General features: G+C 68.6%; 60 protein-coding genes (1 of these 60 only partly in view). 42 read left to right on the forward strand and 18 right to left on the reverse strand.

The window, feature by feature from the left end; all coding sequences use genetic code 11:
- Positions 1-183 precede the first annotated feature (183 nt).
- The 4 genes from pucL to CFP71_RS06570 are packed head-to-tail and all read right to left on the reverse strand — an operon-like array spanning position 184 to position 2,409.
- On the reverse strand, positions 184-1,062 hold the full coding sequence (gene pucL, locus CFP71_RS06555; RefSeq protein WP_093932933.1) for a factor-independent urate hydroxylase: 879 nt from the start codon (positions 1,060-1,062) through the stop codon (positions 184-186).
- A gap of 6 nt (positions 1,063-1,068) precedes the next feature.
- On the reverse strand, positions 1,069-1,386 hold the full coding sequence (gene uraH / locus CFP71_RS06560) for a hydroxyisourate hydrolase (protein ID WP_093932934.1): 318 nt from the start codon (positions 1,384-1,386) through the stop codon (positions 1,069-1,071).
- Positions 1,383-1,874, reverse strand: a complete 492-nt coding sequence (gene uraD, locus CFP71_RS06565; protein WP_093932935.1) for a 2-oxo-4-hydroxy-4-carboxy-5-ureidoimidazoline decarboxylase — start codon at positions 1,872-1,874, stop codon at positions 1,383-1,385. The genes uraH and uraD overlap by 4 nt, the downstream gene beginning before the upstream one ends.
- 58 nt (positions 1,875-1,932) lie before the next feature.
- Positions 1,933-2,409, reverse strand: coding sequence for a helix-turn-helix domain-containing protein (locus CFP71_RS06570; protein ID WP_093932936.1), 477 nt, complete (start codon positions 2,407-2,409; stop codon positions 1,933-1,935).
- Positions 2,410-2,513: 104 nt separating this feature from the next.
- On the opposite strand from CFP71_RS06570, the gene allB reads away from it, so the two are divergent.
- Entirely contained in the window at positions 2,514-3,842 is a 1,329-nt protein-coding gene (allB, locus tag CFP71_RS06575; protein ID WP_093932937.1) for an allantoinase AllB, read from the forward strand.
- Between the two features lies 1 nt (position 3,843).
- Positions 3,844-4,860: an allantoicase gene (gene alc, locus CFP71_RS06580; protein ID WP_093932938.1), complete on the forward strand. Its 1,017-nt coding sequence runs from the start codon at positions 3,844-3,846 to the stop codon at positions 4,858-4,860.
- Here alc and CFP71_RS44035 read toward each other — a convergent pair.
- The 3 genes from CFP71_RS44035 to CFP71_RS06590 are packed head-to-tail and all read right to left on the reverse strand — an operon-like array spanning position 4,851 to position 6,561.
- Complete coding sequence (locus CFP71_RS44035; RefSeq protein WP_167406018.1) at positions 4,851-5,027, reverse strand: hypothetical protein; 177 nt, start codon at positions 5,025-5,027, stop codon at positions 4,851-4,853. The two genes, alc and CFP71_RS44035, sit on opposite strands and share 10 nt — an antisense overlap.
- 56 nt (positions 5,028-5,083) lie before the next feature.
- Positions 5,084-5,701, reverse strand: coding sequence for a (2Fe-2S)-binding protein (locus tag CFP71_RS06585; protein ID WP_093932939.1), 618 nt, complete (start codon positions 5,699-5,701; stop codon positions 5,084-5,086).
- On the reverse strand, positions 5,701-6,561 hold the full coding sequence (locus CFP71_RS06590) for a putative RNA methyltransferase (RefSeq protein ID WP_093932940.1): 861 nt from the start codon (positions 6,559-6,561) through the stop codon (positions 5,701-5,703). Before CFP71_RS06590 ends, CFP71_RS06585 begins: the two co-directional genes overlap by 1 nt.
- A 175-nt stretch (positions 6,562-6,736) precedes the next feature.
- On the opposite strand from CFP71_RS06590, the gene CFP71_RS06595 reads away from it, so the two are divergent.
- From CFP71_RS06595 to CFP71_RS06705, 23 genes are all read left to right on the forward strand, one after another.
- Positions 6,737-8,131 carry an ammonium transporter gene (locus CFP71_RS06595; RefSeq protein WP_167406019.1) on the forward strand — a complete coding sequence of 465 codons (1,395 nt, stop codon included), beginning with the start codon at positions 6,737-6,739 and terminating at the stop codon, positions 8,129-8,131.
- Positions 8,128-8,466 carry a P-II family nitrogen regulator gene (locus CFP71_RS06600; protein ID WP_020630602.1) on the forward strand — a complete coding sequence of 113 codons (339 nt, stop codon included), beginning with the start codon at positions 8,128-8,130 and terminating at the stop codon, positions 8,464-8,466. The genes CFP71_RS06595 and CFP71_RS06600 overlap by 4 nt, the downstream gene beginning before the upstream one ends.
- Before the next feature lie 9 nt (positions 8,467-8,475).
- Positions 8,476-10,785: a [protein-PII] uridylyltransferase gene (locus tag CFP71_RS06605; RefSeq protein ID WP_093932941.1), complete on the forward strand. Its 2,310-nt coding sequence runs from the start codon at positions 8,476-8,478 to the stop codon at positions 10,783-10,785.
- Between the two features lie 124 nt (positions 10,786-10,909).
- Positions 10,910-11,302, forward strand: coding sequence for a hypothetical protein (locus CFP71_RS06610; protein WP_093932989.1), 393 nt, complete (start codon positions 10,910-10,912; stop codon positions 11,300-11,302).
- Between the two features lie 50 nt (positions 11,303-11,352).
- Positions 11,353-12,222: a non-homologous end joining protein Ku gene (gene ku / locus CFP71_RS06615; RefSeq protein ID WP_093932942.1), complete on the forward strand. Its 870-nt coding sequence runs from the start codon at positions 11,353-11,355 to the stop codon at positions 12,220-12,222.
- A gap of 261 nt (positions 12,223-12,483) precedes the next feature.
- Complete coding sequence (locus tag CFP71_RS06620) at positions 12,484-14,073, forward strand: pentapeptide repeat-containing protein (protein ID WP_167406020.1); 1,590 nt, start codon at positions 12,484-12,486, stop codon at positions 14,071-14,073.
- Positions 14,074-14,151: 78 nt separating this feature from the next.
- Positions 14,152-15,693 (forward strand): signal recognition particle protein, encoded by a 1,542-nt coding sequence (gene ffh / locus CFP71_RS06625; protein WP_093932943.1) that lies wholly within the window; start codon positions 14,152-14,154, stop codon positions 15,691-15,693.
- Positions 15,694-15,696: 3 nt separating this feature from the next.
- The gene (locus tag CFP71_RS06630; RefSeq protein WP_093932944.1) at positions 15,697-16,770 is read left to right on the forward strand and encodes an amidohydrolase family protein; all 1,074 of its coding nucleotides are present in this window, start codon (positions 15,697-15,699) and stop codon (positions 16,768-16,770) included.
- Between the two features lie 45 nt (positions 16,771-16,815).
- On the forward strand, positions 16,816-17,565 hold the full coding sequence (locus tag CFP71_RS06635; RefSeq protein WP_093932945.1) for a CPBP family intramembrane glutamic endopeptidase: 750 nt from the start codon (positions 16,816-16,818) through the stop codon (positions 17,563-17,565).
- A 57-nt stretch (positions 17,566-17,622) separates the two neighbouring features.
- A complete protein-coding gene (locus tag CFP71_RS06640; protein WP_093932946.1) occupies positions 17,623-18,429 on the forward strand; it encodes a CPBP family intramembrane glutamic endopeptidase in 807 nt (268 codons plus the stop codon).
- Positions 18,430-18,586: 157 nt separating this feature from the next.
- The gene (gene rpsP, locus CFP71_RS06645) at positions 18,587-19,033 is read left to right on the forward strand and encodes a 30S ribosomal protein S16 (protein ID WP_005154724.1); all 447 of its coding nucleotides are present in this window, start codon (positions 18,587-18,589) and stop codon (positions 19,031-19,033) included.
- On the forward strand, positions 19,030-19,269 hold the full coding sequence (locus CFP71_RS06650; RefSeq protein WP_003103110.1) for an RNA-binding protein: 240 nt from the start codon (positions 19,030-19,032) through the stop codon (positions 19,267-19,269). The genes rpsP and CFP71_RS06650 overlap by 4 nt, the downstream gene beginning before the upstream one ends.
- A 15-nt stretch (positions 19,270-19,284) precedes the next feature.
- Positions 19,285-19,797 (forward strand): ribosome maturation factor RimM, encoded by a 513-nt coding sequence (gene rimM, locus CFP71_RS06655; RefSeq protein WP_093932947.1) that lies wholly within the window; start codon positions 19,285-19,287, stop codon positions 19,795-19,797.
- Positions 19,797-20,561, forward strand: coding sequence for a tRNA (guanosine(37)-N1)-methyltransferase TrmD (trmD, locus tag CFP71_RS06660; protein WP_093932948.1), 765 nt, complete (start codon positions 19,797-19,799; stop codon positions 20,559-20,561). The genes rimM and trmD overlap by 1 nt, the downstream gene beginning before the upstream one ends.
- A 181-nt stretch (positions 20,562-20,742) precedes the next feature.
- On the forward strand, positions 20,743-21,111 hold the full coding sequence (gene rplS / locus CFP71_RS06665; protein WP_005154717.1) for a 50S ribosomal protein L19: 369 nt from the start codon (positions 20,743-20,745) through the stop codon (positions 21,109-21,111).
- Positions 21,112-21,142: 31 nt separating this feature from the next.
- Complete coding sequence (gene lepB / locus CFP71_RS06670; RefSeq protein WP_093932949.1) at positions 21,143-22,072, forward strand: signal peptidase I; 930 nt, start codon at positions 21,143-21,145, stop codon at positions 22,070-22,072.
- Positions 22,073-22,130: 58 nt separating this feature from the next.
- Positions 22,131-22,910, forward strand: coding sequence for a ribonuclease HII (locus CFP71_RS06675; RefSeq protein WP_093932950.1), 780 nt, complete (start codon positions 22,131-22,133; stop codon positions 22,908-22,910).
- Entirely contained in the window at positions 22,907-23,230 is a 324-nt protein-coding gene (locus CFP71_RS06680; RefSeq protein WP_003096226.1) for a DUF2469 domain-containing protein, read from the forward strand. Before CFP71_RS06675 ends, CFP71_RS06680 begins: the two co-directional genes overlap by 4 nt.
- A gap of 242 nt (positions 23,231-23,472) precedes the next feature.
- The gene (locus CFP71_RS06685) at positions 23,473-23,859 is read left to right on the forward strand and encodes a YraN family protein (protein WP_093932951.1); all 387 of its coding nucleotides are present in this window, start codon (positions 23,473-23,475) and stop codon (positions 23,857-23,859) included.
- Positions 23,860-25,371 (forward strand): YifB family Mg chelatase-like AAA ATPase, encoded by a 1,512-nt coding sequence (locus CFP71_RS06690; RefSeq protein ID WP_093932952.1) that lies wholly within the window; start codon positions 23,860-23,862, stop codon positions 25,369-25,371. It abuts the gene before it with no gap.
- Complete coding sequence (gene dprA, locus CFP71_RS06695) at positions 25,368-26,507, forward strand: DNA-processing protein DprA (protein WP_093932953.1); 1,140 nt, start codon at positions 25,368-25,370, stop codon at positions 26,505-26,507. Before CFP71_RS06690 ends, dprA begins: the two co-directional genes overlap by 4 nt.
- A 105-nt stretch (positions 26,508-26,612) precedes the next feature.
- Positions 26,613-27,608, forward strand: a complete 996-nt coding sequence (locus CFP71_RS06700) for a tyrosine recombinase XerC (protein ID WP_093932992.1) — start codon at positions 26,613-26,615, stop codon at positions 27,606-27,608.
- A gap of 20 nt (positions 27,609-27,628) precedes the next feature.
- Entirely contained in the window at positions 27,629-28,564 is a 936-nt protein-coding gene (locus CFP71_RS06705; protein WP_167406021.1) for a FliA/WhiG family RNA polymerase sigma factor, read from the forward strand.
- 751 nt (positions 28,565-29,315) lie between these two features.
- Here the strand turns inward: CFP71_RS06705 and CFP71_RS06710 are convergent.
- Positions 29,316-29,921, reverse strand: a complete 606-nt coding sequence (locus CFP71_RS06710; RefSeq protein WP_093932954.1) for a murein hydrolase activator EnvC family protein — start codon at positions 29,919-29,921, stop codon at positions 29,316-29,318.
- A 382-nt stretch (positions 29,922-30,303) separates the two neighbouring features.
- On the opposite strand from CFP71_RS06710, the gene rpsB reads away from it, so the two are divergent.
- The 6 genes from rpsB (at position 30,304) to CFP71_RS06740 (ending at position 36,052) form a co-directional block, all read left to right on the forward strand.
- Positions 30,304-31,176, forward strand: a complete 873-nt coding sequence (gene rpsB / locus CFP71_RS06715; protein WP_093932955.1) for a 30S ribosomal protein S2 — start codon at positions 30,304-30,306, stop codon at positions 31,174-31,176.
- 90 nt (positions 31,177-31,266) lie between these two features.
- Positions 31,267-32,091 (forward strand): translation elongation factor Ts, encoded by an 825-nt coding sequence (gene tsf / locus CFP71_RS06720; RefSeq protein ID WP_093932956.1) that lies wholly within the window; start codon positions 31,267-31,269, stop codon positions 32,089-32,091.
- 94 nt (positions 32,092-32,185) lie between these two features.
- On the forward strand, positions 32,186-32,929 hold the full coding sequence (gene pyrH, locus CFP71_RS06725; RefSeq protein ID WP_016336220.1) for a UMP kinase: 744 nt from the start codon (positions 32,186-32,188) through the stop codon (positions 32,927-32,929).
- Between the two features lie 51 nt (positions 32,930-32,980).
- The gene (gene frr, locus CFP71_RS06730; protein ID WP_020630578.1) at positions 32,981-33,538 is read left to right on the forward strand and encodes a ribosome recycling factor; all 558 of its coding nucleotides are present in this window, start codon (positions 32,981-32,983) and stop codon (positions 33,536-33,538) included.
- Positions 33,538-34,458 carry a phosphatidate cytidylyltransferase gene (locus CFP71_RS06735; RefSeq protein ID WP_093932957.1) on the forward strand — a complete coding sequence of 307 codons (921 nt, stop codon included), beginning with the start codon at positions 33,538-33,540 and terminating at the stop codon, positions 34,456-34,458. The genes frr and CFP71_RS06735 overlap by 1 nt, the downstream gene beginning before the upstream one ends.
- Positions 34,459-34,519: 61 nt before the next feature.
- A complete protein-coding gene (locus tag CFP71_RS06740) occupies positions 34,520-36,052 on the forward strand; it encodes a carboxylesterase/lipase family protein (RefSeq protein ID WP_244199574.1) in 1,533 nt (510 codons plus the stop codon).
- Between the two features lie 38 nt (positions 36,053-36,090).
- Here the strand turns inward: CFP71_RS06740 and CFP71_RS06745 are convergent, their stop codons facing one another.
- Positions 36,091-36,936, reverse strand: a complete 846-nt coding sequence (locus CFP71_RS06745; RefSeq protein WP_093932958.1) for a VOC family protein — start codon at positions 36,934-36,936, stop codon at positions 36,091-36,093.
- Positions 36,937-37,054: 118 nt separating this feature from the next.
- On the opposite strand from CFP71_RS06745, the gene CFP71_RS06750 reads away from it, so the two are divergent.
- Positions 37,055-37,906, forward strand: coding sequence for a class I SAM-dependent methyltransferase (locus CFP71_RS06750; protein ID WP_093932959.1), 852 nt, complete (start codon positions 37,055-37,057; stop codon positions 37,904-37,906).
- Here the strand turns inward: CFP71_RS06750 and CFP71_RS06755 are convergent.
- A complete protein-coding gene (locus CFP71_RS06755; protein WP_093932994.1) occupies positions 37,840-38,463 on the reverse strand; it encodes a PadR family transcriptional regulator in 624 nt (207 codons plus the stop codon). The genes CFP71_RS06750 and CFP71_RS06755 overlap by 67 nt on opposite strands.
- A gap of 105 nt (positions 38,464-38,568) precedes the next feature.
- Positions 38,569-40,230 (reverse strand): YcaO-like family protein, encoded by a 1,662-nt coding sequence (locus CFP71_RS06760; protein ID WP_244199575.1) that lies wholly within the window; start codon positions 40,228-40,230, stop codon positions 38,569-38,571.
- A 256-nt stretch (positions 40,231-40,486) separates the two neighbouring features.
- Between CFP71_RS06760 and rlmN the strand changes: the two genes are divergently transcribed.
- Both rlmN and CFP71_RS06770 read left to right on the forward strand, forming a co-directional pair.
- Positions 40,487-41,593 (forward strand): dual-specificity RNA methyltransferase RlmN, encoded by a 1,107-nt coding sequence (gene rlmN, locus CFP71_RS06765; protein ID WP_093932961.1) that lies wholly within the window; start codon positions 40,487-40,489, stop codon positions 41,591-41,593.
- Between the two features lie 34 nt (positions 41,594-41,627).
- On the forward strand, positions 41,628-41,900 hold the full coding sequence (locus tag CFP71_RS06770) for a hypothetical protein (protein ID WP_093932962.1): 273 nt from the start codon (positions 41,628-41,630) through the stop codon (positions 41,898-41,900).
- Position 41,901: 1 nt separating this feature from the next.
- Here the strand turns inward: CFP71_RS06770 and CFP71_RS44840 are convergent, their stop codons facing one another.
- Both CFP71_RS44840 and CFP71_RS44845 read right to left on the reverse strand, forming a co-directional pair.
- Positions 41,902-42,261, reverse strand: a complete 360-nt coding sequence (locus CFP71_RS44840; RefSeq protein ID WP_244199576.1) for an FAD-dependent oxidoreductase — start codon at positions 42,259-42,261, stop codon at positions 41,902-41,904.
- Positions 42,258-42,833, reverse strand: coding sequence for an FAD-dependent monooxygenase (locus CFP71_RS44845; RefSeq protein ID WP_244199577.1), 576 nt, complete (start codon positions 42,831-42,833; stop codon positions 42,258-42,260). The genes CFP71_RS44840 and CFP71_RS44845 overlap by 4 nt, the downstream gene beginning before the upstream one ends.
- A 67-nt stretch (positions 42,834-42,900) precedes the next feature.
- On the opposite strand from CFP71_RS44845, the gene CFP71_RS06780 reads away from it, so the two are divergent.
- Together CFP71_RS06780 and CFP71_RS06785 are read left to right on the forward strand one after the other, a co-directional pair.
- Positions 42,901-43,872, forward strand: a complete 972-nt coding sequence (locus CFP71_RS06780; protein WP_244199578.1) for a LysR family transcriptional regulator — start codon at positions 42,901-42,903, stop codon at positions 43,870-43,872.
- 167 nt (positions 43,873-44,039) lie between these two features.
- Positions 44,040-44,840, forward strand: a complete 801-nt coding sequence (locus tag CFP71_RS06785) for a hypothetical protein (RefSeq protein WP_143267044.1) — start codon at positions 44,040-44,042, stop codon at positions 44,838-44,840.
- Between the two features lie 53 nt (positions 44,841-44,893).
- Here the strand turns inward: CFP71_RS06785 and CFP71_RS06790 are convergent, their stop codons facing one another.
- Together CFP71_RS06790 and CFP71_RS06795 are read right to left on the reverse strand one after the other, a co-directional pair.
- A complete protein-coding gene (locus tag CFP71_RS06790; protein ID WP_093932964.1) occupies positions 44,894-45,475 on the reverse strand; it encodes a dihydrofolate reductase family protein in 582 nt (193 codons plus the stop codon).
- Between the two features lie 180 nt (positions 45,476-45,655).
- Positions 45,656-46,471, reverse strand: coding sequence for a glycoside hydrolase family protein (locus CFP71_RS06795; RefSeq protein WP_244199579.1), 816 nt, complete (start codon positions 46,469-46,471; stop codon positions 45,656-45,658).
- 150 nt (positions 46,472-46,621) lie between these two features.
- Here CFP71_RS06795 and CFP71_RS06800 point away from each other — a divergent pair, with 150 nt between their 5' ends.
- On the forward strand, positions 46,622-47,437 hold the full coding sequence (locus tag CFP71_RS06800) for a DUF1206 domain-containing protein (protein WP_093932996.1): 816 nt from the start codon (positions 46,622-46,624) through the stop codon (positions 47,435-47,437).
- A 12-nt stretch (positions 47,438-47,449) separates the two neighbouring features.
- Here CFP71_RS06800 and CFP71_RS06805 read toward each other — a convergent pair whose 3' ends face one another.
- On the reverse strand, positions 47,450-49,000 hold the full coding sequence (locus CFP71_RS06805) for a P-loop NTPase fold protein (protein ID WP_167406022.1): 1,551 nt from the start codon (positions 48,998-49,000) through the stop codon (positions 47,450-47,452).
- A 190-nt stretch (positions 49,001-49,190) separates the two neighbouring features.
- Here CFP71_RS06805 and CFP71_RS44040 point away from each other — a divergent pair, with 190 nt between their 5' ends.
- Entirely contained in the window at positions 49,191-49,520 is a 330-nt protein-coding gene (locus CFP71_RS44040) for a hypothetical protein (RefSeq protein WP_167406023.1), read from the forward strand.
- Positions 49,521-49,692: 172 nt separating this feature from the next.
- On the opposite strand, the gene CFP71_RS06810 is transcribed toward CFP71_RS44040, so the two are convergent.
- Complete coding sequence (locus CFP71_RS06810) at positions 49,693-50,016, reverse strand: putative quinol monooxygenase (RefSeq protein WP_005154651.1); 324 nt, start codon at positions 50,014-50,016, stop codon at positions 49,693-49,695.
- 224 nt (positions 50,017-50,240) lie between these two features.
- Positions 50,241-51,014 (reverse strand): AraC family transcriptional regulator, encoded by a 774-nt coding sequence (locus tag CFP71_RS06815; protein WP_093932966.1) that lies wholly within the window; start codon positions 51,012-51,014, stop codon positions 50,241-50,243.
- A 91-nt stretch (positions 51,015-51,105) separates the two neighbouring features.
- On the opposite strand from CFP71_RS06815, the gene CFP71_RS06820 reads away from it, so the two are divergent.
- From CFP71_RS06820 to CFP71_RS06835, 4 genes are all read left to right on the forward strand, one after another.
- Positions 51,106-51,909 carry a sulfite exporter TauE/SafE family protein gene (locus CFP71_RS06820; protein WP_093932997.1) on the forward strand — a complete coding sequence of 268 codons (804 nt, stop codon included), beginning with the start codon at positions 51,106-51,108 and terminating at the stop codon, positions 51,907-51,909.
- A gap of 126 nt (positions 51,910-52,035) precedes the next feature.
- The gene (locus tag CFP71_RS06825) at positions 52,036-54,021 is read left to right on the forward strand and encodes a WD40/YVTN/BNR-like repeat-containing protein (protein ID WP_093932967.1); all 1,986 of its coding nucleotides are present in this window, start codon (positions 52,036-52,038) and stop codon (positions 54,019-54,021) included.
- 80 nt (positions 54,022-54,101) lie between these two features.
- Positions 54,102-55,283 (forward strand): cysteine desulfurase-like protein, encoded by a 1,182-nt coding sequence (locus tag CFP71_RS06830; protein WP_093932968.1) that lies wholly within the window; start codon positions 54,102-54,104, stop codon positions 55,281-55,283.
- 490 nt (positions 55,284-55,773) lie between these two features.
- Positions 55,774-56,049, forward strand: the 5' end (the start) of a protein-coding gene (locus CFP71_RS06835) for a poly(ethylene terephthalate) hydrolase family protein (RefSeq protein WP_093932969.1). 552 nt of this gene lie beyond the right edge of the window; the window shows 276 of its 828 coding nt (coding positions 1-276); its start codon is at positions 55,774-55,776; its stop codon lies beyond the right edge, outside the window.

Raw genomic sequence — 56,049 nt, forward strand, 5'->3', positions numbered from 1 at the left:
CGCGCGGGAATCAAGTCGGGGACGTAGCGAAGGCCCCCTGCCCTACCCTCAAGGTAGGGAAGGAGGCCTTCACGGACTTCGGAAGTACAGGATGGCCCCCTGCCTTGCGCTAGGCGCAAGGAAGGGGGCCATCATGTACTGGGGAAGCGGGCAGGAGCGGCGGTGACCACCTCGATCGGAGCCCTAGAAGGCGGCGAGAGTGTGCCAGGCCAGGCCCGGGTCCTCCGCGTCATCGCGGAGGACCACACCCTCGATCAGGCCGTACGGGCGGTCGGCGGCGAAGAAGACCTCGTTGTCGTTCTTCAGCCCGAACGGCGAAAGATCCACCAGGAAGTGGTGCTTGTTCGGCAGTGAGAGCCGGACTTCGGCGACCTCTTCGCGTTCCTTGAGCACAGCCTCTCCCATGGCGTACAGCGTCTGCTGCAGGGAGAGGCTGTGCTTGTCCGCGAAGGTCTCCAGCAGGATCCGCCGGACCTCCGCGTGGCTCGTCGCCCAGTCGATCCCGTCGCCCTGGTAGCGCCAGCGCGCTGTCACGGCGGTCGCGAGGATCCGGTCGTTCGTCTCGGCCAGCGTCGTGTACTCGTCGCGGGGGAAGCCGTGGAACTCCGAACCGGTCGACTTCAGCACGACGAGATCGTCCAGACCGGACACCACCCAGGCCTGACCGTCCTGAACGGTCACCGCGGTCGTCCGCTTTTCGCTGCCCGCCTGGGAGAACGCGTGGTCGTGACCGGAGATGCGGTTCCAGCCGTGTTCGTCGATCAGGATCCGGGCACCGGAGATGTGTTCGAACGAGTCGACGAAATGCCGTCCGAGGCGCAGCGCGAAGTCCTCGATCTCGCCGACCGGGGATTCCTTGGCGAAGGCGTAGACGGTGTTCTTCTGGGTGTCGGTCGCGACGACGTCGGCGTTGTCGCCGGTGAGATGCGTGGCCGCGAGGTCGCCGCGCAGCGACGTCGAAACGGTGAGGTCCTTGAGGTGGTGCACGCTGCCTTCGCGCCGCACGGTGACGAGCCGGACTTCGGCCTTGCCGTACTGGTTGGGGCCCAGGGTGATGGCCACGGGCGATCAGCTCCCTCGATAGGTGGAATAGGCGAACGGGCTCAGCAGCAACGGCACGTGGTGGTGCTCGGTCCCGTCGGCGATGCGAAAGGTCAAGGTGACTTCGGGGAAGAAGGAGTCCGGGCCGAGGTGGGCGCCGGTGTCGAAGACCAGCCGGTACACCCCGGGTTCCAGGGTGTCGGGGCCGAGGTCACGGATCCTGCCGTCGGCGTCGGTCCGCCCGTCGGCGACGGGTTCGCCCGCGCCGGTTTCGAGCCGGACTCCGACGTCCGCCGCCGGCCGTCCCGCGGCGGTGTCGAGGATGTGCGTGGTCACGAGGCTCATGCCGTCACCGCCTTCTCCAGCCGCAGCGCGGCGATCCTGGCCAGCTCTTGGCCGGCCACTTCGAGTTCCTTCTCCGGATCGTTCGAAAGCCTCGAACGCAGGTTCTCCAGCAGTTCGGCACCGCTCCGGCCGCTCGCGCAGACCAGGAAGACATGGCCGAACGTCGCTTCGTACTCGGCGTTGGCCGCGGCGAACTCGCGCGCCGCGTCACCGTCCACACCGGACTGTTCCGAGCGCGACCAGCCCGCTTCGGTGCTTTCGCCGCCCGCTTTCTCCCCGATCCGGGGATGGGCGGCCATGGCGCGCCGGACCTCTTCGGGGCGCAACGGGGTGAGCGCCTCGGACGCGGCGAGCAGGGCGGCGAGGTCGCCGTACGGGCGCCTGGCCAGCAGGGTTTCCACCCAGCGCGGGACGTCCAGGCAGGCTGTCAGCGCCGGCCGGACGTCCTGGGCGGGAGCCTGGTCGAACTCTCGAATGGTGAGCGGCACGGGAACTGACGGTACGGCGACGCTTCCGCCGCCGTCAACATTTTGTTGAATCAGCTCTTCAGTCTTGGTCCCGGTTGAGGTAGTTGTAGACCGTGAACCTCGTGACCCCCAGCGCCTCGGCGACGGTCGACACCGACTTGCGGAGGCCGAAAGCGCCGCGTTCCTTGAGCAGTCGCACCGCGCGCTGCTTGGCCGCGCGGTCGAGGGTGTCGAGCTTGCCGCCGAGTTCGCGCTCGACGTCGCCGATGAGGCGGGCCAGCGCGCTGTGCAGCTCGACGGCGGGCTCGCCCGTGTCGTCGCCGACCTGCCGGAGCTGGAGGGTCACGCGGGTCGCGCCGCCGTTCAGTGCCGCCCTGGCGATGGCGGGGAGCGCGTCGAGCAGGGTGTCGGCGTCGCCGCGGACGAGGGTGCCGAGCGGGCCGAAATCGGCGGACAGGCCCGCGTCTTCCGCGGTGTCACGGGCTTTGACGGCGTGTTCGGGTGGCGGACCCTCGCCGTGGAACGGTTCGCTGGTGAACTCGGCTTCTAACTGCACCAAGCGAAGGTAGCGCCGCCCGGGCTCGTTGACGAGCAGGGTGGCCGGAGTTAATGTCGGAGTGCGAAACCTCGATTCCACCTAGTGGAAGTTGGAGGCTTTAGATGGACCTGGTGATCAAGGCCGCCCGAGCCGTGACGGCCGCCGGAGAGGTACCCGCGACGATCGGTGTCGACGAGGGCCGCATCGTCGCGGTGGAACCCGCCGGAACCGCGCTGGACGGCGAGCGGGTGCTCGAATTCGGCGAAGACGTCGTGGTGCTGCCGGGTCTCGTGGACACGCATGTGCACGTCAACGACCCCGGCCGCACCGAATGGGAGGGTTTCGCTTCGGCGACCCGGGCGGCCGCGGCGGGCGGGGTCACCACGATCGTGGACATGCCGCTGAACAGCCTGCCGCCCACGGTCGACGTCGCGTCGCTGGAGGTGAAGCGCAAGACCGCCGAGGGGCGGGTGCACGTGGACGTCGGGTTCTGGGGTGGCGCGATCCCCGGCAATCTCGCGGATCTTCGCGGCCTGCACGAGGCCGGGGTGTTCGGCTTCAAGTCGTTCCTGCTGCATTCCGGTGTCGACGAGTTCCCGCCGCTGGACGCGCGCGGGCTCGAAGAGGCGATGACCGAACTGCGCACCTTCGACGGGATGATCATCGTGCACGCGGAGGACTCCGACGCGATCGAGCACGCGCCCGATCCGCACGGCGAGAAATACGAGGACTTCCTGCACTCGCGTCCGCGCGGCGCGGAGAACGTGGCGATCGCGCAGGTGATCGAGCTCGCCAGGAAGACCGGCGTCCGCGCGCACATCCTGCACCTGTCGTCTTCGGACGCGCTGCCGATGGTCGAGAGCGCGCGGCGCGACGGTGTCCGGCTGACCGCCGAGACCTGCCCGCACTATCTGAGTTTCACCGCGGAGGAGATCGGGGACGGCGCGACGCAGTTCAAGTGCTGCCCGCCGATCCGCGAGGCCGGGAACCGGGAACTGCTGTGGCAAGGCCTCGCCGACGGTGTCATCGACTGCGTGGTGACCGACCATTCACCGTGCACGCCGGAGCTGAAACGCTTCGACAGCGGCGATTTCGGGCTCGCCTGGGGTGGGATCGCGGGTCTGCAGCTCGGCCTGCCCGCGGTCTGGACCCAGGCGCGGCAGCGCGGTTTCGCACTCACCGACGTCGTCCGCTGGATGGCCGAACACCCGGCCGCGCAGGCGGGGATGCGGCGCAAGGGACACCTCGCGCCGGGCTACGACGCCGACTTCAGCGTGTTCGCGCCCGACGAGGCATTCGTCGTCGACGTCGCGAAATTGAAGCACCGCAACCCGGTCAGCGCCTACCACGGGCGTCCGCTCGCGGGCGTCGTCCGGAGCACGTGGTTGCGAGGCGAGGAGATCACCGGTGACGACCCGGCAGGCGTTCTGCTGACCCGGGGTGACTGCTGAGATGGAGGAGACCGTGAACGACCGTCCTGAATGGACTGCCCTGCCCGACCTGGCCTCGCGGAAATTCGGCGGGACCGTGATGTGGGCGACGGACGAGTTGTTCGCCGAGAAGGAGAACCTGGTCAATCCGTGGGTGCCCGCGCACCGGACGGAGACGTTCGGGCCGAAGGGACAGGTCTACGACGGCTGGGAGACCCGGCGGCACCGTGAGCCCGGCGACGACCAGGCCGTCGTCCGGCTCGGCCTGGCGGGCGCGATCACCGGCGTCGTCGTGGACACGGCGTTCTTCAAGGGGAACTACCCGCCGTTCGTCTCGGTCGAGGCGTGCGCCGCCGAGGGATACCCCAGTGCCGCCGACTTGTCCACAGTGGACTGGGACGTACTGGTGAAGCGCGGCGCGGCCGCGGGGCACACGGAGAACTTCTTCGAGATCGGCGGGAGCAAGCGCTACACGCACGTCCGGCTGACCATGCATCCGGACGGCGGAGTGGCCCGGCTGCGGGTGCACGGCACGCCGATCCCGGACCCGCGCCTGCTCGACCCCGGCTCGCTCGACCTGGCCGCGCTGGAGAACGGCGCGGTGGTCACCGGATGCAGCGACATGTTCTATTCCTCGCCCGGCAACCTGTTCTCACCCGGGCTCGCCGCGCATCAGGCCGAGGGCTGGGAGACAGCGCGGCGGCGCGATGACGGGAACGACTGGGTCACCGTGCGGCTGGCCGGCGCGGGCGTCGTCCGGTTCGCCGAGCTCGACAACAGCAACCTCAAGGGCAACGCGCCGGGCTGGGCGGCCCTGAGCGGGCGGGACGGCGACGGCGAGTGGGCCGAGCTGCTGCCGAAGACGCGGTTGCAGCCGGACACGCGGCACCGGTTCGCGCTCGCCGAGGGACCTGAGGTGACCGAGGTCCGCCTCGACATCTATCCCGACGGCGGGATGGCGCGCCTACGTCTCTTCGGAGCGCTTTCCGAGCGGGGCCGTGCCGACCTCGCTGCGCGTTTCGAGGGTGCTCAGGGCTGAGCCCCGGGCCGGTTCAGGTACGCGGAGAACAGCGACAGGACGATCCCGATCGAGAAGATCGCGGTGAGCCACCAAGCGCCGTCGATGGACAGGTTCCACACCAGGGCACCCGCCATGAGCACTGCCATGACGATGTTCCTGAGCTGCAACGGCGTCGGTTTGGCCATACCGCCACCTTCTCACGCGCCGCCCCCGGCGCTGGTCAGGGGGCGGCGCCGGAGGATCAGCCGAGGGCCGCGCGAAGCCGCCGGTCCCGTTCCTCCGGCGTCTGCCGGGGACAGCTGGCGCATTTCGGATTGCCCGCTTCGTAGATCAAGCAGCAAGAAGCACGGCGTACCACGGTGTTCCGCCCGATCCGGGAGAACCGCGGCTCCGGCATCCCGAGACCGATCGCGGCCACGAGCGGTGCCGCCAGCGAGATCGCGCGTTCGGTGTCGCCGGTCCACAAGAGGCGGTTGCCGATCGAATCCGTCGCGATCGCGCCCAGCGCGCGCGGATTCGCCCCGGTGACGGCCGAGATCGTCCCGATCGCCGTGCCCAGCGTCGCGGCGAACGCCTCGCCGAGTTCGGCCAGGCCGCCGTCGAGGATCCGTGACGAGCGGGCGCCGGTGAAGCGGCCGTCCGGGACGAGGTCGATCGTGACGGCGTCGAGCGACGGGTCCAGGGGCGCGCCGTCGCGCACGAGGGACTCCACCGAGGGGGCGACGAGGACCGAGGACAGCGAGTACCACCAGATGGTGCCGAGCACTTCGGGCCGGGAGCAGCCGTAGAGCTTCGCCGCGCCGCCGACGCGGGCGCTGACCCAGGCGGCGTCGGCGAGCAGGGTCGCGGGCGCCTCCATCAGGGCACCGGCCGGTACAGGGTGACGCTGAACGACGTGGTGACGTCCACCGGACCGGTGATCGCGTCGAGGCGTTCCCGTCGTCCGTCACGGTGGAGGTGATGCGCGCTCGGGCCCATCTCGACGACTTGGCGGACCTGGGCGGGCGACAACTTCACCCGCTGGGTGACTTCGAGCCGGTCCACCCGGCTGAAACGTTCACCGAGGGTCTCCTCCAGCCGTGCGTCCTTGCCGCCGTCGACGGAGATCACCAGGTCGCCCAGCTCCCGCAGATGCCTGGGGTTCGGCGTCGCGACGACCAGCAGCCCGTCCGCGGTCAGGACGCGGTGGAACTGCGGGGCGTTGCGGGGCGCGAAGACGTTGAGGATCAGTGACGCGCTCGAGTCCGCCACCGGCCAGGGTTCCCACAGATTCCACACGGCCGCGCCCGCGCGCGTGTGCGCGCGAGCGGCCCGGCGCAGGGCGACGGCGGAGACGTCGAGCGCCAGTCCGTACGCGGCGGGGACGGCGTCGAGCACGTGCGCGAGGTAGTACCCCGTGCCCGCCCCGGCGTCGATGATCAGCCCGTTCCCGACGTGCTCCGAAGCCACCTTCGCGAGGGCGTCGGCGAGAGGCAGATAGGCGCCCGAAGAGAGCAGGTCGACGCGGGCCGCGACCATCGGCGCGGTGTCCGCCGTGCCGGCCGGGATGCGCGCGTGCAGAAGATTGACGTAACCCTGCTTCGCCACGTCGAACGAGTGGCCCCGCTCGCAACGCACCGTGCGCCCGGCTGACCCGACCGGGTCACCGCAGACCGAGCACAGCAGCGACCGGACGACCTCCGGTGGCAGTGGGTCATTGCCGTGCTCACGCGTGTCCATGGGGATATTCGACCACGACGTTTCGCAACCGGACAGAACGCACCGGGATCCCGGAAACCTGCGCGTAACAACGCCGTACCGACAGTTCACGCGGGTGAAACCTGAATCGCGGCCCGAGGAAACACCCCGGTCCAAGGATTCCTGCGCAGTACACCCCAGGCACGGGAGGAAGATTGTGCTGAACGCAGGAGACACCGCATGGGTGTTGATCAGCGCCGCGCTGGTCATGCTCATGACACCGGGATTGGCGTTCTTCTACGGCGGCATGGTCCGCGCGAAGAGCGTTCTGAACATGTTGATGATGAACTTCATCGCGCTCGCCGTCGTAGGCGTCCTCTGGACTCTGTACGGCTTCACGATGGCTTTCGGCAACGATGTGGGCGGAGGGCTGCTCGGTAACTTCGACTTCGCGGGTCTTTCGACCATTTCCGGCAAGCTCGCCGGCTTCGCGACCGCCGCGACGAGCACCACGCCCGAGGTCGCCTGGCCCGGCGCGGACGGGCTGCCGCTGTTCGCTTTCGTGATGTTCCAGCTGATGTTCGCGATCATCACGCCCGCGCTGATCTCCGGTGCCATCGCCGACCGCGCCAAGTTCTGGGGCTGGACGCTGTTCGTCGCGGTGTGGGTGACCATCGTGTACTTCCCGGTCGCGCACTGGGTGTTCTCGTTCGACGGCTTCATCGGCGCCGATTCGGTCGGCGGCTGGATCGCCAACCAGCTCAAGGCGCTGGACTTCGCGGGCGGTACCGCGGTCCACATCAACGCCGGCGCGGCGGGCCTCGCGCTCGCGATCGTGCTCGGCAAGCGCAAGGGCTGGCCGAAGGGCACCGGGCGCCCGCACAACGTGCCGTTCGTGCTCCTGGGCGCCGCGCTCCTGTGGTTCGGCTGGTACGGCTTCAACGCCGGTTCGGCGCTGGCCGCCAACGACCTCGCCGCCGTCGCGTTCACCAACACCACCGTCGCGACCGCGGCCGCGATCCTCGGCTGGCTGGTCGTCGAGCAGATCAAGGTCGGCAAGCCGACCACCCTCGGCGCCGCCTCCGGTGCCGTCGCGGGTCTCGTCGCGATCACCCCGGCGGCCGGGTTCGTCAGCCCGCTGGGTGCCATCGCGATCGGTCTGATCGCCGGTGCCCTGTGCGCCCTGGCGATCAGCCTCAAGTTCCGCTTCGGTTTCGACGACTCCCTCGACGTCGTCGGCGTCCACCTCGTGGGTGGTCTCGTCGGTACGCTGCTCATCGGCTTCTTCGGCACCACCAGCGTCAACTCGCTCGGCGTCGACGGCCTGTTCTACGGCGGCGGCCTCGGCCAGCTGGGCAAGCAGGCGCTCGCGGCCGCCGTGGTCCTCGGCTACTCGTTCGTGCTCACCTTCGTCATCGGCTGGGTGATCAAGAAGCTCGGCGGGTTCCGCGTCAGCGCGGAGGACGAGGTCAGTGGTATCGATGAGGCCCAGCACGCGGAGAGCGCGTACGACTTCACCGGTTCGGGCGGCGGCCTCGGCCAGCCGACCAGCATCCCGGTCAAGGCGCCCACCGGAAACGCGGCCACGAAACTCGAGGAGAGCAAGGCATGAAGCTGATCACCGCGATCGTCAAGCCGTTCACGCTCGACGACGTCCGCTCCGCGCTGGAACAGCTGGGCGTGCTCGGCATGACGGTCAGCGAGGTGCAGGGCTACGGCAGGCAGAAGGGCCACACCGAGGTCTACCGGGGTGCGGAGTACTCCGTCGACTTCGTGGCGAAGCTGCGGGTCGAGGTCGTCACCGACGATTCCAATGTCGAGAAGGTCCTCGACGCGATCACCACCGCCGCCCACACCGGCAAGATCGGCGACGGCAAGATCTGGGTGACACCGGTCGAGACGGTGATCCGGGTACGCACCGGCGAGCGCGGCTCGGACGCGCTATAGGCGTCAGGGATGGCCGACGGGGGTGAGCTGGTCAAGGCCACCGAGCGATTGCTCGAGGGCAGGCACGGGAGGCTGGGCGCGTCCGCGTTGCGGGCGGCGCTGGTCGACCTCTACGAATTCTGGTTGGGCAAGGGCGCCGCGGCGGCCGGCGTCGACACCGCTGAACCCGGTGTCGCGCTGGCGGCCGTCGGCGGCCTGGGGCGCCGCGAGCTGGTGCCCTTCTCCGACCTCGACCTGCTGTTGCTGCACAACGGCAACAGCGGTGTCGGCGAGATCGCCGACGCGATCTGGTACCCGTTGTGGGACGCCAAGATCGGCCTCGACCACTCGGTCCGAACACCGGGTGAGGCGCTGAAGGTGGCGTCCGAGGATCTGCGGACCGCGATGGGACTGCTCGACATCCGTCACATCGCGGGGGAGGCCGAGATCACGGCCAGACTGGGGGCCGCCGCCCGCGACCAATGGCGGCGGACCGCCCGGAAACGGGTCGGCGAACTGTCGGACTCGGTGCACCAGCGCTGGGCTCGCAGCGGTGAGATCGCGCAGTCCGCCGAGCCGGACCTCAAACACGGCCGAGGCGGGCTTCGCGACTTCGCCGTCTTGGAGGCACTCGCGGCCGCACAGTTGACAGCGAGGCCCGGCGAGGAACTGCTGGCGGCCAAGAGCCTGCTGCTCGACGTCCGGACCGAGTTGCGCCGGGAACTGCGCCGGGAGCGGGACATCCTCAGCGCCCCGGAGGCCGAAACGGTCGCGGGTGAACTCGGCTTCGGCGACAGGTTCACCTTGGCGCGCAAGCTTTCCGGTATCGGACGGACGATCGCGTACGCGGTCGACGTGGCACTCCGGTCCACTGTGGAGCCGCCCAAGGCGCGGTTCGGGCGGCGGCCGGTGCGGACGCCGCTCGACGAAGGTGTCGTGCTGCACGGGAACGAGGTGGCGCTGGCGCGGGACGCGCTGCCTGCCAAGGACCCGGCGCTGCTGCTGCGGGTCGCGGCGGCGTCGGCGCGGATCCGCAAGCCCATCGCGCACGGGACCTTGCGGACGCTCGCCGACACCGCGCCGGAACTGCGCGCGCCCTGGCCCGCCGACGCCCTCAAGGCGCTGGTGGAACTGCTCGGCGCGGGCGAGGGTCTGGTCGACGCGGTCGAGGCGCTCGACCGGACGGGCCTGTGGGCGCGGCTGTTCCCCGAATGGGGTGCGGTGCGGGATCTCCCGCCGAGGTCGCCGGTGCATTCGTGGACCGTCGACAGGCATCTCGTGCGCGCCGCCGTCGAGGCGTCGAAACTGACGACCACCGTTTCGCGGCCGGATCTGCTGCTGATCGGCGCGCTGCTGCACGACATCGGCAAGGGCCGCGACGCGGACCATTCCGAACTCGGCGCGAAGATCAGCGCCCAGGTCGCGGCCCGGCTCGGGCTGTCGAAGGGCGATTCGGCGCTGGTGGCGGCGATGGTCCGGCATCACCTGCTGTTGCCGCACACCGCGACGCGGCGGGACATCAGCGATCCGGCCACGATCCAGCGGGTGACGAAGACCCTCGACGACAACCTGGTCCTCCTGGAACTCCTGCACGCGCTGACGACGGCCGACTCACTGGCCACCGGGCCGGGCGTGTGGACCGACTGGAAGGCCAGGCTGCTCGCCGAACTCGTGTCCGGTTGCGAGGAAGCTTTGCACGGCAAGGGTTTCGTGCCACCGGAGCCGATGGGGGCCGAACAACGGGAACTCGTCGCCGAAGCCGTCGCGTCCGGTCGTGGCGAGGTGCGGATCACCGCGGCGGGCAAGGTCGTGACCGTCGTGCTCGCGGTGCCGGCCCGCGCCGAACTCCTGGCGCCCGCCGCCGGGGTGCTCGCGCTGAACTCACTGGAAGTCCACGCGGCGGTGCTGCGCGGGCACGACGGGGGACGGGCGGGTGTGTTCACGGCGTCGCCGAAGTTCGGCTCGCTGCCCGACGTCACGTTGCTGCGTGAGCAGTTCGCGCGGGCGGTGGCCGGGACGCTGCCGCTCACGCAACGGCTCGCGGCGAAGGAACGGGACTACGGCGAGACTCCCACGGCGAACGCGAAGGTGATCTGGTTCGACGACGAGACCAGCGGGCAGGACACGGTCGTGGTCGAACTGCGGGCCGCGAACCGGATCGGGCTGCTGTACCGGGTCGCGGGCGCACTGCGCCGATGCGAGGCCGAGGTGCGCTGGGCGAAGGTGGCGACCCTCGGTGGCGCCGTCGTCGACTCGTTCGCCGTCGCGCCGCGGACCGGCCGGGTCGACCAGGCGTGGCGGTCCAAGATCGAAGCCGCGCTGCTGGCGGCCGCTTCTTGACGGCCCCGGAGGCGGGAGCAAAGGTCCCTTGCTCCCGCCCCGGGGTGTCGCGCGAAGTGCGGAGGGTGACGGTGGCAGGATGTGCGCGGTCGAAACCCGAAGGATCCGGAGGGGCGGTGAGCGCGTGCTCGGTCACGAGCAGGACTCACCCGGGCCCCAGCGGACCTCGTTGCCGCCGACCGTCGTCGCCTCCCACTTCCGGGCCTGCGCGGACGACCTCGCCGTCTCCTTGACCGCCTCCGGCACCGCCGCGACCGTTCCCGAGCTGCTCAAGGTGGTCCGGCACCTCGTCGCGGGCCAGCAGGCGCTGGCCATCGCGCTCGAAGGCATGGCGGGCCGGGTCGAGGTGGGCGGCGAGGGCGCGTTGTCCACCGCTCCGCTGGTCGACGTCGAGGTCGTCGCGGAAGTACTCCGAGCGGCCGCCACCGCTGTCGACTGTTCGGCCGAAGCGCTCGCCGAATCACGCCCGTCATTCGAATGTGTGAGCGAATCAGTGGCCCCTGACACCCGTTTGTAGCTGTTCCGCCGCTTCGGCGCGTGGATACGCTGACCTGGCGGAGGTGGGCCATGCGCGCGGTGTGGAAAGGCACGATCGGATTCGGGACCTACGCCATCCCGGTGAAGGCGTACAGCGCGACCGAAGAACACAGCGTCCCCCTCCACCAGGTGCACGAGCCGGACGGCGGCAGGATCCGGGTGAAGTGGGTCTGCGAGGTCGACGGCGCCGAGGTGCCCACGACCGAGATCGCCAAGGGGCACCCCGCTCCCAACGGCGACGTCGTCCTGCTGACCGGCGGTGACTTCGCGTCACTGCTCGCGCCGACCACCCAGTCGATGGACGTCGTCGGCTTCACCCCGGCCGAGCAGGTCGACTCGATGTACTTCTCGCGCAGCTACTACCTCGAACCGGAGCCCTCGGGTACGAAGCCGTACGTGCTGCTGAGCGAGGCGTTGCAGCAGTCCGGGCGCATCGCGATCGTGAAGGTGACGCTGCGGCAGCGCGAGACGCTGGGCGCGCTGCGGGTGCGGGACCAGGTGATCCTGCTCGAGACGATGCTGTGGCCCGACGAGATCCGGCGGCCCGACTTCCCGTTCCTCCACGAGGACGTCGACCTGCGGCGCGGGGAGCTGCGGAACGCGGTCTCGCTGATCGAAGACCTCACGCAGGACTTCGACCCCGCGCGGTACACAGATCGCTACCGGGAAGCGCTCGAAGCGCTCATCCAGGCCAAACTGGACGGCGACGACGTCCTCCAGCCGACCGCCGCCGAGCAGGCCGAGGGCGTGACGCGGCTGCTGGCGGCCTTGCAGCGGAGTGCCGTCGAAGCCGACCGTGCCCCGGTCGCGAAGGCCAAGGACGCCGCGGACAAGGCGCGTCAGGCGCGGACGCGGGCGAAGAAGGCTTCGTCGGCCAAAACGCGCGCCGAGACCAGTTGAGTAGTTCTACCCAGGGGTAGTTGGGGGTCTTCACGCTGCCGTGACCCCACGGTGACCGGGCATGGTTATCCCATCGCGCGGAGAGAGCGCGGGGAGCGGAAATCGCCTGGTACTGGGGGTCCGGCGAGACCGAATCCCGCGAAACTCGCCAAGTGTGCTCACGGTCGGCTCGCGGGGAGGCGAGTCTTCCGTAGAGGCTCCGGTACCGGTTTGCGAGGGGCGACCGGTCCCGGAGCCCTGTTTTGCGTTAGAACTGTGGACATGGAAAAGCCGTGGCCAACTTGCATCGTGGAGCAGTGCATCGGCATCCGGATCGGCGCGCACGACCGCTGCCTGGCGCACAGCGAATCCGCGGTCCAAGACGAGTACTTCGCCGGAATCGCGCCGGGTTCGAACGTGGATCTCCGCGGGACGGAACTTTCCGCTTTGCTGATCGACCGCCTTCTATACGTCACACGAATCGATGGTGGACGCTCAGTGTTAGGCGAAGTGGACTTCGCTGAAGTGACCTTGCCGGCAGGCAGGTTTTACCACGTCGATTTCAGTGGTCGTGTCGATTTTGATTCGGCAAGCATTGGTGAGGTCTACTTCATCGGTGCACATTTCGCCGACAGGGTAGATTTCAGGCAGGCGACTTTCGCTCTGGAAGGCATATTTGCGACCGTGAAATTCGGTGGCATGGCCAACTTTCATGAGACATGCTTCAAGGGTGGCGCTATCCTTGATGAGGACACGGTTTTCCTGGATAGTGCTTGGTTTGAGAGTGCAATATTTCTCGACCACTCGTACTTTGGGGGGGTTGGCTTCAACGGTTTCGCCCAGTTCGGTGGAGCAAGGTTTTCCAGTTCTGTTTCGTTTCGGGGCGCAGTCTTCGAAGAATCTGCTCAATTTCAGAATGTTTATTTTGGAGGTCGTTTCGATTTTGCCGAAGTCGTGGTGGCTCAAGAAGCTATTTTCCGCGGTGTTGAATTTGAAAAGGCCGACCTGATGGGGCCAATGTTAGTCGAGAAGTTGACCTTGAAATCCGCTGTCTTTCGGAGAAATATTCGCATCGAAAGTGAGGTGTTGGAGGGCGATGCGCTAGAGGTCGACTGCACGCGAGCGGTATTCGAGGAAGGGGTATCGCTTAGGCTTTCGCGCGCGGAAGTCAAGTTCGACCAGGTGATCCTGCGGAAGCCTTCGACGATCGTCGCGGACACCGCTGCAACTCTGCTCTCCCTGCGGGAAACCGACGTTGCGGACCTCATGCTGACCGACATCTCCCTGTCGGAGTGTCATTTCGCGGGCGCGCATCACCTCGACAAGCTGCGCTTGGAGGGCACCTGCACGTTCGGCTCGTACCGCAATCGCCAGGCCCTCGCCGAGGAACTCGCCTGGCGGAGCGACCGGAACGCGCCGGTCGGCCCCCGCCGCATCGCCGACCTCTACCGCCAGCTCCGCAAGGCGCAGGAAGACAGCAAGAACGAACCCGGAGCCGCCGACTTCTACTACGGCGAGATGGAGATGCGCCGCCACAGCCCCGCGACCCCATGGTCCGAGCGCGTCATCCTCCACCTCTACTGGCTGGTCTCCGGCTACGGCCTTCGCGCGCTAAGAGCCCTCGCGACTCTCGCCGTCCTCATAGCGGTCGTAAGCGTGAGCATGTGGCTGGGCGGCTTCAAGACCACGCCCGTCTTCGGCGACACCTTGATCTACGTCGCCCAGAGCACCGTTTCGCTGGAAACGAAACTGACGTCCCTGCCGAAGGATCTGACGCCGTTCGGCGAGGTGATGCGGCTGGTCATGCGCGTTCTGGGGCCGCTGCTGCTCGGCCTGACGCTGCTGGCCGTCCGCAACCGCGTCAAACGCTGACCTCGGACACCGACTACCCTGGGAAGCCGCCGGTTCGTACCGGCGAGCCACAACGACCCAGCTGGAGCGTGCACACCCGTGTTCGACACCCTCTCCGATCGGCTCACGTCCGCCCTGCAGACCCTGTCTCGCAAGGGCAGGCTCTCCGACGCCGACATCGACGCCACCGCGCGCGAGATCCGTATCGCGCTGCTCGAGGCGGATGTCGCGCTCTCCGTGGTCAAGGACTTCATCGCCCGCATCAAGGAACGCGCCAAGGGCGCCGAGGTGCACGGCGCGCTGAACCCGGCGCAGCAGGTCATCAAGATCGTCAACGAGGAACTCGTCACCATCCTCGGCGGCGAGACCAGGCGGCTCACGTTCGCGAAGAACCCGCCGACGGTCATCATGCTCGCGGGTCTCCAGGGTGCCGGTAAGACGACACTCGCCGGCAAGCTCGCGATGTGGCTGAAGAAGCAGGGCCACGCGCCGATGCTGGTCGCCTGTGACCTCCAGCGCCCCAACGCGGTCACGCAGCTCCAGGTCGTCGGTGAGCGGGCCGGGGTCGCGGTCTTCGCGCCCGAGCCCGGAAACGGTGTCGGCGACCCGGTCGACGTCGCCCGCCGTGCCATCGACGAGGCGAAGCGCGCCCAGCACGACATCGTCCTGGTCGACACCGCCGGTCGTCTCGGTGTCGACGAAGAGCTGATGAAGCAGGCCGCGGACATCCGCGACGCCGTTTCGCCCGACGAGACGCTGTTCGTCGTCGACGCGATGATCGGTCAGGACGCGGTCACCACGGCCGAAGCGTTCCGCGACGGTGTCGGCTTCACCGGCGTCGTGCTCACCAAGCTCGACGGTGACGCCCGCGGTGGTGCCGCGCTTTCGGTCCGCCAGGTCACCGGCCAGCCGATCCTGTTCGCGTCGAACGGCGAGAAGCTCGAGGACTTCGACCTCTTCCACCCGGACCGGATGGCCAGCCGAATCCTCGGCATGGGTGACGTGCTCAGCCTCATCGAGCAGGCCGAGCAGCACTTCGACCAGGAGAAGGCCGAGCAGACCGCGGCCAAGCTCGGCAGCGGCCAGCTCACCCTCGAAGACTTCCTCGAGCAGATGCTCGCGGTCCGCAAGATGGGCCCGATCGGCAACCTGCTCGGCATGCTGCCCGGCGCCGGGCAGATGAAGGACCAGCTCGCGCAGGTCGACGACAAGCAGCTCGACAAGCTGCAGGCGATCATCCGCGGCATGACCCCCGCCGAGCGCGATGATCCGAAGATCATCAACGCCTCCCGCCGGATCCGGATCTCGAAGGGCTCGGGCGTCTCCATCCGCGAGGTCAACGACTTGGTCAACCGGTTCTTCGAGGCGCGCAAGATGATGGCGCAGATGGCGGGCCGCTTCGGCTTCGGCGGCGGAGGCGGCGGCAGCAAGAACCGCAAAGGCAAGAAGGGGAAGAAGGGCAAGGGGCGCGGCCCGACGCAGCCCAAGGTCCGCGGTGGCTTCCCCGGCGGCATGCCGATGCTGCCCCCGGGCGGGATGCCCGGCGGCCCCGGCGGGATGCCCGACCTCTCCCAGCTCGGCGGCATGAACGACGTCCCCGGGTTCGACCCGAAGAAGTTCAAGCTGCCGAAGGACAAGTAGCCCGTGGAGGCGCTGCACCTGGCGGGGGTCGTCCTGCCGGACGGCGAGCACCGTGAGCTGTGGGTCACCGGCGGCCGGATCACCACCGAACCGGTCGCTGGAGCGGAAACCGTCGTCCGTGAAGGCTTTCTCGTACCCGGACTGGTCGACGCGCATTGCCATCCCGGGATCGGCGTCGGCGGTCCGACCACGCTCGAAGAGGCCGCCGCGCAGGCGATCACCGATCGCGACGCCGGGACGCTGCTGATCCGCGACTGCGGGCTGCCGATCGACGTCCGGCCGTTGCAGGAGCGCGCAGACCTGCCGCGGATCATCCGCGCCGGACGGCATCTCGCCCTGCGCAAGCGCTACATCCCCGGTCTGGGCATCGAACTCGAAGACCCTTCCGAGCTGCCGAAGGCGGTCGCCAAACAGGCCCGTGACGGCGACGGCTGGGTCAAGCTCGTCGGCGACTGGATCGACCGCGGCGTCGGCGACCTGGCGCCGCTGTGGCCCGACGACGTCCTCGCCGAGGCCATCGCCGTCGCGCACGCCGAGGGCGCCAAGGTGACGGCGCACGTGTTCGGCCAAGCCGCCTTGCCGGGCCTGATCGGCGCGGGGATCGACTGCCTCGAACACGGCACGGAACTCTCTCCGGACCAGCTGGGCGTCCTCGCCGAACGCGGGGTCGCGCTCGTGCCGACCCTGATCAACATCGAGAACTTCCCCGGCATCGCCGACAAGGCGGGCAAGTACCCGGTCTACGCCGACCACATGCGCGCGCTGCACGCGGGCGTCGGCGAAATGGTCTCGACGGCGATCGAGGCGGGCGTCCGGGTGTACGCCGGAAGCGACGCGGGTGGAATGGTCGAGCACGGCAGGCTCGTCGACGAGATCGAGGCGCTGCACAAGGCAGGCATGTCCGCCGAACAGGCGCTGGCGTCGGCGTCGTGGGCCGCGCGCGAATGGCTCGGCGTGCCGGGGATCGTCGACGGCGCTTCGGCCGACCTGCTCGTCTACCCGTCCGATCCGCGTGAGGATCTCGCGGTGCTGCGGCATCCGAGTCACATCGTGCTGCGTGGCAAGATCTACGCCTGACCCGCCTCCATCCGTGACCGGAGCGGTACCTAGCGTGGAGGCGTGGTGGACGACGGACAAGCTCGCGAGCGCTTGGTGCTCGGAGCGCATTGGGGGTTCGTAGCGTTCTTCGCGGGCATCGCCGGATACCACCTCGTCACGCTCGTCATGAGCTTCTTGCTGTCAGGCCGCTTCGGCGGTTACGACCCGCTCGAACTCCGTGACGTCGGCCCGCTGCTGATCCTCGCGTTCCTGCCGACCCTCGTGCTCGGCCTCGGCCCCGCCATCGGCTCTCGCGTCTGGGGGCAAGGGCTCCGCACGGACTTCGGGCTCAGACCCACCTGGCGCGACGTCCGGATCGGGCTCGCCTGCGGGGCGGCCGCGCTCGCCGCCGGCTACCTCCTCAACCTGCTCCTGCTGGCCGTCTACGGGACCGACGGCGACGACAGGACCTTCTCCGACGTCTCGCCGAGCCCGATCACGGAACTGTCGGGTACCGCCGATGGGGATACGATCTGGCTGGTACTGGCCGCGGTCATCGTCGTCCTCGCCGCTCCGGTCACCGAAGAACTGCTCTTCCGCGGCACGCTCTGGAACGCGATGGGCTTCCACCGCCTGCCATCGTGGGTGATCCTGCTGGTCACCGCGCTGGTGTTCGCCCAGCTGCACGGGGAAGCCGCGCGCACGATCGCGCTGTTCGGCCAGGGCATCGCCATCGGCCTCGCCCGCTATCTTTCCGGCCGGGTGAGCGCGGCCGTCATCGCGCACGCCGCCAACAACCTCCCTCCGGCTGTATTGCTCTTCGCGGCGAGGTGACCGCCGCCGGAGGCGGTTAGAGTCTGTGAGTAACCGAACGATCACCGGAGGATCGGCGTGACCGTATCTCAGCCCAGGGAGCCGATCCCCGAGGCCGCGCCGCCGGACGAAGTCATCGCCGGAGGTGAGGTGGCCGCGCCCGGCACACCACCGCCGCATCGCTGGGGATTCGGGGCCTTCCTGCTGGTGGAGGCCGTCCTGCTGGCGTCGGCGGCGTTCATCAGTGTCCTGCTCGGTGACGTCCAGCCCGGCCAGCCCCTGCCGATGCGCATGGTGCTGCTGGGCACGATGGTGCCGACGATGATCGCGGCCGGTGTCGCGCTGCTGATCACCCGGCTGCGGGGCAACGGCCCGCTCGTCGACCTGCGGATCGGCTGGAGCTGGGCCGACGTCAAGGTCGGCCTCAAACTCGGGGTGCTGGGGCTCGGGTTCACCTCGCTCGCCGCCTGGGCCTGGACGCAGATCGTGGGCAACGAGAACGCGACCTCGGCGATCAGCGCGCTCGTGGAAGACCGGCGGATGTCGGTCTCGGCGGCCGTCGTGATGTTCATCTACCTGTGGCTGGTCGGGCCGATCTGCGAGGAGATCATCTACCGCGGCCTGCTGTGGGGAGCGGTCGAACGGCTGACCTGGCGCACCGAACGCTGGGGGAGGATCGCGGCGTTCCTGGTCTCCACGGCCGTTTTCGCGGCGAGCCACCTCGAACCGCTGCGCACCACGTTGCTGCTGGTGATCGCGATCCCGATCGGACTGGCCAGGGTGTTCACCGGACGGCTGCTCGGCAGCGTGGTCGCCCATCAGGTGAACAACTTCCTCCCGGCCGTGACGATCCTGCTCGCCTCGCTCGGGATAGCCGCGTTCTGACAGTCAGTTGGCGTCTGGCAGAATGTTCGCTTGCCTGCTTTGGCCGGACCCTCTCACCGCGCCCGAGCTCACCCTTCGGGTGTGCGCAGCCGTGTCCCCACGCGGCAGGCGTGCGCCTTCCACATGCATCAGAGAGAACTGAGGAGTACCCACACCCGTGGCCGTCAAGATCAAGCTGCAGCGTCTCGGCAAGATCCGTGCGCCGTACTACCGCATCATCGTCGCCGACGCGCGCACCCGCCGTGATGGCAAGGCCATCGAGACGATCGGCAAGTACCACCCCAAGGAAGAGCCGAGCTTCATCGAGGTCGACACCGAGCGGGCCCAGCACTGGCTGTCCGTCGGCGCCCAGCCGACCGAGCCGGTCCAGCGCATCCTCGAGATCACCGGTGACTGGCAGAAGTTCAAGGGCCTGCCGGGCGCCGAGGGCACCCTGAAGGTCGCCGAGCCGAAGCCGTCGAAGCAGGACCTGTTCAACGCCGCGCTCGCCGCCGCCGGTGACTCGGCCTCCGCCGAGGCCACCACGCCGAAGAAGAAGTCCGCCCCGAAGAAGGCCGAAGCCGACAAGGCCGAAGCCGCCGAGGGTGACAAGGCCGAGGCGTGAGCTTCCTCGCTGACTCCCTCGAGCACCTGGTGCGCGGGATCGTCGACAACCCGGACGAGGTCCGGGTCGAGCTGCTGACCACGCGTCGTGGCCGCACGCTCGAGGTGCACGTGCACCCCGACGATCTCGGCAAGGTGATCGGCCGGGGCGGTCGTACCGCGACCGCCCTGCGCACCGTCATGGGCGGCATCGGTGGCCGCGGCGTCCGTGTGGACGTCGTCGACACCGATCGCTGACCAAGGACCAACGGGATGGACGTCGTAGTCGGCCGGATCGCCAAGGCGCACGGAATCCGCGGGGAACTCGCGGTGGACGTGCGCACGGACTCGCCGGAACAGCGGTTCGCGGTCGGTTCGGCCGTCACGACGAAGCTGCGTGACGGCAGCAGCAGGAACCTCACCATCGCAGCCGCCCGCGAACACAGCGGGCGGCTGCTGGTGCGTTTCGAAGAGGTGCTGACCAGGGACGTCGCGGAAACCCTCCGCGGCGCGCTGCTGATCGCCGACACCTCGACGCTGCCGCCGACCGAAGACCCCGACGAGTTCTACGACCACGAACTCGAAGGCCTGCGGGCCGAACTCACCGACGGCACGGTCGTCGGCAAGGTGCTCGAAATCGTGCACTCACCCGCCGGGGAACTGCTGTCGATCGAGCACGACGGACGCGAGGTGCTGGTGCCGTTCGTGAAGGCGATCGTCCCGGCCGTCGACGTCGCGGGCGGCCGCGTGGTCCTCGACCCGCCGGAAGGCCTGCTGGACGCCTGATGCGCCTCGACGTCGTCACGATCTTCCCCGAATACCTCGACCCGCTCCGCGCCGCGCTGCTCGGCCGCGCGATCGACCGCGGCCTCATCGAGGTCGGCGTGCACGACCTGCGGAACTGGACGCACGACGTCCACCGCGCGGTCGACGACGCGCCGTACGGCGGCGGACCCGGCATGGTGATGAAACCGCAGATCTGGGGCCCCGCCCTGGACGACGTCTGCGGCGAGAACACCCGTCTCGTGGTCCCCACCCCCGCCGGCCGTCCGTTCACGCAGGCCATGGCCCACCAGTACGCCGCCGAGGAACACCTGGTGTTCGCGTGCGGCCGCTACGAAGGCATCGACCAGCGGGTGATCGACGACGCCGCGAAGCGGATGCCCGTCGACGAGGTCTCCATCGGCGACTACGTGCTCGTCGGCGGCGAGGCCGCGGTCCTGGTGATGGTCGAGGCCGTCGTCCGGCTGCTGCCCGGTGTGCTCGGCAACGCCCGCTCCGCCGAAGAGGACTCGTTCTCAGACGGCCTGCTCGAAGGCCCCAGCTACACCCGGCCCGAGGTCTGGCGCGACCTGGCCGTACCGGACGTCCTGCGCTCCGGGAACCACGCGCTGATCGACCGCTGGCGCCGCGACCAGGCGCTGGAACGCACCGTGCGGCGCAGGCCCGAACTGATCGGGCTCCTGCCGGAAGGTAGTCTCGACAAGCACGATCTCAAGGTCCTCGACCGGTTGGGCGAGGACACCGGCCAGGCCGGGTCAACCACCTGAGTGCCGGTCTGCAATACTTGACAGGTTGGCGTGAGCAGACGCGCGAATTTGTACTTCGGACACTGTCCGTCGTAAAACCGCGAGGTCGGCCGGAACGCCATAGCCCCCGGGTAGGTCGCAGTGCCCGACACTGCGCGCCCAAGCTGTACGTAAGCCATACGAAGACGAGGACGGACCACCGATGAACACCCTGGACGCGCTGGACGCGCAGTCACTGCGTTCCGACATCCCGGACTTCCGACCGGGCGACACGCTCAAGGTTCACGTCCGCGTCATCGAGGGCAACCGCGAGCGTAACCAGATCTTCCAGGGCGTCGTGCTGCGTCGCCAGGGCGGCGGCATCCGCGAGACCTTCACGGTCCGCAAGGTGTCGTTCGGCATCGGCGTGGAGCGCACCTTCCCGGTGCACTCGCCGAACATCGCCGAGGTCGAGGTCTTCAAGCGCGGCGACGTCCGCCGCGCGAAGCTGTACTACCTCCGTGAGCTTCGCGGCAAGGCCGCCAAGATCAAGGAACGCCGCGAAAACCGCGAGACGACCTCCGCCAAGTAGGTAGCCACTCGGTTACAGGTAACCTGGCGTCGTGGTCGAACCCGTGTCCCAGAACACCTCCGAAGACGAACCCGATCGCCCCGACGAGGAGCGCCCCACCCGGGCCTCCCGACGGGGCCGATCCGGTTCCAAGAAATTCGGCAAGGTCAACAAGAAGCGGTCGTTCTGGAAGGAACTGCCGATCCTGATCGTCGTCGCGCTCGTGCTGACGATCCTGATCCAGCAGTTCCTCGCCAAGGTCTACATGATCCCCTCGGGATCCATGGAGACCACCCTGCACGGCTGCGCCGGGTGCACGGGCGACCGGATCCTGGTCGACCGGATCACGTACGACTTCACCGATCCCGGCCCGGGTGACGTGGTGGTCTTCAAGGGACCGCCCGCCTGGGCAGGCGAGATCGAGACGCCGGAGTCCAGCAACATCTTCGTCACCGGCTTCCGCGCGCTCGGTTCGCTGATCGGGTTCGCGCCGCCGGACGAGCGCGACTTCGTCAAGCGGATCATCGCGGTCGGCGGTCAGACGGTGCAGTGCTGCGACAACAACCGGGTCGTCGTGGACGGCAAGGCGCTAGACGAGCCGTACATCCACTGGGAAGAGGGCTTGCCGCCCACCCAGAAGACGTTCGACCCGGTCAAGGTGCCCGCCGGATACGTCTGGGTCATGGGCGACAACCGCAACAACTCGAGCGACTCCCGGTTCCAGGGCGGCGGAGGCGTGAACGGCGCCGTCCCGGTCGACAACATCATCGGCAAGGCGCGTGTCATCGTGCTCCCGCCCGGCCGCTGGGGTGGCGTTTCGGATCACAACCCGCAGGCGAACGCGCAGCCGCTGGCGCTCGGAGCGCCGGCCTGGCAGCAGGGGCTTCCCCTGGGCGTCGGCATCGCCGCGGCGTGGCCCGTGGTGTTCCTCGGCAGGCGGATGTCGTCCGGAGTGCGCAAGGCGGTCGACCGGAGGCGGTAAGGCCTTGAGAGTTCCTGTTCCGCTCACACCGGCCGATCCGCTTCGGCCGCCGCGGGCAGTGGTGCGTGGCGACCTCTTCTGGGGTTTGCAGGGTGCGCTGGACCGGCGGGGCCTCGGCCCCGTGGCCGGAGTCGACGAGGCAGGGCGCGGTGCTTGCGCCGGCCCGCTCGTCGTGGCCGCCTGTGTCCTGCGCCCCGGTGACGCCGCCCGCCTGCCCGAGCTCACCGACTCGAAGGTGCTCACGGCCAAGGCCCGCGACCGGGTCTACGACCGGATCGTGAAGCGTGCCGTCGACTACGCGGTCATCGTCATCCCGGCGGCCGAGGTCGATCTGTTCGGCATCCACGTCATGAACCTCGAAGGCATGCGGCGTGCCGTTTCGGCGCTGCGGGACACGCCGGGCTACGTCCTGACCGATGGCTTTCGCGTGTCCGGGCTGCCCGCCCCGAGCGTCCCGGTGATCAAGGGGGACAAGGCCGTCGCGTGCGTGGCGGCGGCGTCCGTGCTGGCCAAGGTCACACGCGACCGGATCATGGGCGACCTGCACGACGTCCACCCGCACTACGGTTTCGACGTGCACAAGGGGTACAGCACCACCGACCACAGCGCGGCGCTGCACACTCACGGTCCGAGTCCGGTGCATCGCTGGTCGTACGCCAACGTGGCCACCGCGGCCGCCGCGCACCGGGTGCGACCGCCTCACCCGGTCGTGCTGACCGTCGCCGCGCTGGAAAACCCGAGCGTGCCGATACGTGCCCTCGGCCCGTACGTGGGTAACAATGAACGCTCCGCCGCTGGAGTAGCAGCAGAATCGCGAGGAGGGGCGCGGATTTCATGAGCGCAGAGGATCTCGAGAAGTACGAGACCGAGATGGAGCTCTCGCTTTACCGCGAGTATCGCGACATAGTCGGCCAGTTCTCGTACGTGGTGGAGACCGAGCGGCGGTTCTATCTGGCCAACGCCGTCGACGTGCAGGTGCGCGACGGCGGCGGCGAGGTGTACTTCGAGGTCCGGATGTCCGACGCGTGGGTCTGGGACATGTACCGGCCCGCCAGGTTCGTCAAGCACGTCCGGGTCATCACGTTCAAGGACGTCAACGTCGAGGAACTCGACAAGCCCGATCTTCGCCTGCCTGAGGACGGTCCGTTCTCAGGCTGATCTTTCGGAAGTACGTGAAGGCCCCCTTCACCGCGCCAGACGCGGTGAAGGGGGCCTTCACGTACTTGTGGGCGCCCTAGCACAAGCTCCGACGATTTCCGGCCCGGAAGCTCTCACGGCGGCCGAGTTGTCCACAACACCCCGGTTATCCACAGGCGGGCGAATCAGGCCTGTCCGGCGGCCCGTCACCCTGGCAGCGTTGATCGCACACGCACCGTGATGATCGCTGAGGGGGGATCGAGATGATGGGCACGGCCGAACAACCGTCCGCCGGCGCTTCGCACATCGAGCTGGGCAGATGGGGTGAAGAACTCGCGGTCCGGCATCTGGAGAAGACGGGTTACGTGGTCCTGAGCCGCAATTGGCGTTGCCGCGACGGCGAATTGGATCTTGTCGCGACCGACCGGAAACGCCTCGTCTTCTGCGAGGTGAAGACGAGGTCGGGGCTGGGCTACGGCGCGCCGGCCGAGGCGGTGACCCCGGCCAAGGCGGACCGCATCCGCCGTCTCGCGCACCAATGGCAGCGCACGTTCATGCTCCGCTGGTGTCCGGTCCGCTACGACATCATCGCGATCGTCGCCCGTCCGGACGCCCGGCCGCACGTGCGGCACATCAAGGCGGCGTTCTGAATGGCGCTGGCGAAAGCCTGGTCCGTCGCGTTGCTGGGCGTCGACGGCAGGATGATCGAGATCGAGGCCGACATCGGTGGCGGGGCGCCGAAGGTGACGATGGTGGGGCTGCCCGACATCGGGCTGAAAGAGGCCAAGGACAGGGTCCGCTCCGCCGTCCGCAACTCGGGCGAGACCTGGCCGGACGAGCGGGTCATCCTCGGCCTGTCCCCGGCCAACCTGCCGAAGGTGGGGTCCGGCTACGACCTGGGCATCGCGGCGGCGGTCATGGCCGCGACGGGGTCGGTTCCGGCCACGAAACTGCTGCACACCGTGCTGCTGGGCGAACTCGCCCTCGACGGCAGGGTGCGGGCCGTCCGCGGCGTCCTGCCGGGATTGCTCGCGGCGCGCAACGCCGGGTACCGGAGGGCGGTCGTGCCCGCCGAGTCGTTGTTCGAGGCCGCCCTCGTGGACGGCCTGGAAATCGGCGGCGTGGCCCGGCTGAGCGATTTCGTGGGCTGGCTCAAGGGGGAAGGGGAGCTCGTCCGGCCTGAGCCGTTCACCCTCCAAGAGCCGACGCTGGTGCCCGACCTCGCCGATGTCGTGGGACAGCCGGAAGCGCGGTGGGCGCTGGAGGTGGCCGCGGCGGGCGGGCATCACCTGCTCATGACCGGTCCGCCCGGGGTGGGCAAGACGATGCTCGCGAAACGCCTCCCCGGTCTCCTACCGCGACTGTCCGCCGAAGAGTCGTTGCAGGTCACCGCCGTCCACTCGATCGACGGTTCGCTTTCCCGGTCCGAACCGCTGATCACCGTGCCGCCGTTCGTCGCGCCGCACCATTCGATCAGCGTCCCCGCGCTGATCGGCGGTGGCAGCGGTCTCGCCGTTCCCGGCGCCATCAGCCGGGCGCACCGGGGCATCCTGTTCCTCGACGAGGTCTGCGAATTCGGCCCGGAACGGCTGGAGTCGCTGCGCACGGTCCTGGAAGAGGGCGAAGTACGGATCGCGCGGATCAAGGGCGCCGTGCGGTACCCGGCCCGGTTCCAGCTGGTGCTGGCGACCAATCCTTGTCCTTGCGCTCCGGCGAAGGAGGCCGATTGCGTCTGCTCGGCGTCCGCGCGGAGGCGGTACTTGGGGAGGCTGTCCGGACCGTTACTCGATCGGGTGGATCTGCGGGTCCGGTTGCGTCCGCTTTCAGCGCTCAGCGCGCATCTGAGTGAGCCGCCCGAAGCGTCGGCGGCCGTCCGGGAACGGGTTCTGGAGGCGCGCGAGCGAGCCGGAAAACGCTGGGCGGAGCACGGCTGGCCGACGAACGCGGAGGTGCCCGGCCCGGTGCTGCGCCGCGAGTTCGCGCTGCCGCCGCAGGTCACGGCGTTGCTGGACCGTGCGCTGGAGCGGGGCGCGATCACCGCGCGCGGCGCGGACCGCTGCCTTCGCATCGCTTGGACGCTCGCCGATCTGAGGGGCACCGACAAGCCGGAGGCGGACGAGGTCGCGGCCGCGTTGAACTTCCGAGAGAGGTCATCCGGATGAGTGAACTCGACGCCGAGCGGATCGCGCGGTCGTATCTCCTGCGCGTGGCCGAGCCTCCGGCGCCCGCTTTGGTCGGTTTCGTGGGCGAACACGGCCCGGTCGTCGCCGCGGAACGAGTGTCGCGGGCGGATTGCCCGCCGAAGGTGCGTGACGAGACGGCCGCCCGGCGCGCGCACGACTACGCCGAGCGCGATCTGGAGCGGGCTGCCGCCGCCGAGACCAGGCTCGTCATCCCCGAAGACGGCGAATGGCCGGCTTGGCCCTTGCTTTCGCTGGCCGTCGCCCAAGGCAGGGGCGTCTCCGGTGTGGCGCCGCCACTGGCACTGTGGGTGCGAGGTCCGGCCAGGCTCGACGAGGCGGTGGATCAGGCGATCGCGATCGTCGGCGCCCGTGCGGCGACCGGATACGGCGAGCACAACGCGGCCGAGCTGGGTTACCACTTGGCGAGCCGGGGAATCCCGGTGTTCTCGGGAGCGGCGTACGGCATCGACGGCGCGGCTCATCGGGGCGCGCTGAGCGCCGACGGCACGACGGTCGCCCTGCTCGGCTGCGGGATCGACGCCGGGTACCCGGCGCAGCACACGACCTTGTTGCGCACCATCGGGAAGACCGGCGCGGTGGTGAGCGAGTATCCGCCGGGCACCTCGCCCGCGAGGCATCGCTTCCTCGTCCGCAACAGGCTCATCGCCGCGCTCACGGAAGGGACGGTCGTGGTCGAGGCGGGCAGGCGCAGCGGCGCGCGGAACACCGCCGGTACGGCAAGGGCGCTGGGCAAGGTCGTGATGGCGATGCCAGGGCCGGTGTCCTCGGGGATGTCGGCCGGCTGCCACGCGCTGATCCGCGAAGGCGAGGCCACGCTGGTGACCTCGGTCGACGAGATCCTGGAGACCGCGGGGCGGCTGGGTGAGCCGGGCGCGGATCCGGCGAAACCGCGACGCCGCACCGACCGGCTCGGTCCGGAAGCACTCCGCGTGCACGACGCGCTGTCCGAACGGTCGCCGAGACCCGAGGAACGGATCGCGGCCGAGTCCGGCGTTCCGATCGAGCGTGTCCGCGCGCTGCTCCCCGAACTGGAATTCGACGGCTTCGCGGAAAGAAGTGACACAGGGTGGCGAAGACGGCCTACCAAGACCTGACTGGCCTACACCCGAGACGCCATCCCGGCACGATCCGACCACGGACACCGCATCAGGGTGCGGCGATACTTGACCATCCGCCGTACATCGCGCAGCGTGATCGGCATGCCGTCGACCGAAGGTCCCCACGGCACGGGAAAACGCGCCCGCAGACCCGATCTGCGCGCCGCCCGTGCGGCGCTTCCGGAGCCCGTCCGGAAGCTGATCGACGACTACGAGCGTCATCTTTCCCTGGAGCGCGGGCTTTCCGCGCATACGGTGCGTGCCTATCTCGGCGACGTGGTCTCGCTGCTGGGTTTCGTGGACGGGAACGGCGGCCGGTTCGAGGATCTCGACATCGGGACACTGCGTGGCTGGCTTGCCCGGCAACGCGAGGACGGCGCCAGCCGGACGACCCTGGCCAGGCGCGCGGCCGCGGCCCGCACTTTCACCGCGTGGGCCCACCGGGGCGGGGCGCTCGCGTCCGACCCGGGCGGGCGGCTGGTGGCGCCGCGTGCGCACCGCAAGCTGCCCGGGGTCCTCCGCGCGGAACAGGCGAACGAGGTCATGCGCTCCTCAGCCGCCGGTGCCGAACAGCGGGACCCGGTCGCCTTGAGGGACAGTGCCATCGTGGAACTGCTCTACGCGACCGGTGTGCGGGTCTCGGAACTGTGCGGGCTGGACGTCGGCGACGTCGATTTCTCCCGCAGGGTGGTGCTTGTGCTGGGCAAGGGCGGTAAGGAACGCGTCGTGCCGTTCGGCGTCCCCGCCGAAACGGCCATGCGGGTGTGGCTCGACGAGGGCAGAGGAAAGCTCGCCGTCGAGACGAAGGGGCCGGCCGAAGCCGCGCTCTTCCTGGGGGCGCGAGGGGGCAGGCTCGATCCGCGGGCGGCCCGCCGGGTCGTCCACGACGCCGTCGGCTCGGTTCCCGGCGCGAACGACATGGGGCCGCACGGCCTGAGGCATTCGGCGGCCACTCATCTGCTCGAAGGCGGTGCCGATCTTCGAAGCGTTCAGGAACTGCTTGGTCACGCTACGCTGGCCACAACGCAGCTCTACACTCATGTGACCGTCGATCGGCTGAAGGCGATCCACGACCGCGCGCACCCCCGGGCCCGATGATGCCGGGGAGAACTCGGCAGGTGACCCGGCGGCCCGAACCGGCGGCGCACGCGCATCCGCACGAGCACGGAGAACACGCTGAGTCGCATGCTGAGAACGGCGGTCCGATGACCGTCGACCCACATGTCACCGAAGCCGCCGGGAAGCACCGTCCCGGCGGGAGCGGTCCTGCCGTCGCGCCCGGAGCGCGGACGGCCTACGAGGTGGACGCCGGGATCCAGGCGTTGTGGCGGGAGTTCACCGAGTCGCCGGACCAGATCGTGCGCGACAGGCTCGTCCTGCACTACGCCCCGCTCGTCAAGTACGTCGCCGGCCGGGTCGGCACCGGGTTGCCGACCCACGTCGACGTCGGCGACCTGATCCAGTCCGGGATCTTCGGCCTGGTCGACGCGATCGAGAAGTTCGAACCCGCCAGGGGCCTGCGGTTCGAGACCTACGCCATGCAGCGCATCCGGGGCGCCATCCTGGACGATCTCCGTTCCCAGGACTGGGTGCCCAGGGCGGTGCGCAGCAAGGCCCGCGAGGCCGAGCGCGCGCTGGAACGCCTCGGTGCCCGCCTGAACCGCACGCCGACCGACGCCGAGCTGGCGGCCGAGCTCGAAATCAGCGTCGACGACCTGCGCGAGTTCTACGGCCAGCTCCAGCTCACCAGCGTCATCGCGCTGGAAGACCTCGTCGCCGCGGGCAAGGACAGTGGCTCGCTGGTCGACACGCTGCCCGATGACGGGGCCGTCGACCCGGTGGCCGTCCTGGTCGACCAGGACAACCGCCGCCAGCTGGCGCAGGCGATCGCCCAGCTCACCGAACGCGACCGGATCGTGGTCGGTCTCTACTACTTCGAGAGCCTGACGCTCGCCGAGATCGGCAAGGTCCTCGGCGTCACCGAGTCCCGGGTCAGCCAGCTGCACACCCGCGCCGTCATGCGCCTGCGCGCGAAACTGGTCGAGCAGACCTGACGGCCACGGCCGCCGACGTGTCGTCCGTCCAGACACGCGTGTCGTCCGTCTGATCACGCGCGATCTCTGTTGGCAACCGCCGCTCGACGCGACCCCGGAGCACCTCCTGGACGTCATTCCGGTGAGACACGCTGACGGCCATGATCGGACGGGGCCTCGCGTGATCAAAGGCGGATCTCTCGTGATCGGGCACGGGACACGTGTGTTCGGAGCCGGGACTCGTGTGATCGGGCGCGGGACACGTGTGCTTGCGGACGGATCTCGCGAGGCCAGGGCGGGTCTCGTGTGATGGGGCCGGTGCGACTCGCGTGGCCAGGGCGAGACTCGCGTGCTCGGGCGGGGACTCGCGCGACGCGGGGCCGGACGACACACGTGATCAGGTGGCCGACACGCGTGATTGGGCGGACGACACCCGTGCTCGGGAGCGGGACTTGCGTGGCCAGGGGCGGGATTCGTGTGATCAGGGCCGGGACTCGCGTGACCAGAGGCGGGACTTGCGTGGCCAGGGCCGCAGCTCGTGTGATCAGAGGCGGGACTCACGTGATCGGGGGCGGGACTCGCGTGATTGGAGGCGGGACTTGCGTGATTGGAGGCGGGACTCGCGTGGCCAGGGGCGAGGCTCGTGTGATCGGGGGCGGGACTTGCGTGACCAGAGGCGGAACTCGTGCGATCAACTGGGCGGCAGCCGTGGGTAGTGGACGGAAGCGTGCTCAGCCGGGCGGAACACCTGGCGAAGGTTCCGGGACAGGGGTCAGTCTCCTTCCCACGGTTTGAGGCGGATCTCGGACGGTTCGCCGATCAACGCGAGCGGATCGACGTACTCCGCGCCCCGCCGGACACCGAAATGCAAGCAAGCCGGCTCGGGGCAGCCAGGATGGCCGGCGACGAGCGTTCCGAGCACTTGGCCCCGGTAGACCTGATCACCCGCGGTGACCGTCGGACTGAGGGGTTGGTAGGTGGTGTGCAGGCCTCCTTCGTGATCGATCGAAACCACCCCGCGGCCCGCCACCTGCCCGGCGAACATCACCACTCCTTCGGCGGCCGCGAGCACGTTCGTACCCGGTGCGGCGGCGAGGTCGACGCCCCGGTGGCCGGGACCGTACGGCGTCGATGGCGGCTCGAAGTACCTGGTGACACTGGGTGCCGACGAGAGCGGCCAGGAGAGGCGTCCTTGCGGAGAGGGCGCGCCTCTGGCCGTTCCCGGCATCGTCGAAGCGGTCAAGAGCGCGAGCACGGTCGCAAGGATCGTGAGGCGGGGAAGGCGTCGAGGACGCCCCGGGCGGCGGTGCCTGCCGCCGGTGCGGTCGATCGCGAAGGAATGCCTGGTGACGGGGCGGGAACAGGATGTCGTGGTCATGTTTTCCAGCTTGGGGGGACGGCGTGGCGAGCGGGGCGCGCCGGGGGAATCTGTGGATAACCGGGGCGGTTGTGGACAACCCCTCTCATCAGGGGCTGCCGGTGCGGTACCCGGTGGCGACAGGGAGTAGACTCTTTTGCGCGGTCCGCGGCAGTGGACTGACTTCGCGTGCACGTGCGCGCTCCCGATGGCCGATCTCCTCACGGAGGGTCAGGACAAGCGGGGGCACACGGCCCGGCGGTCCTTGGGGTTACTCGACTTCCGGGTCCGGGCCCGAGCATCTGCACCAGGGCGATCGGCCACCCGGCCGAGAGCGACGAACCGAGCAAGCGCGTTCCGGCCAGGCCGGGCGCGCACGACACAGAAGAGGTTGATTCCGGCAATGGCCGTCGTCACCATGAAGCAGCTGCTCGACAGCGGCGTGCACTTCGGGCACCAGACCCGTCGGTGGAACCCGAAGATGAAGCGCTACATCTTCACCGAGCGCAACGGCATCTACATCATCGACCTGCAGCAGACGCTGACGTACATCGACCGTGCGTTCGAGTTCATCAAGGAAACCGTCGCGCACGGCGGCACCATCATGTTCGTCGGCACGAAGAAGCAGGCCCAGGAAGCCATCGCCTCCGAGGCCTCCCGCGTGGGCATGCCCTACGTGAACCAGCGCTGGCTCGGCGGCATGCTGACCAACTTCCAGACGGTGCACAAGCGTCTCCTCCGCCTGAAGGAGCTCGAGTCGCAGGAGCAGACCGGCGGCTTCGCCGGCCTGACCAAGCGCGAGATCCTCACGCTCACCCGTGAGAAGGACAAGCTCGAGAAGACCCTCGGCGGTATCCGCGACATGGCCAAGGTGCCGAGCATCGTGTGGATCGTCGACACGAAGAAGGAGCACATCGCCGTCGGCGAGGCTCGCAAGCTGAACATCCCAGTCGTCGCGATCCTGGACACCAACTGCGACCCCGACGAGGTCGACTACCCGATCCCGGGTAACGACGACGCGATCCGTTCGGCCGCGCTGCTGACCAAGGTCGTGGCCGAGGCCGCCGCCGCCGGTCTGATGGCCCGCTCCAGCCGCAACGGTTCCTCCGCCGACGCCAAGCCCGAGGCGGGCGTCGCCACGGACGAGCCGCTGGCCGAGTGGGAGAAGGAGCTGCTCGCCGGCTCCGAGACCGCCGCCGCGGACGCCAAGGAAGCCGCCGCCGCGACCGGCGCGACCACCGAGGCCCCGGCCGAGCAGGCCACCGCCTCCTCCTGATCCACCCGCTCGTGGGGCCGCCTCCGGGCGGCCCCACGAGTACCTCCCCAAAAGACTTTCTCGTACCTGAAAAGGACGGATACACCCACGATGGCGAACTACACCGCCGCAGACGTGAAGCGTCTCCGCGAGCTGACCGGCTCCGGCATGATGAACTGCAAGAAGGCGCTTGAGGAGAACGACGGCGACTTCGACAAGGCCGTCGAGTTCCTGCGCATCAAGGGCGCCAAGGACGTCGGCAAGCGCGCCGAGCGCGCCACCGCCGAGGGCCTCGTCGCCGGTGACGGCGGCGTCCTGATCGAGCTCGACTCCGAGACCGACTTCGTCGCGAAGAACGAGGACTTCCAGGCTCTCGCCGCGAAGATCGTCGAGGTCGCGAAGGCCGAGAAGACCAGCGACGTCGAGAAGCTGAAGGCCGCCTCGCTCGACGGCAAGACCGTCGACGAGCAGGTCCAGGAGCTGGCCGCCCGTATCGGTGAGAAGCTCGAGCTGCGCCGTGTCGCCGCCTACGAGGGCACCACCACCACGTACCTGCACCGTCGCGGTGCGGACCTTCCCCCCGCCGTCGGCGTGCTCATCGAGTACACCGGTGAGGGCGAAGCCGCCGCCGAGGCCGCTCGTGGCGCCGCCATGCAGGTCGCCGCGCTCAAGGCCAAGTACCTCACCCGCGAAGAGGTCCCGGCCGAGATCGTCGAGAACGAGCGCCGCGTCGCCGAGGCGACAGCCCGCGAAGAGGGCAAGCCGGAGCAGGCCATGCCCAAGATCATCGAGGGCAAGGTCAACGCCTACTACAAGGACAACGTCCTGCTCGAGCAGCCGTCGGTCAAGGACAACAAGAAGACCGTCAAGGCCCTGCTCGACGAGGCCGGCGTGGCCGTGAGCCGGTTCGCCCGGTTCGAGGTCGGCCAGGCCTGATCCAGGCGCGGAACACAAAGAACCACCACTGTGCCCCGTCTCCGTCCATCGGGGACGGGGCACAGTCGGGTTTCAGAGCATTAGGGAGGGCGACATGGGTGTCCGGGTCGAAGGCGGATACCGGCGGGTGCTGCTGAAACTGGGCGGCGAGATGTTCGGCGGCGGTTCCATCGGGGTTGATCCGGATGTGGTGCACTCGGTCGCCCAGCAGATCGCCGACGTCGCACGCACGGGGGTGCAGATCGCCGTCGTGATCGGCGGCGGCAACTACTTCCGCGGCGCGGAACTGTCGCAGCGCGGCATGGACCGTGACCGCGCCGACTACATGGCGATGCTCGGCACCGTCATGAACTGCCTGGCGTTGCAGGACTTCCTGGAGAAGGAGGGCCTGCCCACCCGCGTGCAGACCGCCATCACCATGGGGCAGGTCGCCGAGCCGTACATCCCGCGCCGCGCCGAGCGTCACCTGGAGAAGGGCCGCGTCGTCATCTTCGGCGCCGGGGTCGGCATGCCGTACTTCTCGACCGACACCGCCGCCGCGCAGCGCGCGCTCGAACTCGGCTGCGAAGCCGTCTTGATGGCGAAGGCCGTCGACGGCGTCTACACCGCGGACCCGAAGAGCGACCCGACCGCCGAGATGTTCCACGAGATCAGCCACCGCGAGGTGCTGGAGCGGGACCTCAAGGTCGCCGACGCCACCGCGTTCAGCCTGTGCATGGACAACAACATGCCGATCATCGTGTTCAATCTGCTCACCGAGGGGAACATCGCTCGTGCGGTCAGTGGTGAGAGGATCGGCACCCTGGTCGACACCCCCGCCGACGGGGTGTCCGCGTAGTCCTGCTCTGATCTCCGTAATCGGTACGCATACACAACAACGGGAGTTGCCGTGATCGACGAGACCCTCCTCGACGCCGAGGAGAAGATGGAAAAAGCGGTGTCCGTCGCCAAGGAGGACCTGTCGTCGGTACGCACCGGCCGGGCCCACCCCGGGATGTTCTCGCGCGTTGTCGTCGACTACTACGGCGCGCCGACCCCGCTGAACCAGCTGGCGGGCGTCAACATCCCCGAAGCCCGGATGGCGCTGGTCAAGCCTTACGACCAGACCTCGCTCAACGCCATCGAGAAGGCGATCCGCGAGTCGGACCTCGGCGTGAACCCGAGCAACGACGGCAACGTGATCCGCATCGTCATCCCGCAGCTCACCGAAGAGCGCCGCAAGGAGATGGTGAAGGTCGCCAAGGCCAAGGGTGAGGACGCCCGCGTCTCGATCCGCAGCGTCCGCCGCAAGGCCAAGGAAGAGCTGGACCGGATCAAGAAGGACGGCGAGGCGGGCGAGGACGAGGTCGTCCACGCCGAGAAGGAACTGCAGAACCTCACCGACTCGTACACGCACAAGGTCGACGAGCTGGTGAAACACAAGGAAGCCGAGCTACTCGAGGTCTGATGAGCCAGGTGAGCGAGGAACGCGAGGACCGGGTGGACGCCCCGGAACCGGCTCCGGCGGCGATGCCGGAGCCCGAAACCGTGCCGGAACCGGCGCGGAAGGTTTCCCGCGCCGGCCGCAACCTGCCCGCCGCGATCGGGGTCGGGTTGCTGCTGGGGGCGGCGATCGTCACGTCCTTGCTCACCGTGCGCTTCCTGTTCATCGGCATCATCGCGATCGCGATCGCGGTCGGCACGATCGAGCTGGCCGGGGCACTGAAGCGCGCGGCGGGCATCCGGATCGCGCTGGTCCCGGTGCTCGTCGGCGGTCAGGCGATGATCTGGCTGGCCTGGCCGTACGGCCGCGAAGGCGCGCTGACGGCGTTCGTGCTGACGGTGCTCGTCTGCCTGCTGTGGCGGTTGCCCGGTGGGGCGGACGGCTACCTGCGCGATATCAGCGCGTCGGTCTTCGCCGCCGCGTACATCCCGCTTTTCGGCGCCTTCGCCGCCATGCTCGTCCCGCCGGAGGACGGTGTCGGCCGGGTCCTGGCGTTCATGATCGGCGTCGTCGCCTCGGACACCGGCGGCTACATCGCCGGCGTGCTGGGCGGCAAGCACCCGATGGCGCCCAGCATCAGCCCGAAGAAGACCTGGGAGGGCTTCGCCGGTTCGCTCGTGGCCGGTGTGGTCGCCGGTGCGCTGACCCTGAGCCTGCTGCTCGACGGCCACGCCTGGCAGGGCGTGCTGTTCGGCGCGGCGATCGTCTGCACCGCGACGCTCGGCGATCTCGTCGAGTCGCTGATCAAACGCGACCTCGGCGTCAAGGACATGGGGAACATGCTGCCGGGGCACGGCGGGCTGATGGACCGGCTCGACTCGTTGCTCCCTTCGGCCGTCGTCTCCTGGCTGCTGCTTTCCGCGTTCGTCCCCGTCCCCTTGTAGGCGAAACCCGTGTGACAAGCCCGGCGCCCTGGGCCAAGGTCGAAGTATGCGAACTCGACGGATGAGTAAGCGACTTCTGGCCCTGGCACTGAGCGTGGTCACGTTCGGCGCCCTGACGACAGCCGTGGCGGAAGCGGGTGAAAGCCCGGTCGTCCGCACGGATTCCGGTCCCGTTCGCGGCGTGAGCACCAGCGAATACCGGAGTTTCCAAGGCATTCCGTTCGCCGCGCCACCCGTCGGTGACCTGCGCTGGGCGCCTCCGGCCAGACCCACGCCGTGGACCGCCGTGCGGGACGCGAGCAAGCCCGGTCCCCGCTGCGCGCAGGGGCCGGGGCTCGGTTCGGCCCCGAGCGACGACGAGGATTGCCTGTATCTCAACGTGATCAGCCCGGCCAAAGCGGCGCACAAGCCGCGGCCGGTGATGGTCTGGGTGCACGGTGGCGGGTTCACCTCCGGCGCCGGCGGCGATTACGACTTCAAGCGCATGGCCCTCGGCGGGGACGTCGTCGTGGTGACCGTGAACTACCGGCTGGGCGTGTTCGGCTTCTTCGGCCACCCGGAGCTCGGACGCGACTCCGGCGTCTTCGGCCTCCAGGACCAGCAGGCCGCTCTTCGCTGGGTGCAGCGCAATGCCCGCGCGTTCGGGGGCGATCCCCGGAACGTCACGCTGTTCGGTGAGTCCGCCGGAGGGATGAGCACGTGCGCTCAGCTGGCCTCGCCGTCGGCCGCGGGATTGTTCCACCGCGCGATCATCCAGAGCGGTCCGTGCACCCTGACCTGGCCTGACGGCGGCTTCGCCCCCGGCGTACCGGCGGGTTCGCCGTATCTGCCGCGTGCCACCGTCGAAGCGATGGGCGCCGACGCGGCCAAGAAGCTCGGCTGTGCCGACGTCGCTTGCCTTCGCCGTCTCCCGGTCAAGGATCTCGTGAATCAGCCGCTCGCGACCCCCGCGTTCGGCACCGGCCTGCTTCCCGAGCATCCGGCGACCGCGCTGAAGGCAGGCCACTTCGCCCGCGTCCCGGTGCTGACGGGCGTGACCAGGGACGAGGCGAGGTTGTTCGTCTCCCTGTACCCCGGCCATCCGTTCACGGAGGAGCACTACCGAGAACTGCTGCGGACCGCCTTCGGGGAGAAGGCGCCGCTCGTCGCCGCCCGGTATCCGTCTGCGAAGCACGGCAGCCCGGCGATGGCGTTCGCGGACGCGATGACCGACAGGATCTGGGGCTGCCCCCAGGTGGGGACCGAGCGGTTGCTGCGCGAGCGGACACGGACTTTCGGCTACGAATTCGCCGACCGGGACGCTCCGCCGCTTCTCCCGGCCCCTCCTGGAATGCGCATGGGCGCCTCACATGGATCCGAATTGAGTTATTTGTCTGATATCGCCGGGCTTCCGGTGAAATTGACTCCAGCGCAGCAGGAGCTCGCGGCACAAATGATTCAGTACTGGACCCGGTTCGCGAGGACCGGCGATCCGAACGGCGAGGACCTGCCGAAGTGGCGTCCTTCGCCGCGAACCCAGTCACTGGCACCGGGCGCGATCGGCCCGGTCGACCTCGCGGCCGTGCACAACTGCGGGTTCTGGGCGGGTATCTGACGAAAGAGCCGGGATGACGTGGTCATCCCGGCTCCTTTTCAGTCGTCGTAAGGATCGTCGACTTCGGCGCTGCCCCAGCCTTCGACGGCCCGGGAGTGGTCGATCACGGCGAACACCGAGCCGTCCGGGTCGGCGAGGATCGCCATCCGGCCGAACGGGGTGTCGTAGGGCTGGACGACGACGGCGCCGCCGAGCATCAGGGCCTGCCCCGCCGTGGCGTCCGCCCCGCGGGCCGGGTCGAGTTCAAGGTAGACCATCCAGTGCGGCGGGGTGTCCGGCCGGTATTCCGAACCCATCACGTACCGGTACAGCACCGGTTCGTGCTCGATGAGCCATTCGGCGTAGTCGAGCGACGTGCCGTCGCCGATCTGGTGGCTGGTGTAGTCGAAGAGACGGCAGTAGAAGTGGTCCGCCGCCGCGCCGTCGTGGGTGTTCAGGTCCGCGCCGCTGAAGGTGTTGGGCACGCCGGTCGCGAACTCCCAGGTGGCCGGGGGCTCCCAGAAGACGACGTGCGCCCCGCACGCGTCGACGGCGTGGATGATGTTGCCACGATGGGGAATCGCCACCGGTCCGAGCGTGACCCGGCCACCGAGACTGTCCACCCATTCGGCGGCCGCGGCCGCTTGGGGCACCGAGATGTGGACGCTCCAGCCGAACGGTCCCTCCGCGCCCGCGCGGTACAGGCCACCGGCCGGGACGCCGTTGAGCGTCGCGATCGAGTAGCGGCCCGTCGGCGTCGCGGGATCACGCTGAACGGTGAACTCCCAGTCGAAAAGTCCGCTGTAGAAGGTTTGAACGGCCGCTTCGTCTCTGCACGCGAGTTCGATCCAGCACGGGATTCCTGAAGGGATTACGGAAGTGTGGGCGGCCGAGCCAAGCGACATGCGGTTCTCCCTAACCGGTGGGGAGAGTAAAGTCTAGTCGCTATCCGCATTGTTTCCGTGAGAGATTTCGAACCGGGTGGCCCGGAACCCGGCCCGGTGTCCCATCGTTGGAGCTTCCGTGCGCTGGTTTCCCCGAGCTGTCTCCTCCTTCCGCCGCGGCGGTGACGAGGTGCTGCCGAGTCCGAACATCTGGTACTACCAAAAGGCTTACGAGGTCGAGAACCGCGCGCAGGACGTCGACGACGAGATCTGGCGGGTGCTCGCCGGAGCCCGGGACTGGTCCGGTGCCGACGTGCTCGACATCGGTTGCGGAGACGGGTTCCACCTGCCCCGTTTCGCCGCGACCGCGCGATCGGTGCTCGGGATCGAGCCGCACGAGCCGCTCGTCCGTGACGCGCGGCGCCGCGTCGGGGAGCTGCCGAACGTCGAGGTGCGGCAAGGCCGTGCGCAGCGGCTTCCGGTGCCGGACGCGGCTTTCGACGTCGTCCACGCGCGGACAGCGTACTTCTTCGGCCCAGGCTGTGAACCCGGCCTTCGCGAGGCGGAGCGGGTGCTGCGGCCGGGCGGGACGCTGCTGATCGTGGATCTCGATGTGACCAGTGAGCCTTACGGGCGCTGGATGCGGCTGGATCTGCCGCACTACGACCCGCCGGGAGTCGAGAAGTTCTTCGCCCGTCAGGGATTCGACTGCCGCAAGGTGATGACGCGGTGGCTGTTCGAGGACGCCGCCGCGATGGAAGCGGTGCTGAAGATCGAGTTCAGCGCTCCGGTCGCGGAGAAGGCGGTCGCGGAGGTCCGGCGCCTGAACGAGGTTTCGTCAGGCGCCGGTGCGGAGCGGGTGACGCTGCCGGTGGGCTATCGCGTGCATACGCGCACCAAGCCCACCGGCCTCGTCGTGCCTGGTCACTCCATGTCCTCGGCGGAAGCCGCGTCCGGAGTGGTGTCGTCGGCCTCGCCGAGGATGCCGTAGATCGTCCGGCGCGCCTCGTTGAGGACGTCGACGGTCCGGGCCTGCTGGCCCTCGCTGCCGGCGTGCATGACCTGCGCGACAGCCGCGGCCAGGGTCGCCCCCGCCTTGCGCAAGTTCACCTCGACCGGGTCGACGTCGTGGGCGATCTGCTCCCACGGCGGGACGGCGTCCTGCTGTTCGGCCGCCGCGCGGCCGGATTCGGTGAGTTCGAACAGCTTCTTGCCGCTCTCGTCCTTGCTGATCACCAGGCCTTCGTCGGCCAGCATCTGCAAGGTCGGGTAGACCGAGCCGGGGCTCGGCTTCCAGAAGCCGCCGCTGCGCTCGCCGATCTCGCGGATGATCTCGTAACCGTGCCTCGGCTGTTCGGAAAGCAGCGCGAGGATCGCGGCGCGGACGTCACCGCGCTTGCCGCGCCGTCCGCCAGGGCCACCTCGTCGGCCGTGCCGATGACGGTGGCCGGGCCCACCCGGGCCCGGGGGGAAGTCGCCGAAGCCGCCGCGAGCCCAGGGCCCGAAGGCGGGTCGGCCGTGTTCTGAAGGGAAAGGTCGTCGTCGCATGATGTGCATCCTCTCTACGTAATGTTCCGACTCGTTCACGATATATCGGAACCGGTCGCACGGCAACCCTCCTCGGGTGAGCTGTGTCTCAGCGGCTTGTGCTCGTCAGGTTCGGGGGAGCGGTGACACGAGACCCGGCACCAGGGTGTGCGCGACATGGTGTCCGGCGGCCGCGACGTCACAGGTCGTGAGATCGACGCTGATGACCTCGAAGCCGCGTGCTTCGACTCGGTCCTGATACGCCTTGAGCCGCCGTTCCCCGAGCGCGGGCAGATCGTCCCAAGCACGGTCCGGCAGGTTGCGCAGCCGTGCCGCGACCCGGCCGCCCGCTCGCGGATCGAGGCGGATCTGGTGGAGGCAAAGGGGATCGGTGACGTCGGCGAAGTCGTCGCGATAGGAGTCGAGATAGCGCCTGTCCGCCCGGTACGGCTTGAGGTCGCCGTGCTCCCGGCGCAAGGCGGACAGGCCGCGCTCGTCGTCGAGGGCCCGATAGGTGTGATGCAGCGCGAAACCCTCGGCGAGTGCCTCCTTGGCGGCTTCGAGCGCGTCCGGCCGGACGGCGAAACCGAGGGACAGGCGGCGCGCCACGCGGTCGAACACCGCGGCGGCGATCGCCGGGACGTCGAATTCGTTGTCGAGCGGGATGAGCGTGACCTCGTGGCCGTCCGCGGTGTCGGCGATCAGCGACCGGATCCCGTCCGGGATCGGGAGCCGCGCGAGACGGGGCATGCCGGTCCACCAGAGTGTGGTGGGGTCGCCTGCGAGGGCCTCTTCGAGACCGGATGTGACAGCCTGCTCTGCGGAGGTTCCGGTGGCGAGGCCGGCGGGGAGAGGATCGGCGAAGCGGGCTTCTCCCGCTTGCCGTTCGCGGGAAACCAAGAACGCCGGTACCCAGACGGCCTCCCCGGTGGTGTGGGAAAAGCCCTCCACCCACGAGCAGTCCGAGTCCGTCTTCAGCGGTGCGAAGGGGAAGCCGGGGGAGCGGTACCGCTCGGCCGAGTAGAGCTTCAGGCGGCGAGGGTCGAGCGCTGGGACGCCGTATCGAGCGAGCTGCTCGTAGCTGCTGAAGCGCACTTCGCGATCCGGAGCGAGCCAGCTGCCGCAGTAACGCTTCACTGCTTCGTCGATGGCTGCCTGCCGGGCGAGATCGAAATCGTGCCACGCCGCGCCGACGGCTTCGCGGTCATTGGGCCAGTTCGTGACGCGGCGCATGTCCGCGACGTCGGCCTGGCACACGCGCAGCCTGGCGGGCATGCCCGGCGACGGCGGTATCTCGCGGAGCCCGGTCACGATCCCGGTCCGGTCGTCGATCAGCGACGCGGGCGCGGAGACGGCCCGGGCGCGATCCGGGACGGGAAGGACCGGGCGGCGGATCTCAGTCAGCTCCGCCGGGTTCAGCTCGATCTCGCCGGTGGTGATCGCGGTCCGCCCGCCCGAGAGCCAGCGTTCGAGGTGCGTGGCGACGTTCGCCAGCACCCAGCGGAGATCTCCCGGACCCAGCGCGGGCGGGATCGCGTCGAGCGTGTGAAGTTCCCGCGAGGCCGCGCGCCGGCGGGCGACGACGTCGGCGAAATCGATCCCGCCGGGGGCGATGGCGGGCCCGGCGATCACCCGGCCGCGTTCGCGGCGCAGTGGCAGCCACCGCACGCCGTTCCCGGCGCACAAGGTGTCCAAAGTGGTCAGCTCGGCACGGGCGGGATGGTCGAAGGCCGCGACCACGACGGTGTGCTCCGCGTCCGCTTCGGACAGATCGCGCAGGATTCCCACGTTCACGTACCCGCTGACGGCGAGCAGGTCCGCGAGCGGCTCGGTGAGCGCCCGGGATCCGGTGAGGAGAACCGTGGTTTCGGGAATGATGGTGGATCACCTCCGCTCACCGAGTCTCGGACCGGATATGACGTACGCGCGTCTCCTCGTATGCGATCCGCACGGTGCGGGCCGGGTGTGGTTCACGTGACCTGGGGAACAGTGACCCGGGGCGGCCCGGGCGCGTCGAAGGTGGACATGGGACACTGAGTGAGCTATGACTGCCCTCCCTCTCGTCTTCGACGCGCCCAAGCGCGGCCTTCCGCCGCGCCACCTCGCCGACCTCACCGCCGCCGAGCGGGCCGAGGCCGTCGCCGAGCTGGGTGAGAAGCCGTTCCGCGCGAAGCAGCTGTCGAACCACTACTTCTCGCGGCTCACGGTGAACCCGGAGGAGATGACCGACATCCCGGCGGCGTCGCGGGAGAAGCTCGTCGGCGACCTGATGCCGACGCTGCTCACCGAGATCAAGGCGCTCGCCTGCGACGACGGCACCACCCGCAAGACCCTGTGGCGCGCGCATGACGGGACGCTGCTGGAGAGCGTGCTCATGCGCTACCCGGACCGCGCGACCCTGTGCATCTCGAGCCAGGCGGGCTGCGGCATGGCGTGCCCGTTCTGCGCGACCGGACAGGGCGGTCTCGACCGGAACCTTTCGACGGCGGAGATCGTCGACCAGGTCCGTTCGGCCGCCGCCGTGATGCGCGACGGCGAGATGGCGGGCGGCCCCGGCCGCCTGTCGAACATCGTCTTCATGGGTATGGGCGAGCCGCTCGCGAACTACAAGCGGGTGGTGGCGGCGGTCCGGCGGATCACGGATCCCTCGCCGGACGGGCTGGGGATCGGCCAGCGTTCGGTGACGGTGTCGACCGTCGGTCTCGCGCCGGCGATCCGCAAGCTGGCGGACGAGAAGATGCAGGTGCGGCTGGCGGTCTCGCTGCACACGCCGGACGACGAGTTGCGCGACACGCTGGTGCCGGTGAACGAGCGCTGGTCGGTGGACGAGGTCCTGTCCGCGGCCCGGTACTACGCGGACACGTCGGGACGGCGGGTTTCGATCGAGTACGCGCTGATCCGGGACATCAACGATCAGCCTTGGCGGGCCGAGTTGCTGGCGAAGCGTCTTCGTCAGCACCTGGGTCAGTTGGTGCATGTGAACGTGATCCCGCTGAACCCGACTCCGGGCAGCAAGTGGGACGCGTCGCCGAAGCCGGTGGAGCGGGAGTTCGTCCGGCTGGTGAACGCGGGCGGGGTAGCGTGCACGGTGCGTGACACGCGTGGCCAGGAGATCGCGGCGGCTTGCGGTCAGCTCGCGGCCGAGAACTGATTTTTTTCCTTTCAGCGATGGAGATTTTGTCGTGATGTATGCCCCCAGCCTGTTGGATCCGGCTGCGGAAGAGCTCCGGCTCGCGGACGTGCTCGGCCATGGTGCGACAGGGGTCGCGCGTGAGGCGCGGACGCTGCTGGGCGAGCGGTTCAGCTCGGTGACCTTCATGTACGTGCTGATGCGGGCGTTCGAGGTGGAGTACACCGCGGCGCGGGACGCTTCGCGCTGGCACGAGTTCCACGGTGGCCCGTACGCGCTGTCGGACGCCGACCTCGAAGCGCTGCTGGCGCCCTGGCTCAGCCGCTGACTCAGGTCGCGGGTGCGGTGCTGAGCATCCAGTCGCTGAAGGCGGCGAAACGTTCAGCGTTCTCGACGGCTCCATCGGCGTATTCGATCGCGTCGGAGTGTTCGCGCACTCTGTCCATCCGTGCGCGGCGGGCGGTTTCGTAGCGGACGAGAGCTTCGGCGGGGTCTGTTTCGCCGTCCAGTTCGGCGCGCAGGACCCCGGCGTCTTCGATCCCCAGCGTGCCGCCCACCGCGAGGTGGGGGGACAGACCGTGCGCGGCGTCCCCGATCAACGCGACCCTGCCGGTGGTCCAGTATGGCAGCCGCGGGACGAGCATGATCTGGTTCTCCAGGATGGCCTCCTCCGGCGTCGCGGCGATCATCGCCGCCAACTCGTCGTGCCCGGACGCTCGTCGCCGGAAGGCACCATCGCCCGCCAGACACGGTTGCCCTCGTGTTCGACCGCCGAGCTGCCCGGCACCAGGGCGGCGCGGACGTCGGAGTAGACGCCGTCCGCGCCGATCAGGAGATCCGCCCGCGAAGACGGGCCGTCGGAGACGTGCACCTCCACGTGGGTGTCGTGTTCGGTGAAGCCGGTGACATGGGTGCCCAGCCGGATCCGCTCCAGGCCGACGGTCTCGGCCAGCAGGGTGTTCAGGCCCGGCCGCGGCACCATCAGGAATCGGTACCGAGACGGGTCGTAGCCGTCCGCGCGTTCCGGTTTCCCGGCGGCGTCGAAGAACCAGGCGTCGACGGTGTCCCCCATGCGGCGGACGGCGTCGCCGATGCCCAGCTTGTCGAACTCCCGCAACGCGTTGGGCCACAGGCCGATCCCGGCACCCACCGCCCGCACCTCCGGGGCGTGTTCCAGCACGGTGACGTCGTGCCCGATCAGGCGTAACGACGCCGCGGTGGTGAGCCCGACCAGTCCCGCTCCCACGATCACAGTGCGCATAAGACCAGCCAAGAGGGGAAAGTGAATGACTTCAAATGCATAGCTGGGTATGACTAGCATTACCCATGTGCATTTGGACCTGAATCTGCTGGTCACCCTGGACGCGCTGCTCGACGAGCGCAGCGTCACCGGGGCGGCCGACCGGCTGTATCTCACGCAGCCGGCCATGAGTCGTGCCCTCGCCCGGATCCGGCGGGCCACCGGCGACCAGATCCTCGTCCGGTCCGGCCGCGCGATGCTGCCCACGCCCTACGCCGAGCAGATCCGCGACGAGGTGCACCAGCTGGTCACCCGCGCGCAGGCGGTGCTGACCCCGGCGGCGGAGGTGGACCCGGCTACCTTGGAACGCACCTTCACCGTGCAGTGCAACGACGTCGTCATCGACGCGCTCGTCGCGTACCTCGCCGCCGACCTCGCGCGGATGGCGCCCGGGGTCTGCCTGCGCGTCCTCAGCGACGCCGCCGTCCCCGCCGCCGACGATCTGCGGCGGGGTCGCGCCGATCTCCAGATCACCAATCAGGTCCCGACGCACACCGAGGCGCGTTCGACCACGGTGCTCACCGACGAACTGGCCGTGATCGGCCGCCGTGACCTGCCGCGGCCGCCGTCGACGTGGGACGCGCTCGCCGCGCTCCCGCATGTGGTGATCTCCCGCGAAGGCGGACGTCACAACCACGTCGACGATCTGCTGAAGGCTCGCAAACTCCGCCGGAAGATCGCCTTCACCGTGCCGACGCTGGCGTTGGCGCTCCGGATCGTGGACACGCACAACCTGGTGACGGTCGCTCCCCGGCTGCTCACGCGGCACGCGCTCCCGCCCTCGCTGCGCGCGTATCCCATGCCGGGGGCCACTCCGCCGATACCGGCCGTCCTCGCCTGGCATGCCCGCCATGACCGGGACGCCGCGCATCGCTGGCTGCGAACCTTGATCGTCGACGCGCTCGGCAAGATCACCAGAGAGTCCTTTGTGGCTGAACCTGGAATTCAGGGCGTCCGGTGTCCTGTGGAAGCGGGCGATAGGTTGCGGGAGTGTCTCTGACAAGGAACCCGCCGCCCGATTTCCGTGTGCCTTTCTGGGCCTTCGACTTCCCTCCGAATTCAGCGGTTCCTCGTGGTGACCTTTGCTTCTCGGCAGACGATCTGGCTCATGCCCTGTTCGTCACCGGGCGTGCCCCAGGGCATCGGGGCGCTCATGGTAAGGCGTCCGTGTATGAATGGCTGCACCGAGTGTCGATGATCCCGGCCTATCTGGAGCGCACGTTCAATGCCGACCTGATCAGGTCGAGTCTCGCGCTGTCGTTGGACAGATCCGAATCCGTCGCGATTTCGTACGCTCTTGGGCAGGCGATGACGTCGATATTCTGCCGAGAGCAGCTCGGTGTCACTCATCTTCTTCATGTTGACCGTTACGCGCCGCAGTACCATTTGCGGTTCGGTGGTACTCGTCGAGCCGACCTGTTCGGCCCGTCGCCAAACGGCTGGGTGGTGGCTGAGGCGAAGGGACGCTCCGGGAGTGTTCCGCTAGAGCTCAGAAGGACGCTTGTCGCGCAGAAGCGCTCGGTCTCCGAGATCGAAGGCAAGCCTCCGTGGGTCGCGGTCGGGTGTGTCGCCTACTTTCCGCAGCGCAATGGTGCGATGCAGGTGGACGCGTTCGATCCCGTGAAAGACATTGACGAGCCTTCATTCTTCGATGTCGAAAGAGATGACTACCTACTCTCGTACTATCGGCCATTTTTGCGGGTCCTGGAGTCGGGAGAACGTGAAGAGCGGGGAGCTTTCGAGGCTGTCGAGTTCCCGGACTTCGGCGTTCGGGTCGGCGTTCCCGCACGGCTGGTGGAACGCCTCCGGCGTGCTGAATCGGAGGAGGTGGACGGCTTGGCCGACGACGTATCCGGGATCTTGGACGACGTCCACAGCCGAGAGATCGGAGTTCTTCCGGACGGCTGTGTGATCGAGACCGATTGGCAGGGGCCGGCCGGTCTTGACGGCGGACCGTTGTTCGACTGACCGCGATGCCGACTCCGGGCATGGGTGAGCGAGCGCTAGTTGTTTGTGGACGATCAGCGCGAGTGATGGCGGGTGGGCCGGTAGACGAGCTCTTGGGTGTGCCCGTCGAGTGTCCGGCTTTCGATCAGTTCGAGGTCGAAGTCGGCGGCGCCCTCGAAGATCCGTGCCGCTCCGGTCTCGCCGGTGAGTACCGGGAAGATCGTCACCTGGACCCGGTCGACCAGACCGGCGGCCATCAGCGCGCGGTTCATCGCCAGGCTGCCGTGCGAACGCAGCGGCACGTCGGATTCTTCCTTGAGCTTGGCGACGACGTCGACGGCGTCGCCGTTCACGATCGTCGTGTCCGGCCAATCGAGCGGTTCCCGCAGCGTCGTCGACACCACCGTCGCCGGAAGGTTCTTCAGTCGGGCGATCCACGGGTCGAGCGCCTCGATCTCGACGACGCCCGACAGCATCTCCACGTTCTCGCGGTATGTCGTGGCGCCGAAGACCATCCGCTGCTTCTCACTGTACAGGGCGAGGCGGCGCTCCAGGAACTCCGGGCCCTGCTTGCCCCAGTAACCACCCCAGTCGCCCGTGTGGGAGCCGTAGCCGTCGAGGCTGGAGAAGACGTCGAAGGTGTAGGTCGCGGTCATGATGGCTCCTTCAGTGAGTCCGGGCTTGCTTTCACCTCCTCTACGAACGGGCTGGGGGCGATCCGACATCACCTGCTGGATTTTCTCGGGGGTGGATTGATCGCGTGAAGGCCTCCTTCCCTCGGCTCAGCCGTGGAATCCCGACCTTCACGAACTGCGGGCGACCAGGGGTGGCCGGACTCACCCCGCCGCTCGGTAGGCGACACCGCTCCGGTTCGCGCGCGTGCCGTCGTAGAGACCGGTCGGAGCGGTCTTGGTGGAGAGGGTGAACCAGGAGTAGCGCTCCACGAACGGAAGCCCCCTGAGCATGGCCGTCGAGTCGGTGACGAAAGCGGCCTGCTGCTCCTGGCTGGGGTATCGCGGCGGGTTCTGCGTGAAGTCGGTGAGCGCGTACTCGGTGAGCCAGATCGGCTTGCGGTAACGGTCGTGAACCGCCTGGAGGTATCCGCGAAGATGGCCGACGGCGGCCGCGGAGAAGTCGCCGCCGTACCAGTGCAGCGGGATGAAGTCCACGCGTCGGCCCTGGGCGGCCGCGCCGCTCATGAACCGGTCCAGCCAGCCGCCCGCCCGGTCGCCGCCGAACGCGACGGCGGGCGCGCCGAGGCGCATGCCCGTTCCCTGGAGCTGCGGCCAGAGCGAGAGGGCCCGCTCGACGGTCATGTTCGCCTGACCGGACATGTCGGGTTCGTTGAAACCCAGCAAGGTCGAACCCTGCGCCTTCGCCGTGGCCAGGTTCTGCGGGGTGACCGAACCGGCGCCCCAGATCATCGGAACGAACTCGGTTCCGGCCGGTTTGGCGACGCCTTGAGGATCGGAAGCCCAGTTGTAGAACCAACTCGCGCGCACGTCCCGCAGGGCTTCGTTCACCCCCGCGACGGTGTTCACGCTGACGCCCTTCTTGCTCGCCGCGAGTTCGGCGGTCGCGGCAGGGGACGGGGCGAAGGTGGCGAGCAGGACCAGGGCGGTCGACGTCAGTTTGCGGACCAGTGAGCGCACGGCACTTCCTTCCGGCCGGAGATTTCTCAACGTAGCGAGGCCGCTGTCGCTTTGTCGATCACGCCGTTGGGCCGGATGGACCAGTCACACGGCGGTTTCGGGGGTTGGCCGCGAAACTCGGGGGAAGACTCGAAGAGGAGGGTGATCCGGATGTCCGCGACCAAGGCGAGACAGGTGCGCCACCACAAGGCCGTCCAGGTGCTCGGACGGATCGGGATGGGCTGCTACGGCCTGGTGTACCTGCTGATCGGGTACCTCGCGGTGCGGATCGCGGTCGGCGGTGCCGGCCAGGAAGCGGACGGGCGCGGCGCGGTCGCCGAAGTCGGTTCGACCCCGGTGGGCGGCGTGCTGTTGTGGGTTCTAGCGGCGGGGCTCGTGGCATACGGCCTGTGGCAGGCACTGCTGGCCGCGGTGGGATACACGTGGATCGACAAGGAGAAGAAGCGCACCGTCAAGCGGGTGACGTCCGGAGTGCGCTGCCTGATGGGGGTCTCACTGGGCTTCTACGCGGCCCGGCTCGCCGTCGGCGCGGGAGAACAGGGCAGCGGTGACCAGAAGCAGCAGGAGCTCACCGCGACGCTGCTCGGGTTGCCCGCGGGCCCGTTCCTGGTGATCGTGGCGGCCGTCATCGTGTTCGGCGTCGCGGTGGGTTCGGTGGTCAAGGGTGTACGCCGGACCTTCGTGGAAGACCTCGATCTCTCGAAGCTGCCGTCGGGGACCCGGCGGTGGGTCGAGTGGCTCGGGAGGATCGGCTACGCGGCCCGGGGCGTGGTGTTCGGCGTGGTCGCCGTGCTCCTCGGATTCGCCGCGATACAGCACGATCCGTCGCGCTCCGGCGGGCTCGACGCCGCTCTGCGCACGCTGGCCGCGCAGCCGTTCGGCACGGTGCTGCTCATCGTGGTGGCCGCGGGGGTCGCCGCGTTCGGCGCCTATTGCGTCGGGGCGGCACGCGCGCAGCGCGGTTGACGGAAGGTCGTGTCATTTCGAGTACTGCCGGTCGAGCTTGCCCAGCGCGGTTTGGACGGCGAGTTCCAGAATCGGCGTGGGTTCGCCGAGCACCTTGATGGCCGCGGCGTGTTCCTCGGCCTTTCTGCGGAGATGGAGGCTGGCCTTCCCACCTTCGATCCAGTAGACGGGCAGCGAAGTCGCGATGCCCGCTATCCACAACAGCGACAGGCCAATTCGAGCCTTCGCCAGTAGCGCTTGGAGGGCGGGTTCCTTGAGACTCATACCGGAGATGTCTTCTTGTGCCTGGTCGGGTGTGAGGTCGCCGCGCCGCGCGGCCGCGAGGCACTGATGTAACCTCCACAAGCCGTCGAGTTGTTCATCGCAATCGGGCAGGCCGCGCATGGACGCGCGAACGGCGCCCTCGAGGTCGTCGAAGACCAGGTTCCTGATGATCCTGTCCACACTGAGTGGCTCGTCCGGTGTCCGTCTCTGGAGTTCCACCGCGCCGCGTGCCGCACGGAGAAGGTCCCTGGCCAGCCCACCGGACCAGGCATGGCAGAGCATCCCGACTATGGGCGGAAATCCCGTGCAACGCGAGTTCGTGACGTCGAGTGACTCGTCGAGTGTCAGCCAGTTGGTGTGTACGACGGTGTCGAAGGACGAGTCGAAGGCGTCGCGTCCCGCCAGCCCACGCTGTTCGAAGGAGTCCAGGGCGTCCGTGGACACGGTGACCAGGAAGTGCACTTTCTGAATGTGGAACAGGTCTTTGAGCTCGTTGACGATGGCGACGAGGTGATCGGGATCGTTGATCTTGTCGAGTTCGTCGACGCAGATGACCATGCGCGTCGTCTTCGTGTGCCTCGCGAAGCATCTCAGCAGATCACGGAGCGCGCTGACCAACTCAGACCGCGTCATCGCCCGGCTCTTGAGCTTCAGGCTGCTTTCCCCGCTTGTTTCGAAGAAGGACCGGACCTTCAAAGTGCTCTTCGTCGTGCTCCCTTGCTCCGTTTCCCACCTCAGCTCCCGCAATAGTTCGCGGGCTTGCCTGATGTCCGGAGGCAGGGCTTCGGCGTCGAGGCGGAGTGCGACCTTCCCCATCAGTATGAGCATCACGAGAGTGAGCAGGGCGATTGACGTGACATTGGCGATCAGCCCACCGAAGGAATTGCTCGGCAACCAGGAAACGGAACTTGTTTGCATCGACGCTGAGGTGGAGGTGTCTGGCAGGACTCCGGCCAGGATGCCGAAGCAGGCCAGCATGAGCAGCCTTCTCGCGCTGATCCGCTCCACTGCCCCGCGGAGCCGACCGCCCGTGGGCCGGCTGTGGCCTTGTGAAATCGCGGTGGCGACCTCACCGAGCAGAATCCTGATGAATTCACCAGCGTCGTAGCGGACGGGCGAGGGGACGATGATCACCGGTCCGTCGATCTCGGGGTCGGCGACGAGGGAGCGCATCACGGTGGATTTTCCCGACCCGCGGGTTCCCGCGAGACCCACAGCGGATGCCTCGTGCTCGAGGATGAATTCCTTGATGTAGGCGGTGGTCCGCGATTGACGAAAATGTGCCACATCGAGTTCCACCAGCCGAGGAGCGTGGGTGGGGAACGCGATGATCCCCCGAGGCCCCAGTTCCGAGTTGATGGCCGCGGACAGGGCTTCTTGAACCGATGACGCCAGCGATCGTTCCAGTACGTCGGCCGCGGTCTTCGTGGGCTGGAGGATCGCGCGGAGTGTGGCACGGCCTCTGAGCCATTCCTCCAGGATGATGACCGTGCAGATCGCCGTGACGGCCCAGCTCAGGAAGATCAGTGTGTTGGGGTCCCTGGCGACCCAGTTCTCCTTGGAGCCTCCGGCCAAGACTTTGACGAGGGTCGCGTTCGAGGCGATCGACAAGAACAGGGAGCCGGCGATGAAGGCGATCAGGGCACCGCTCAGGCAGAGCAGGCTCAACATGAGCCGTCGTGAGTGCCTTTTCGTCTCGCGTGCCGAGCGGGACGTGGCGCGCGAGAGCGCGATGGCGTCCGCTTCCGTCGCCGCCTTGATCTTCTCGGTTCCGTCGGCCAGCAAGCGACTCAGGATTTCGTCCTGGCAGGTCTTGTAGTGCTTGAACTCCTGGCGTTCGAACAACCGGCCGGCGATGGTCTTGATCTCGGCGGCGATGGTGGGGGCGGCCATGGACACATAGTCGGCGTGGCCGCCCGAACGTTACGAATGGCGAAGTGGGCAGGACTTCCGCCTCGGTCCCGCGAAAGGACCGAGGCGGAAAGCGGAACCTACTCGACGGCGAGTTCGCCCAGTTCCGACCAGCCGTCCTGATCGACCTTCGCGTTGACGATCCGCGGCGTCTCGGCCAGGTACTGCGGCAGATCGCGCTGTGCCGCGCGGAAATGCTCGGAACCGACATGGGCCGCGCCCGCGTCGTCGTCCTGGAACGCCTCCACGAGAACGTACTCGTTCGGGTCGTCCAGGCTGCGGGACCAGTCGTACCAAAGACAACCGGGCTCGGCGCGGGTCGCTTCGGTGAAATCGCGCGCGATTTCCGGCCACCGGTCCGCGTGTTCGGGACGGACCCGGAACTTCGCCGTGATGAAGATCATGATCGTCCTGCTTTCCTGCTCAAGAGAATTGGCTTTCTCCGTCGATCATCGCCGACGTACGAAACGTAAGACGCCACGTCACCACATGGCGGCCCCGACGATACCCGGGCAGCACGCGTTCACCGCCAACGGCAGGACCATGGCGGTGACCGCGCAGGGTCGGAACGTCTGCGATGACCGCCGCGGAGCGTCGGGGTGTGGTGTCTCACGTTGAGACATCGGCGTCAGAGCGCGGAAGCCGCGCGGTAATCCCTCGGCGACGTGCCGATGAGCCGGGTGAACATCGTGGAGAACGCGGCCGGGCTTTCGTAGCCGAGCGAGGCGGCGATCTCCGCGATGGGGCGGCCTTCCGACAACAGTGACAGGGAATGCAGGACGCAGGCTCGTTGCCGCCAGCGGGCGAAACCCATCCCGGTTTCGGCGGTGAAGATCCGGTTCACCGTCCGCTCGCTCACGTGCAGCCTGGTCGCCCAGGCGCTCAAGGGATCGTGGATGTCCGGACCATCCAAAAAGGACTCGCACAGTGCGCGAAGCCGTTCGTGTCCCGGGAGGGGGAGATCGAGCCGGACCGGGGCGGAACGGCGGATCTCGTGCAGGATCAGGCCGATGAGGGCGGCGTCTCTGCCGCGCGGGGTGTACAACTCGGGCACCTCGACGGCCTCGTTCAGCAGTTCCCGGAGCAGCGCGGAGACCTCGACGACCTGGCAGCGCCGAGGAAACCACGGCACCGCTTTCGGCTCGATGTACAGGCTCCGGGTGCTCACGGTCGTCGTGAACACCTGATGGCCGGTCTCCGGCGGGACGAGCACCGCGCGCCGGGTCGGGATGGTCCACGTGCCGTCGGCCGTTTCGACCCGCATCGATCCCGTCGCGCTGTAGAGGAACTGCGCCCGCCGGTGCCGGTGCTGGGGAATCCGGTGTCCCGGTGGGTAATCGGTGCGGATCGCCACCACCGCGCGATCGAGCTGGTCGACCTCGTCGATGGGGATGTCGCGCACCTCACCCAGGCTACTCCGCCTGTCCGTTGCGCGAAAGAAAGTGGCGTCCTTTCGAATGCCCGCCGTGCCGCGAGCGCCTACCGTCGAGGAAGTGCTGATCGAGATCGCGGTGCTGCTCGGGTTCGGCTGCCTGAGCGGCGTCACCACTGTCCTTTTCGGATTCGGCGGCGGCTTCATCACCGTGCCCGTCGTCTACGCCTTCGCGCTCGCCGAGCCGGAACACGCCCTGGGCGCGATGCACGTGGCGGTGGCCACGTCGACAGCGGTGATGGTGGTCAACGCCGGAAGCGCGACTCTCGCCCAGTCGCGGACCGGACGGCTTCGCCGGGAGTACCTGTGGCCGCTCATCGCCTTCATCGGCCTCGGTGCCCTGCTCGGTTCCTTCGCCGCCACCGCGGCCGACGAAAGTGTCCTGCGCTGGCTCTTCGTCGCCTACCTCGCGCTGACCATCGCCGACAGCGTGGTCCGGAAGGGGTTCGTGAGCAGGCGGGAGGACGCTCCGCCTCGTGCGCTCGGCGGGTTCACGACCACCGCGGGCGGGACCGGGATCGGTGCCGTGGCGAGCTTTCTCGGGGTCGGGGGCAGCGTGCTGACCGTTCCCCTGATGCGCCGCAAAGGCCTTCCGATGGCCGACGCGACCGCGCTGGCGAACCCCTTGAGCCTGCCGGTGGCGGTGATCGGCACCGTCGTCTACGCCTTGGCGGCGACAGGCGCGCCTTCGGGCGCCGCTCATCTCGGCTACATCGACCTGGTGGCCGCCGGCGCGCTGCTGTGCGGGTCGCTGCCGACCATCGCGGTGACGCGCCGGGTGGTCGGCCGGATCCCGGACCGCGCCCACGCGATCGCGTACCTCGCTCTGCTCGCCGCCGCGCTGATCGCGATTGTCGTCCGCTAGTGATCGGATGAGTCAGGAGGAAGTCAAGTCTTGACATGTAGATGTTCGGGATGACAAAGCTAGTTGCCCGGTAAAGATCCGATGAATCTCTATACCTTTGCCGGAACTTGCGCCAAGATCTCCCGCATGAAACTGAGATCGATCACCAAACGCATGTTCGTTCTCGGGCTGCTGACGGTTCTCGGGACCACCGGGACGACGTCGGTGGCCACCGCCGAACCCCAGCAGCCGCCCGCGGACGTCAACGCGACCGGGTTGCCGCGCGGCGGCTGGGAACCGATCGGCCCGAACAGCGTCGGCGGGCTGCTGGCCGTGTCGCCCGCCGGACTCGCGATGATGCAGCCCGGCCCGCCCGCGTTGTGGCTCTCCAGCGATCGCGGCGCCTCCTGGAGTGCGCGCCGAGGTCTGCCGGTGGACACCTCCATCCAGGGGTTCTTCGCCGATCCGGTGAATCCCGACCGCATGCTCGCGGTGGGCAACAAGCCCGGGTATCAGATCGGCGAGTGGCAGGGCCTGCTGCTGCGCACCACGGACCGTGGCCAGACCTGGGAAACCCTGCGCGAGTGGTACCCCGACGGCGCGTTCGGCATGGCCACGGACCCGACCGGCCGGGTCGTCGTGGTGCAGAACCTCGACACGCTGAGCGTCAGCACCGACGGCGGCGAGAACTGGAACGACGTGCCGCGGACCTGGCCGCGCGAGGGGATCGCCGCGCCGGTCGGCGCGCTCAAGCTCACCATGGTCGGCGACGACGCCTACTTCACGACGGTCTACCCGGAGTACTCGCTGTGGGTGGTCCGCGGGGTCAGTACCAAGGAGCCGCGGGCCGAACTCGTCTACCGGACCAACGGCGAGGTCAACCAGGTCGCTTCGGACGGCAAGCGGTTCGTGGTCACGGTCGGCCCCGAGCTGCACGGTTCCACCGACGGCGGCAAGACCTGGACGGTGCTGCGGCGCGAACCGGGCGGGCAACCCCTGCGCGAACCGCGTTTCGTCGGCGGCCGGCTGTACGTCTCGACGTATAACGACATAGACGTCAGCGCCGACTTCGGCCGCACCTGGACCCGCAAGCCGGTGCCCGCCGCGGGCGAAGGCGTCAGCGACATGATCGAACTTCCCGCGGCTCCGGGCAAACCCGCCACCACGCTGATCTCCGCGCTGTACCGAGGGGTGTACGCGGACGGCGGCAAGAGCGGCTACCAGCAGATCGGCGTCCCCGGCGAATCCATTCGCGACCTCGTGACCAGCGGGAACATCCTGCGGGAGAGTGTCGTCGCGGCCGGGGTGCAGGAGATCTACAACACCCCGCTCCCGCGCGGAAAGGTCTCCGCGGCGGACCGGGTCTGGCAGTCGCATCCGACCGATCGGCTGCACGAGGACGCGCGGCTGTCCGTCTCGCCGAGCCGCCCGGACGTCGTCTGGCAGGTCACCCGGAACGGGTTCGCGCTCGACGTGCTCCGCAGCGGTGACGGCGGCCGCACCTGGCAGTTCGCGGCGAAGGCGAAGGAAGGCCTTCCCAGGGCGATCTTCGCGCATCCGGCCGACCCGGACAGGCTCCTCGTCTCGGCCTTTGCGCCCAGCGGCTATGTGCTCTACCGCAGCGACAACGCCGGGAAGACCTGGGAAAAGCTCACCACCGACACCGGGTTCATCGCGTTCGCGGGCGACCCGTGGAACGCGAACCGGGTCTGGGGCGGTGACTCCGGCGGCCTGTCGCGGTCTGACGACGGCGGCAAGACCTGGACCCACGTCTCCGACGAACCGGTCAGTTCGATCTCGGTCAGCCGATGGGGTGGCGGACGCGTCCTGGCCGGTGGGGCGGGCATCCTGCTCAGCGAGGACAACGGCCGGACGTTCCGGCGGGTCCACGACGGTGGGGACCCCCGCGAGATCAGCCGGATCCTGCCGCATCCGTTCGACTTCCGGGTGTGGTTCGCGAGCAGCTCGACCGGGGGAGGCGTGCTGCGCAGCACGGACTTCGGCCGCACCTGGTCGCCGGTGCCCGGCGCGCTCCCCGACGCCAGGGTGCTCTCGCTGGCGATCAGTGCCGACGGCCGGTATCTGTTCGCCGGCACCGCGCAGTCCGGGGCGTACCGGCTGACGCTGTACTGAGTCCGGGCGCTTCGTGGCCGGAGAAACTTCCGGCCACGAAGCGTTTACCCGGCCCCTCGCCGGATGTCAGAGTCGAGGTCATGGCCATCGACGTCGCCGCCCTCCGGCTCCAGTTCCCTTCCCTCGCCGACGGAACCGCCTTCTTCGACGGACCCGCGGGTACCCAGACACCCCGGCCCGTCGCCGACGCCATCGCCGGGACCCTGACCGCTCCACTGTCGAACCGGGGCAAGGTCAGCCCGTCCGAACTCAACGCGGAGAACGCCGTCACCGGTTTCCGTGCCGCTTACGGCGACTTCCTCGGCGTGCCCGCCGAAGGTGTCGTCCACGGCCGCAGCGCCACCCAACTGACGTACGACTTTTCCCGTCACCTGGCCAAGAACTGGCGCGAGGGCGACGAGATCGTCGTCAGCCGTCTCGATCACGACGCCAACGTCCGGCCCTGGGTCCAGGCCGCCGAACGGGCCGGGATGACCGTCCGCTGGCTCGACATCGACCCGGAAACGACCGAACTCGACCTCGATTCCCTCGTGCTCACCGAGAAGACCAGGCTGGTCGCGGTCACGGCGGCCTCGAACGTCCTCGGCACCAAGCCGCCGATCCGCCGGATCGCCGATCTCGCGCACGACGCCGGGGCGCTGGTCTTCGTGGACGGCGTGCATTACGCCGCCCACGATCTGGTGGACGTTCCCGCGCTGGGAGCGGACTTCTTCGTCTGCTCGCCGTACAAGTTCCTCGGCCCGCACTGCGGGGTGCTCGGCGCGTCGCCGTCCCTGCTCGAAACCGTCGAGCCGGACAAGCTCATGCCGTCGCCGGACACCGTGCCCGAACGCTTCGAATTCGGCACGCTGCCTTACGAAATCCTCGCGGGCGCGACGGCCGCGGTGGACTTCCTCGCCGCCATCGACCCGGGAGCGGGCGAATCACGCCGGGAACGGCTGACGAACTCGCTGAACTCCTTGCACGACCACGAAATCACACTGCGTGCCAAATTGGAGAAGGGGCTGGGAGACGCCGTCACCGTCCACTGCAAGGCGGCCGACCGGACCCCGACGCTCTTGATGAGCCTCGGTGGCCGCGAGCGCGAGGCGCAACGGCATCTCGCCGATCGGAAGATCGTCGCCCCGGCGGGGTCCTTCTACGCCTACGAGGTCTTCGCGGCCTTGAAGCTGGAGGACCCGGCGCTCCGTGTCGGGCTCGCGCCGTACACCAGTGTGGAGGACGTCGACAGGTTGCTGGACGGGCTGTCGGCTTTCGGGTGACCACAGTGGACAGTCGGGCGCTTTCATGGCTTGGGCCTTCACGCACCCCGGCCGTGGCGTGTGGGGTTTCTGGGGCTCTTGAGGTAATCCGGTTGTCCGTGAAGGGCCCCTTGAGGGACCCAAAGTCCGTGAAGGCCTCCTTCACTACCTTGAGGGTAGGTAAGGAGGCCTTCACGGACTTACGCCCACGCGAGCCGGCCCCAGGACGAGCCCAAGTGATAGCAAGGGTCCCTTGCTATCACTTCTCTCAACATTGAGACAAGCGATAGCAAGGGACCCTTGCTCACGTTGCTTAGCACGCTAACTAACGGGAGCAAAGGTCCCTTGCTCCCCCGCGAGGACCGGCGCGAGCCTTTGTCTTCCCCTCGATCACAAGATCGAGCGGGAGACCTTGTGATCGGTCCCATGGACCTACGGTGACCGGACCGACACTCTGGGAAGGGAACGTCGCGGGCAACGGGGCCCGGGGCCGAACGGGACGGTGACCAGGATGGCGGGATTTCGCGCACGGACACTCATCGCCGGGATGGTCGCGCTCGCGGCCGTGGGCATCGCCCCCGCCGCGACGGCCGCGACCGTCAGCGCGGATCCATGGAGTGCACCGGGGCCCTTCGCGGTGACCGTCGAGGCTCTCGACGGCACGCACACCGTGTACCGGCCTTCGCGGCTGGAGAAACACCCGGTGATCTTGTGGGGCAACGGAACCGGCGCGAACCCGAAGATCTACGACGGCCTGTTGCGTCATCTCGCTTCGCACGGTTTCGTG

The organism is Amycolatopsis thailandensis (assembly GCF_002234405.1).
In the GTDB taxonomy this organism is placed as follows: Bacteria; Actinomycetota; Actinomycetes; order Mycobacteriales; family Pseudonocardiaceae; genus Amycolatopsis; species Amycolatopsis thailandensis.

Coding starts and splice junctions, on each gene's coding strand:
- uraH (WP_093932934.1), bottom strand. CDS start 1,386: ATGAGCCTCGTGACCACGCACATCCTCGACACCGCCGCGGGACGGCCG.
- allB (WP_093932937.1), top strand. CDS start 2,514: ATGGACCTGGTGATCAAGGCCGCCCGAGCCGTGACGGCCGCCGGAGAG.
- alc (WP_093932938.1), top strand. CDS start 3,844: ATGGAGGAGACCGTGAACGACCGTCCTGAATGGACTGCCCTGCCCGAC.
- CFP71_RS44035 (WP_167406018.1), bottom strand. CDS start 5,027: ATGGCCAAACCGACGCCGTTGCAGCTCAGGAACATCGTCATGGCAGTG.
- CFP71_RS06585 (WP_093932939.1), bottom strand. CDS start 5,701: ATGGAGGCGCCCGCGACCCTGCTCGCCGACGCCGCCTGGGTCAGCGCC.
- CFP71_RS06590 (WP_093932940.1), bottom strand. CDS start 6,561: ATGGACACGCGTGAGCACGGCAATGACCCACTGCCACCGGAGGTCGTC.
- CFP71_RS06600 (WP_020630602.1), top strand. CDS start 8,128: ATGAAGCTGATCACCGCGATCGTCAAGCCGTTCACGCTCGACGACGTC.
- CFP71_RS06605 (WP_093932941.1), top strand. CDS start 8,476: ATGGCCGACGGGGGTGAGCTGGTCAAGGCCACCGAGCGATTGCTCGAG.
- ku (WP_093932942.1), top strand. CDS start 11,353: ATGCGCGCGGTGTGGAAAGGCACGATCGGATTCGGGACCTACGCCATC.
- CFP71_RS06620 (WP_167406020.1), top strand. CDS start 12,484: ATGGAAAAGCCGTGGCCAACTTGCATCGTGGAGCAGTGCATCGGCATC.
- rimM (WP_093932947.1), top strand. CDS start 19,285: ATGGACGTCGTAGTCGGCCGGATCGCCAAGGCGCACGGAATCCGCGGG.
- trmD (WP_093932948.1), top strand. CDS start 19,797: ATGCGCCTCGACGTCGTCACGATCTTCCCCGAATACCTCGACCCGCTC.
- rplS (WP_005154717.1), top strand. CDS start 20,743: ATGAACACCCTGGACGCGCTGGACGCGCAGTCACTGCGTTCCGACATC.
- CFP71_RS06680 (WP_003096226.1), top strand. CDS start 22,907: ATGAGCGCAGAGGATCTCGAGAAGTACGAGACCGAGATGGAGCTCTCG.
- CFP71_RS06685 (WP_093932951.1), top strand. CDS start 23,473: ATGATGGGCACGGCCGAACAACCGTCCGCCGGCGCTTCGCACATCGAG.
- CFP71_RS06690 (WP_093932952.1), top strand. CDS start 23,860: ATGGCGCTGGCGAAAGCCTGGTCCGTCGCGTTGCTGGGCGTCGACGGC.
- dprA (WP_093932953.1), top strand. CDS start 25,368: ATGAGTGAACTCGACGCCGAGCGGATCGCGCGGTCGTATCTCCTGCGC.
- CFP71_RS06700 (WP_093932992.1), top strand. CDS start 26,613: ATGCCGTCGACCGAAGGTCCCCACGGCACGGGAAAACGCGCCCGCAGA.
- CFP71_RS06710 (WP_093932954.1), bottom strand. CDS start 29,921: ATGACCACGACATCCTGTTCCCGCCCCGTCACCAGGCATTCCTTCGCG.
- rpsB (WP_093932955.1), top strand. CDS start 30,304: ATGGCCGTCGTCACCATGAAGCAGCTGCTCGACAGCGGCGTGCACTTC.
- tsf (WP_093932956.1), top strand. CDS start 31,267: ATGGCGAACTACACCGCCGCAGACGTGAAGCGTCTCCGCGAGCTGACC.
- pyrH (WP_016336220.1), top strand. CDS start 32,186: ATGGGTGTCCGGGTCGAAGGCGGATACCGGCGGGTGCTGCTGAAACTG.
- CFP71_RS06735 (WP_093932957.1), top strand. CDS start 33,538: ATGAGCCAGGTGAGCGAGGAACGCGAGGACCGGGTGGACGCCCCGGAA.
- CFP71_RS06740 (WP_244199574.1), top strand. CDS start 34,520: ATGAGTAAGCGACTTCTGGCCCTGGCACTGAGCGTGGTCACGTTCGGC.
- CFP71_RS06745 (WP_093932958.1), bottom strand. CDS start 36,936: ATGTCGCTTGGCTCGGCCGCCCACACTTCCGTAATCCCTTCAGGAATC.
- CFP71_RS06755 (WP_093932994.1), bottom strand. CDS start 38,463: ATGCGACGACGACCTTTCCCTTCAGAACACGGCCGACCCGCCTTCGGG.
- rlmN (WP_093932961.1), top strand. CDS start 40,487: ATGACTGCCCTCCCTCTCGTCTTCGACGCGCCCAAGCGCGGCCTTCCG.
- CFP71_RS06770 (WP_093932962.1), top strand. CDS start 41,628: ATGTATGCCCCCAGCCTGTTGGATCCGGCTGCGGAAGAGCTCCGGCTC.
- CFP71_RS44840 (WP_244199576.1), bottom strand. CDS start 42,261: ATGATCGCCGCGACGCCGGAGGAGGCCATCCTGGAGAACCAGATCATG.
- CFP71_RS44845 (WP_244199577.1), bottom strand. CDS start 42,833: ATGCGCACTGTGATCGTGGGAGCGGGACTGGTCGGGCTCACCACCGCG.
- CFP71_RS06790 (WP_093932964.1), bottom strand. CDS start 45,475: ATGACCGCGACCTACACCTTCGACGTCTTCTCCAGCCTCGACGGCTAC.
- CFP71_RS06800 (WP_093932996.1), top strand. CDS start 46,622: ATGTCCGCGACCAAGGCGAGACAGGTGCGCCACCACAAGGCCGTCCAG.
- CFP71_RS06810 (WP_005154651.1), bottom strand. CDS start 50,016: ATGATCTTCATCACGGCGAAGTTCCGGGTCCGTCCCGAACACGCGGAC.
- CFP71_RS06825 (WP_093932967.1), top strand. CDS start 52,036: ATGAAACTGAGATCGATCACCAAACGCATGTTCGTTCTCGGGCTGCTG.
- CFP71_RS06830 (WP_093932968.1), top strand. CDS start 54,102: ATGGCCATCGACGTCGCCGCCCTCCGGCTCCAGTTCCCTTCCCTCGCC.